Below are 57,671 nucleotides of genomic sequence, written 5' to 3'. Positions count from 1 at the left end.
CAATTCCTCGAAGACTTCTGCGTGTCATTTTTATAGCTTTTAGCGGTTAATTGTCATGTATCTCACATACTTGCGGCCATCACTCAGGCGAACGACGTAGAAGTAAGTTCCATCCGGCACGCCGTTCGAGGTCGAGCCAACCAGCGCCCCGGTATTGGACTTCCCATCCCAATCATTCTCGTAATTATCGTTTTTGTAAACGGCATGTCCCCAACGGTTATATACTTCCAGGCTTACGGTTGCACCGTTGGTGTTCTGAATGATGAAGTAATCATTGATGCCATCGCCGTTCGGGGAGAAACCCTCCGGAATAAACAGGACATCACTTCCACTCGGAATAACCAGGGCTGTCGCTACGCTTTCGGTATCGTCCGTTGGGTTGCCATTTCCATTCAGGTCAGGCTCAACGCCTTCGGTTGAGGTATCCTGCACTTTCTGTGTTCCGGCCAATCCTTCGCCCACTACCGTATTTAGGTAAGGTGCCGAACGTCCATCTGTTCTAACCCGAACCGTGATGTAAACCGTATCGGTCTTACCAGCTGCCAGGCGGCTATCCAGGTTAAGAATCCGCGTATCGGAGTCACCATTGAACTGAGGATTTGGTACCAACTCACTGCCTGCGGATACAATTGGTGAACCCGCCATAACAAAGGAAGCACCCGTTGTTGCATTGAATACGTTTTGCGCCAGTGAATCACTCAGTTGTACGTTCGTCAACTCAATCTTGCTGTAGTTCTTTACAACAATCTGGTAGACCACCTTAAAGCTACCATCGCTCATGCGAGCCGTGTCCTTGACGGACAGAGCCACGCCGATATACGGTGTCGTTGATACGCCATTCAGGATGATTAGGGTCGCAAGGCTGTTGTTGCGAGGATCCAGGTCGTTGTCTGGATCAGGATCTGTACCCGATGTTGACGTATCGGCCACCATTACGCCATTTTCCGTATAAGCCAGACCTAACGCGCTGTTATTGAACTGCACTGAATCCGCATTCCGAACATCTACCCGCACAAGGAAAGACACCGTGCGGCTAGTTCGCTTCGGCAGCACACTTAACGAATCATTCAACAACCGAATGAATCCTCCACGTCCCGTATACGTGGTATCGGCCACTAGTCCCGGATCGGTTATGAGCGCAATACGATCTGACACAATTACAGCACCGTGTTTTTCGAAGGTCTCCGACAGGTTATCCTCTACCTGAACTCGTTTCAGATCTGTCGCACCCATGTTTGTGAGTTTGATCGTGTATGGGATATCGTAGACTCCTTCGCTTACTTCAATAGGCAGCCCTACCGACTTAGCCACACCCAACATGGAAGCAGGCAAATCGAAGCGAACTGGCGTTTTGACACTTCCTACCGGCTCGGGATCAATGCCGTTATTTGACACATCGGTTACCAGCGTATCGTTATAAAGGCCAGTTCCGATAACCTGGGTGTAGATAGCTCCTGTAAGTCCATTTGGTTGAATCCGCACGCTTACCAATACACTATCTGTACCGCCCGCTGGCAAATGGCTAGAGGGTAGCAAAATGGTTGGGTTGCTGTCTCCATTGTAATCAGGATTGGGGATTAGCGAACTACCTGCGGCTACCGTTGGCGCCCCAGCCACAGTAAAGCCTGCCGGAGCCGTGATCGACTTAGACAAGGAATCACTTAACTGAACATTGGTCAGATTGGCCGCTCCAAAATTCTTGACGGTAATTTTGTACGTGACCAGATAGCTGCTATCCAGTTCCATGGCCATGTTGACCACCGACAGCGCGACACCCAGTTGCGATTTCGTCATTGATCCGTTCAGTTTGATGGCCGTTGGCGTATCATCGTTGTAAGGATTACCGTCGCCATCCGCATCCGCCACTTCACCTTCAGTAGACACATCGCTAACGGAAATGGTATCCAATTTTGCCGTCAGTTTTGCCTGGTTATAGAACGTCATCAGCGAATCGCTGGTGGAAGCCATATGAACGCTAACCGTCAGAGTAAAGCTCTCCGTTTTCCCTGCTTCTACGCGGCTTGTCGTATCCAGCAGTTGAACGTTACCAGCCATGCCGTTGTAAGTGTTGTTGAGTTTCAGGCTGGTTCCCTGGTTGGCTAAATCGATGGCAGTAACCATGTGCGGCGCAAAGACTTTGCTTAAATCATCCGTTACCTGCACTCCCTTCGCCTCTTTAGGACTATAATTTGTCACATTGAAGACGAAGCCAAAGGTGTAATTCCCATCCGACTGCTTGATGGGCTCCAGCGCTTTTTTCGCCAAACCAACATACATCGGAACGACCGCTGTTGTATCCCGAATGGTTACACTTGCCCGGTTGTTCGTTGTGTCAGGGTCAATCTGATCCAGGTAGGTTATCGATACGTCATTCTTCAGCTCGCCTCGTTTACGAACCCGCGTTTTGTAGAAATATTCACGAATTTCTCCCGGTGCTAGCGATGTAGATAAGGCGACCAGATTGCCCGACGGATTCTTAACGCAATTTCCTTCCGATTCCAGTTCCAGCCCATTAGGCAGTACGTCTACAAAATCTACGTTCGTTGCGGAGCAAGTCCCTTTGTTTCCAACTTTGATGGTATACGTAACCACTTCGCCCACTTTTGGGTAGAGCTTGTCGGCGGTCTTCGCAATATATACATCAGGTCGGCAACTGTCGGCAGCGCAATTGAAGATGTTCACCTTCACCGGGCTACCCGTGCTATAGCAACAATTATTACTCCGCTCAAAGATGTAATAGGTTCCCTGTCCTACCGAATCAGGGCGTAAAACAACGGGCGAGGTAGGTGAAGGTCCGGCGTGGAATTCAAACACTCCACCTTCCGTGCGTGGCTGACTGGTAATTAACTTCAGCAAATTCACCGTTTTACCTGGGCAGTCGTTCCGTGCCAGGCTCGGCACTTGTGGCGGCAGAATTGGCGCACCAATAGAAATCCGCACGGTATCCGATTTCACTGACGTACACCCTTCCGCATCGACCAACTGAACCGAATAAATTCCGCTTGTTTTGGCCTGAATGCTTTGGGTAGTAGCGCCGGTACTCCAAAGATACTTGTAGCCATCCGGGTAAGCCTTTAGTAAAATCGAATCGCCAGCACAAAGCGTTGGGCTATTCTGCATCAGGATTGCTGGTTTCATCGCTACCCCTTTGATGGTCAACTTCATCGACGATTTGGCCGCCTGGCAGGAACCGCTGGCATCCGGATCGTTGGTTGTCAATGTCAAGGTTACAAATCCGGTCTTGACATCCTCCTGAGACGGAATGTACGTGGCATTGACCAAAAGCGCGTTATCGAACGTACCCGTACCGCTGGTTGTCCAGACCGAGCTGGTGGCTGCTCCGCCTATTTTTCCGCTTAGTTTGTATTCCTTAGCCGCGCAAATGGTCGCATCTGTACCGGATACTGCCGTAGCTGGATTAGTGGTGCATGATGGACCACTATTGCAATCGGTCACCTGCACATGAATAATTCCGGCCTCGCTATGACAACCACTAGCTGATTTTTCAAAGACATAGTACATTCCAGATCCAACCGCCGACGGGTTGCCCACCACTGCCGAACTGACCGAATTTTCTGTGTGGAACTCAAACCGACCACCCACCGATGGCTGGCTAGTTACCGCTGCATTCAGATCTACAGTATTAAATGGACAAGCATTTGTTTTAGCAATTGTTACTGGTTTAGAAAGCGGAGGATTAACCAAAATAACTGCTCCGTTCGAAGGCGCGCTCAGGCAGTTGGCAGCCGTCCGGCAAACAGCCGTGTACGTTGTCGAACTCGTCGGTGAAACAATAATCTGATTACCCATTGCACCCGTTGACCAGACAACCGAGCCGCCGTCGCAGGCACTGGCCGTCAAGGTAACGGAGGCTCCCAGACAGATTGTGTTGACCGAGGCCGAAACGGTCGGCGCATTCGGTGTGCCTACTCTGATGGTAAAGCCCGGCGAAGGAGCACTGGCACATGCGCTGGATTCGCACTTGGCCCAGTAATCTGTGTTGTTGGCAGGCTGTACGGTAATGCTTGAACCTGTTGCGCCCGTTGACCAGATGACGGTTCCAGCACAGCCCAGCGCTGTTAAGGTGGTGGTATCACCCGGACAAATCATGGGTTTGGTGGCTACTACGGTCGGCGCATAGATCTCGGTTACGTCAACGCTGATCGGAGCCGATGCTTCGCTGCTGCACAACTCATCCCGCTTGCAGACAGCCGTAAATTGAGTCAGCGCCTGAATGTCGTTTACCGTAATGCTGGTTCCCGTCATCCCGTTTGACCACACTACCGTTGCACCCGTACTGCATGCTGTAGCGGTTAAGGTCACCGAACCACCCCGGCACACGGTCAAGGCCGATGCGCTCGTTATCGGAGCCACTAAATCACAATCGCCTTTTTTCCGCAGCTCAATAACAGTCGGATTACTCAAGCAACCATGTTTACGGCATTGGGCATAATAGCTAGTTGAGGCCGTTGGTGCTACAACGATGCTGGATCCTGTTGCTCCCGTAGACCAGATGATTTGCCCACCTTCGCAACCCACAGCCGTTAGTGTTACCGTTTCACCTTCGTCAAACTCAGTTTTTGACGCGGTTACTATAGGGGCCGCCGGTTCGCCTACAACGACGGTATACGACGGCGAAGGATCACTGGTACAAACAGCCCCTTTACAGACTACTGTATATTCCGTGGTTACGGTTGGCGATACAACAATGCTGGTAGACGTTGCGCCATTAGACCACAACAGCGTTCCTGTACAGCCACTGGCCATTAGGGGCACGCTGTCTCCCGGACAGATTTCATTCTTTGAGCAATTGCACCCGTAGATTTTTGGCGTCGGCGGTGTATTAACCACAATTTTGACAACCGATGGCTGGCTGTTGCACTGCGCCCCCATTTTGCAGGCAGCATAGTAGTCTGTCGTAGCCGTTGGTGATACAACAATGCTTGATCCCGATTCGCCCGTTGACCAGACAATTGTTCCCGCAGCGCAGCCGGAAGCCGTCAGCGTAACATTTGTTCCTTTGCAGATGGCCGTTGTCGAAGCGACAACCGTTGGTTTGGGTGCCGCGCTATTATTGACGTTAACCGCAATGGTATTGGAAGCCGGACTAGTGCAGGAACCTATTTTACAGTTCGCAAAATAATTCGTTGTTTTTCCAGGCATGTCGGCGATGCTGGCACCGATCATCCCGTTCGACCAAATTACGGTTCCGTTGCAGCCTTCAGCGGTGAGTGTAACTTTCTCGCCTGCACAGATTAACGTATTGGTTGTTTTAATAAGTGGTGTAGACGGATTGACAACAACCAGTTGAACCGGGTTCGACATCTCGCTGTTGCACGTACCTACCTTGCAATACGCAGAATAACTGATGTTTGTCGTAGGGTTTACAGACAAGCTTGTTCCCGACGCTCCTGTTGACCAAATGACGGTACCGGCACAATTGGTTGCAGTTAACAGAACATTACCACCTACACAAACTGTATCGGCATTGGCAACAACAGTGGGTATATCAGGCTTCGTCACGGTAATGGCATAATCGCCTGACCGTGGGCTTACGCATGTACCCGATTTGCAAACTACCGAATAGGTGGTTGTCGCAAGCGGCGACACCGAAATACTAGCCGTTGTTTCACCTGTTGACCATACTGGCGTACCTGAACAGTTGGCTACAGTTAAAGTGGCGGCTCCGCCCGGACATATCGCCTGAGTTGAACTAATAATCCGCGGTGTTGCTGGTGGCCCGATATAAATGGTTACTTTCTCGGATGGGTTACTGATGCAATTTCCTAGTCGGCAATTGGCGTAATAGGTTGTTGCTGCAGTCGGTGAAACCAGAATACTCGCACCTGTTACGCCCGTTGACCAGATAATTTTCCCGTCGCAGCCCGTTGCTGTCAGCCGGACTTGGCCACCCACACAGATCGTGTCTGTCTCTGCGGTCACTACGGGCGGCTGCGGGTCATTGACATAAATTGTTTCTGTATTTGATTCTGGACTAAGGCAATTCCCCACCTGGCATTTTGCCGTATAGGTTGTCGTTGCCGTTGGTGTAATCAGGATACTGGCACCGGTTTTTCCATTCGACCAGATAACTGTTCCGGCGCAATTGGCCGCGTGCAATTTGACTTCATCGCCAAGACAAATGTGCGTTACGGCGCAGGTAACCACCGGAGGACTTACATTCAGATCACAATCGCTGCCGGTGTCACAGGCTTTGACCAGCACCGAAGCCGTCACGGCCGTGGCGCTGCACCCCTGAGCATCACGCACCTCCACCGTGTATGACCCCGTAGCCAGACTGCTGGCTGAAGGCACACTCGCACTAGCCCCACTGGCCACAAAACCGTTGGGACCCCGCCACCCATACTGATAGGGAGCTACGCCCCCACTGACCTCGGCCACTAAACCTAAGCTGCTGCCCACACACACGCTGGCACTGCTAGCCCGAGCGGTCACCGCCAGCTGACAAGGCTCGCCCGAGGGACAGGTGGTAGAAGTGATGCTGGTAACAGCACTGGCTGAACACCCCCCCGGCGTGCTGACCACCACACGGTAGCTGCCCCCGGCCAGGGCCTGGGCGTTGGTGAGGCTGGGTTGGGCCAGGGAGCTGCTAAAGCCATTGGGTCCCTGCCAGGCGTAGCTGTAGCCGCCGCTGGGGGTGATGGTGGCTGCCAGCGTGATGGTGCCTTCCTGACACAGCACGCCGTTCACTGTAGAAGTGATACTAACCTGAGGAGAGGCATTGACTATAACTGTGGTAGTGGCGGCACCGCTACAGCCGGTTACTCCACCTACAACTACTGAATAATTTCCAGCTTGGGCACTTGTTACATTTGTTAAAACGGGACTTTGCTGAGTCGATTGAAAGCCATTAGGCCCGCTCCACAAATAGCTACTGGCGCCTGCCGTTGCCGATAACTGCACGCTGCCGCCAACGCAGGCAGGTCCATTGTTTGAAGCCAACGGTTGACTGCCCACTGTCACACTAGTGGAAGCTACGACTGTGCAACCCATGGCATCCGAGACGACCACGCTGTAACTACCCGCGTGGGTGCTGTTTGCAGCTGCAATGGTTGGTTCTTTTTCAGACGAGGTAAATCCGTTAGGACCTTGCCAGCTATATTGATACGAACTGGCATTTCCTGCAACAACGGCTGTTAACGTCAAGGGACTGCCTGTGCAAACGGGCGACGCCTGTATACTAACTGTAGGTTTAGGATAGACCGTAATGCCCACCAAAGCACTAGCACTACAACCCGTATTATCCGTAAGTGTAATTTTATACGTACCACTATTCTGAACGTTGCTTACCACCGCCACCTTCGACGTGGAGCTGAATCCATCTGGTCCGGTCCAAAGATATTGTTGCGCTGATATTGGACTAATTAACGAAACATTCAACGTAATGCTTCCCCCAATGCAGATAGCCGTTGTTGATGCCGAAGCACTGATGGTAGGTTGCGGCTTGACTACTGCTTCCGCAACTGCCGTTCCACTGCATCCATTAGGACCTGTAACCGCCAGGCTGTAGCTTCCAGCCATACTTACTGTAGCGTTCGGTATAGTTACGGTTGGCTGGGTCGAGCTAAAACCATTGGGACCTCGCCATAAATAACTGTTGTAGCTTCCATTAGCCGTTAGCACCAACGTGTTACCCACACAAATCGATGTTGAACTGATTTGCGGATTGCAATCGCTGCCGGTGTCACACGCTTTGACCAGCACCGAAGCCGTCACGGCCGTGGCGCTGCACCCCTGAGCATCACGCACCTCCACCGTGTATGACCCCGTAGCCAGACTGCTGGCTGAAGGCACACTCGCACTAGCCCCACTGGCCACAAAACCGTTAGGACCCCGCCACCCATACTGATAGGGAGCTACGCCCCCACTGACCTCGGCCACTAAACCTAAGCTGCTGCCCACACACACGCTGGCACTGCTAGCCCGAGCGGTCACCGCCAGCTGACAAGGCTCGCCCGAGGGACAGGTGGTAGAAGTGATGCTGGTAACAGCACTGGCTGAACACCCCCCCGGCGTGCTGACCACGACTCGGTAGCTGCCTCCGGCCAGGGCCTGGGCGTTGGTGAGGCTGGGTTGGGCCAGGGAGCTGCTAAAGCCATTGGGTCCCTGCCAGGCGTAGCTGTAGCCGCCGCTGGGGGTGATGGAGGCTGCCAGCGTGATGGTACCTTGCTGACACAGCACGCCGTTCACCGTGGGGCTGATGCTTACTTGAGGCAAGGCATTGACCGTTACAGGTACTGCGGTCCGTTCACTGAGGCAACCCGCAGCGGTAACTGCTTCAGCATAATAGGTGGTAGAACTTCCCGGCAATGCGGTTACGCTTGTACCACTAGTCACTGTGGCAAAAGGCGTTCCCCCTGAGCTTACCGTATACCAACGAATTGTATTTCCTGGTGATGTGGCATTCAATGTGGCAACACTGCCCGCACAGATTGTTGCGCTTTGTGCAGTAATTAAAACTGGATTCAGGCAAGGGCCCGCCACTACCTCGATGGGGCAACAACCGTTGGCTGGGCATTGTCCGCTCGAGGTTACAAACGTGTAAATACCGGGTGCTTTTATCAGTAAAGTCTCACCCGAAGCAACCGCCGTATCAGACGGATATTGGGCCGTAATAGGTTGCCCATTCCGTGACCATTGCGTTCCTGTAAAATTACTGGGAATAGACGCCCTAAACTCATCACCCGGATTCCAGATAATAGGAACGGAGAAGCAGGCTGACCCATAATCATCTTCGGAGATCTTCCAGTTATTTGGCTGTGAATCCAGGTCGCTGCCCTGGGCGGCAATGACTTCAGCAGCGGCAAAATAAACGCCCTCTTGTTCTACTTTCGCCTTTATTTCCAATACTGCCGAATCGCCCGGAGCAATTGTTCCAACGTTCCATTTACCGGACATAGCCCCGAAAGCGAGCGAGCCGCCGCCCCGTAAAACAGTTTGCGTAGTAAACCGCGCACCGCCTGCCAGCAAGCTATCCTGAACGATAATACCATTGGCTGCAACGCCTCCATCATTGCCAACTACAAGCGTAAAAGTAATTATATCGCCTATCTTGGGTTTTTGTGTGCTTATTTTTTTGTACAAGTAAACGTCTGAAGAAGCAGTTGGTGAACTTTGAGCTAGTCCATTCGAGCAGAATATCAGATATAACAGACAAAACTTGATTAACGCAAGTGCCCCTTTTTTAGCAGCAAATAGGGATCTTACATAGCTCATCAATCGCTTAGCCAAACAAATGTAGAAAGCTAATTTGTTGGGTTTAAGGAGAACATCTCCAGGTTCCGAAACAACCTCTAAAGGATATCGATTAATTGTAAATGTTTCCTTCATCTTAATCTGGATTTTGCCGTGACTAACTGTGTTGACTACCAGGCTCATTTATATATGCATAACTGACACAGAAAGCAGATGAAAGTAACCGCAATTTGCACTTTATGAGAGGGTATTTTTTTTGACAGATCACTGGCTAGGTAGCAATTCACTCATGCTCATAAGCATAGGCTTAAGCTACTCAAGCATACCTCTAGAAGGCACTAAACAGAGGTCCAAAATAAAAAAGCCCCAGCCATTGCGGTTGGGGCTTTTTTATTTTGGACCTCTGTTTAGAAATCGTAACCCAAGGTCAAATAAGCAACGGGTTTGTTTACGACGCCATCTTCAACACCCCAGGCATAGTCAAATTTGACATAATAACCGAAAAGCATTGTCCGCGCCCCGGCACCGTAACCGATCAAGAACGGGTTTTTGAAGTTAGTAACTGTTGCGCTAAATGGATTACCCAACTCACGTTTGACCTCTGTATTCAGGCTGTTCTGGCGGTTAAACGGCCCTTTCCCCGACCAGGCTGTACCGATATCTGAGAAGGCAACCAACTGGAAATTTTGCAGGAAATTAGAGGTAACCGGCCCCCGGTGGAAATAGCGGATCAACGGCAAACGTAATTCTGCATTGAGCAGCATGTGGCTGGTTCCTGTTAATCTGCCCAGCGTGAAACCCCGCAAAGGCGCTGCCAAATCCAGGAAGAAGACATCCCGGTTGTCACGTGAAGGGTCTAAAACCAGGGGATTGTTGGTATTATTTCCTTTTGGTGCAACACCAAGCGGAATCCAGTTTTCCATCCCGCCCAACGTAGTCCGTTTTGGCGAACGGCCTGCCGAGTGGCTAAATGAAAGACGACCAGCTAGAATAATGTCGCGGTGCAGCTTTTGGTAGTGCCGCAAATCAAGGCGAACCCGGTTGAATGAAAGATTCCCTGCGGGCTGCTTTCCAGTCTCGGTCCGCTGATACAGGCCCATGTAATTTTCGTAACTCAACTTCAGCCGCGTTCCTTCAATCATGTTCATCCCGTTCAGGGTAGAATTGTCAAAGACGAACTCGCCTCGTAGCCCTCCGTAATCGGCAGATCCTTCACCCTGACCGACAATGTTGATGAAACGCGTAACGGCGTAGAAAGGCGCCACTGTAAATCGGCTGTTCACCGACAGCGGATAAGAAGCCGAAGCCGTTACCTGATTAAAGCGGTATTTTTGGATGAATCCTCCCGGATCGTTAAAAATGGTCTTGCGGTCAACCCGGATGCCATAATCAATGAGATGTTCCAGGTTTTTATACTCGGCAAAAATGTCGCTGTTGCGCAGGTTTGTTGTGATGAATAACCCTGCTTTGATGATGTGATTTTCCAGCAAGTCATTCATGGTTAACGACTGGAAATACCCAAATCCCCGAATCGGGTCAATCCGCCAATCCGAACTAGCATCACTGGCTACAAAAAGGCCCTGGTAATTATAAGGCCCACGGATCGTCACGTTTTCGCGTCGACGACCGCGCGTTGACACAATGGTGGTAGGCGACGTATTCAGGTTGCGGCGTTGCTTGCTTTCCAGCGCTTTTGCCACATCACCATCAAACTCGTAATTATCGGTATTTACTTCTCCAGGTTCCAGTTGCAGGGCCTTCTGCGCAACTGTTTCTGCCGGATCAGGTGATAGTGCCGTACTCGGAGCTGGCGTTACCGGAGCTGTTTTTTCCGTATTATTGATCAGATTGGCTCCGCCTAAGGACGTTGCCCGGCGCGTTGGTTGTGGCTGAAACGTCTGATTCAGGTTAATTTTTGTCCGGAAGCCGATGATTTCACTGCCATTTTGCAAGCGACTGTAGACAAACGCACCCGATGAAGGATTCAGATCATACTTGCGGATGTTTTGGCTCAAAGCGGTGACATATTGCTTTTCTTTCGTCTCTGCATTCATACGAACCAGGTTACGCACACCAAACACGTCGTCCAGGTAATAAATGCTCGACTCGCTGGATGCCAGCGGGCGCGTAGCGATACCCAACGAATCGGTTAGGCGCGTAGCCACATCAGCCCGTGGTGACCCATCATGCAGAAACAGGCTCAGATTATTCGAGATCGTTTTATAGGAGCCTTTATCGACGCCCAAAGAGTCCATCGTACGATTGGAGGCAAAAACGATTTGCCGCGTACGGCCTACAAACTGCGGATAAAGATCATCGTAAAGATCGTTCGTTAACTGCTGAACGGTCCCGCGGCTAATACTAAACAAATAAAGGTCATTTTGCCCACGACGGTCGGCACTGAAAACAAGGCTGGAACCATCGTCAGAAGCATCCATATCCACTACCTGATTGACGCCCCGCACGACCACCCGACGTTGCAATTTGGGTCGTTTGTCCAGGTTGGTATACACATACAGGTAGGTTTTACCTTTTTCATCAGTGAGCACCAATAAGTTATTCCGCTGCCAGGCGACCAGAGGCGTTGTCAACCGAACGTTGGATTCGTCTTGCTTGTAGCCGCCGGTTAGAATGGAAGTCTTTTTTCTCGTGGCAGTATTCACCGTAAAAACTTCAAACTTACCCCGCTTGGCAACTGCGTAGGCAAATTGCGTCTGGTCGGAACTAAGGCGAAGACTGGTTAATTGCGCCGGATCTTTCAGCGTTGAAGCGCTTAACTGAAAGTCATCATTTCCAAACTGGTAGGCATCTGCAATGGGCTTGGCCATACCCGCGTAGTAATCACGCCATTCGCGCAGGAAACGCGAATACGTAATTCCCAACGTACTGGCTACGCTGTTTTTCTCATTCCGAATGATCCGCGTCAGGTTCAGAATGTTGGAAATATTATCCTTTCCATACTTTTCGGCAATGTAATTCCAGATCGACTGGCCAACCCGCCGGGCATCTTCTCCCTCAAGCGTTGAAGGCTGGCGTACAGGCCGGGTTAGCGCGACGTCACGCATGTAATCGTCCATTTCCACGCTCCATCCTTCCGCAATGTAGGAAGCGATTCCTGGCATAAACCACTCAGGTAGGGAAAGAAGCAGGGAGCTCTGTAAAGCATCCTTTAGGCTACCGCCGTAAAGCATGTCATACACAAAGAGCAAGGATACTTCGCGGATAAGTTGCTTTTTGAAACTGATCTGATCACCCGTGAAAGCCAGTTCCAGGCGTGATTTCGACAAATCCAGTTCTTTATCGTTCGAGTAACCCGATACGCTCAGACCAATGTTGCTCTGAGAAAGATCCTGTGGAGAATTATACAGAAAGATCTTAACGCGGTTGTAAGGCGTATACCCCAAAACCTCCGTAATCCGGTCAAATTCAGTCTCGGCATATTGTGCCGCCAGATTAGCAATCGGCTGACCGTCCTGATAAAAATAAATCTCAAAATTGGAGGTTTTAATTACCTTCCAATCAAATGCGCGGTACTGAATTCGGTTGCGTCCAAATTCTACCTGAGAAGGATAATGTTGGGCCACTGCCACCTGCGTTACCAACATTAGCCCGGCAATCCAGCGTATAGGTTGTTTGCCCATAAACAGCAATCTAGTAGTATGATTTACGAACTATGACAATCCAGGTTTTCAATTTTAAGCCGAGAGGCCTGACAAATCGAAAATCATCCGTCATAAATCCAATTTCTTCTGATGGTAATATAACGAAAAGTGACGGCTTATATTCGCCGCTAACTCTAATTCTTTACGCCCTTCCAGATAATCAGCAAACTGATCGGCAAAAAACGGCGCCAGCGACACTCCTTTGGTTCCCAGTCCATTAAAAATAGCGACCGCCGGGTGTTCCGGATGCAAGCCAATGAGAGGCCGCCGGTCTTTAGTCGCCGGACGTATCCCCGCCCGCTGGCCAATAATCCGGTATGGAACCGTCAACAAATCGCGCAGTTTCACTTCTAAAAACTGTTTTCCATCCTCGGTTGTTTCCCAATCCAAATCGTGCCAGGTATAGGTGGCTCCTACCCTACATTTGTTTTCGGCGTAAGGCAGGATAAAAATGCCCTGATTCACGATATTTTGTACCGAATATCCCTCAATTTCTACGTCAAGCACCTGTCCCTTAACCGGATTGTAGGGTAACCAGTCAAAAAATGGATTTTTATTTCCTTCGGGTCCTTCGCAGAAAATGACTTTACGGAACCGTTGGCCGTTCCACTCCACCCCCTCTGCGTCTACTTTTAATTGGTCATACTGAAAAGTAGCTTCAACAAATTGGCCTTTTTCGATGAAATAAGCCCGCACTGCCGTCAGCAAAGCCTTGGTATCAATCCAGCCCGCCTGCGTAACGGTCAGGCCACCGTACGGATTCTTGATGAAGGGTGCATAATCCTCATCGTTAGAATGAGCAGCGACAAAAGGCTCAATCACCGGATCAGCCGTTTGGGCCAGGTAGCTATTCTGTTCTTCGATGGAACGGTAAGGCCGGTAAATGGCCGTGTGGTGCATAAACGAAGCTCCCAGCGCCGTTTCTAATTCTGTGTAGAACTGGTGTAAAAACGGAAAAAGCTGATCGGCCTTCCAAGTACGAACCAGCTTTTTCCCGGTTAATGGATTAAAAATTCCGGCGGCGGCCAGACTGGCCGCGGGTCCGTTCGGATTGCCAACGATCTGTACTGTTTTTCCTTGCTGGTGCAGTCTCCAGGCCAATACAGAGCCGGCAACTCCCTGGCCGACAATCAGATAATCGGCACTCATACAATTTCTTTTTTGAAATGGCCCTGGCGCAGCAGGCTCGAAATTCGCTCGTCTGCTAGCTGGACCACCCACTCAACCTGTTCGTCAATCGTCATGAAAGAAGTATCCAGCAACTTCGCATCTTCGGCGCGCCGAAGCGGACTTTCGCTCCGGGTTGTATCAATATGATCGCGTTTTTTAATGTTTTCCGTGATCTCATCAAGCCCTACCATTTCGCCTTTTTCCAGCAGTTCAATCTGCCGCCGCTGGGCACGAATAAACGAATCGGCCGTCATAAAAACCTTTAATTCCGCATCTGGAAACACTTTCGTGCCAATATCCCGGCCATCCATTACGGCACCGCGTTTTCGGCCTAGCTGCTGCTGTTGCGCCACCAGCGCCCAACGCACTTCTGGAATGGCGCTAACCTCACTCACGGCGTTGGCAATGTAAAGTTTCCGAATTTCTTCTTCTACGTTAAGACCGTTCAGGCAGGTTTCGTTGCGGCCTGTTTTCGCATTGAAATTGAACGTAATATGGATTTTCTCCAACGTTTGCTGTATCGCTTTGGGATTAGTCAGCGGCGTATGGTTCTGAAGAAAGTAAAGCGTAACGGCCCGGTACATGGCACCGGTATCAATGTACGTATAACCCAGCCGCGAGGCTACCTGCTTGGCAGTTGTGCTTTTCCCGCAACTGGAATATCCATCAATGGCAATAATTATTTTAGGCATAAGAAAGAGCTTTGTGCGTTGAGTCATTGTTTCGCCACCAGGCTATCTGATTCACGGCGAGCCAGATACTCTTCGCGCAGCATGGCATAAATGTGTTCATTCAGGTAGCGATTATTTTTTACAGCGGCTTTAATCAACACTGCTTCGGAGCGGAACCCGGCCTGCGTTAGTACACGCATCGATCCGTTGTTCTCCTCTAAGACACAAGCAAACAAACGGTTAATCTGAAAATTCTGAAATATATAATCCACCATGGCGGGTAAGACTTCCGACATGACGCCCCGGCCCCAGTAGTCCTCGCCTAGCCAGTAACCAATCTCGGCATTATACCGGTAAATGTCCTCTTTGATCGTAAAGCCGATGTTACCAACCGCTTTGCCGCCAATTTCAATGGCCAGATTGACCGGATTCTGGTACGAACGATTCATGCGTATCCACGAAGTGGCATCACGCAGTGTATAAGGATTAGGAAAGAAATCGCGGACGCGATCCCAGATTTTGCGGTTGCTGGCTTGTTCGGATAGCGAGTATTCGTCGCCATCACGCCACGGTCGGAGCGTACACGAATGTAGGCGAATAATGGTCACGTGCTGCGGATAGATTTTGTCACAATATAGGACTAAAACTGTACAAACAAGCGGTTGTTTAGCCTGAAGTTAGTTATCCGCCCAAATTGTGTTTTTGGTTATTCTTCTTTCGTCTGTTGTTAATCAGAATACGGAACAAAGTCCTGTCGGGAACGATTTCTGTGAAATCAGGCCTTACTTAACTTTCTTAAACCGGTAAGTAGCCAGTACAGGCAAATGGTCCGAGGTATTTGGCTCGTTCAATACCCGATACCGAACCAGTTCCAGTTCCTGCTCTTTTTTGGTGGCTACGTAGTCAATCCGGGCGCCGGTTCCAACGAGCGTGGGCAGTTGGGCATCCTCACCTGCATCATCCCATTCTTCCTTCATTTTCACAACAATGGGATCGTAAGGATCGGTATTGAAATCGCCCGTTAAGATCACCGGCTGGATGCTGGGAGCCAGCGTTTTTTTCACCGTTGCCATCTGAAGGCCCCGGTTGAAAGGCGATTTCGGGTCGAGTTGCGTGGTGCAAAAGCGAATGGTTCGGCCGTCTGGCAACTCAATATAAGCTTGTAGCAAAATGCGCTGAACCGTTGAATCAGGGTTGGGTAACAGCAACTTATCCGAGGCAATGATAGGAAATCTGGATAAAATTCCCAGTCCGTGCCAACCTCCCTGAAACGGCAAAGCACCACCGAACAAGGGGGTCATGGACACCAGGTTGGCTAATTGCTGGACCTGGTTCCGGTGGAAACTCCGCCGCGTGGCACTATCTACTTCCTGAATAGCAACCAGATCGGGTTTGTACTGACGAATAAGTTGCCCAATTCGAATAAGGTTGTTTCTTCCCTTCGGATTGGCTCCGTGATTAATGTTATAAGACAGAACAGTTATTGTCGTTTGGGCCAGGGTAACCGTTGTGATACACAACGACAAGGCAAGTATTATAAACCTTCTACTCATCAGCTCCTCCTACTTGGTTTCGCCCAAAAATACGAACAACTGCGACTATAGCTTAAAAATTTGGTTCATAAGTACCCATTTTTCGCCCGGGCGGGCCGTCGGCAAGGATTGCTGATAACCCCACATGAGCGTTTCCCACTTCTGAACAACTGGATTTGATGCGTCCATTTCGGCCTTGCGCGCAAACGAAAACGACTCGTCGGTCTCCATAATCATGAACAACCGATTGCCCGTGCGGTATATGTCCATTACCGTAATGCCCGCTGCCTGGATGCTTTCCCGAATTTCCGGCCAAATTCTTTCGTGGTGCTTTTCATATTCAGCAATTAAGATGGGGTCATCTACCAGATCAAGGGCGAAGCAATAGCGCATAGGTTTCGTTTAAAATATAGAATGATAGCAATTTTTTGGTGTACTAGTCAGCCGAGTTCGTCTGAACTTCGGGTTGGTAGCCTTTCCAGCCGAAATAAGCCACCACAAAAAAGCAAAGCAAGGGAACGATATAGGCAATTTTGATATTGCTCTGATCCGAAATATAGCCCATCAAAACCGGAAACAGCGCCCCACCCGCAATGGCCATGACCAGCAGGGATGAACCAAGTTCCGTGTCTTCGCCAAGCTTATCAATACCCAGCGAAAAGATAGTGGCAAACATGATCGATTCGAAGAAAGGTACCGCAAAAATAGCCCATACCGCTATCTCCGAATCCACCGTCATGGCAATGAACAGCAGAAATGCGCTGATCAGCGAGTAAATTGTCAGCAGTTTGTTGGCCGAGATAAAGCGGGTCAGGTAGGTTCCGACGAAGCGACCAATCATGAAAAAGAGCATGGCCCAGCCCAGCCATTCGGCCGCGTCTTTTTCGGGAATATCGCTCGTGAACTTGGCAAAACGAATGAAAAAACTAGTTACGCAGACTTGCGCCCCGATGTAGAAAAACTGAGCAATAACGCCCCATTTCAGGTGCCGGTGCCGCAAAGCCGACTGAATGCTGGATTTCGTTTTCTGCTGGCTTTCGCTGATGCTGGGTAATTTGATCAGCATAAATAAAACGGCCACCGCGACCACCACAATCCCGATAATCAGGTAAGGCAATTTTACCTGGCTCGCTTCGTATTGCAGGTAGCTGTCCAGCGCTTCCGGTGACATAGCGGCCAGTTCGGCCTCGGAATGCTCGATGCCGCTCAGGATGAATTTACCGCCCAGAACTGGGGCCAGAAAAGCCCCCAGCCCATTGAACGACTGGCTAAAATTAAGCCGCGTCGTGGCCGTCTCCGGATTTCCCAGCACAGTTACGTACGGATTTGCTGCCGTTTCGAGAAAGGCGCAACCCGACGCAATAATGAACAAAGCACCCAGAAAGAACGTGTACAGGCGCGTGTCGGCTGCTGGCACAAACAGAAAAGCACCAACGGCGTACATGATCAGACCGATGATAATTCCCCGCTGGTAGCCATACTTTTTCATGACAAAACCCGCCGGTAGTGCCATGATAAAGTACCCCAGATAAACCGCCGAGTCGATCAGAGACGATTGCAAATCTGTTAGCTGGCAGGCTTTTTTCAGGTGCGGAATCAGAATGGGTTCGAGATTATGGACAAAGGCCCATAAAAAAAACAAACTGGTTACCAGCGCAAAAGCCAGCGCATAACTGCCCGTTGAGTTGCTCGCTTTAACCGTGGTAGAAGAAGGAACGGATGCCATTACGTAGTTTAGGTTAAGGGTATTCAGACTAGGTTAGCGCCCGATCCAGGTGCGTATACCCTCCATCGACATGAATCAGCTGCCCGGTCGTATGGCTGGATTTATCGGATAGTAAAAACGCAACCATATTGGCAATTTCTTCGGTGGTTGTCATGCGCTTTTCCAACGGGATTTTCGACACAATCGAAGCCAGCGTTTCTTCCGGGTTAGGCAGGGTTTGAATCCAGCGTTCGTACAAAGGCGTCCAGCTTTCGGCCACAATCACCGCGTTCACCCGGATGCTGTACGGCAGCAATTCAACAGCCCACTCCCGCGTTAGCGCGTTACGGCCACCGTTCGAAGCAGCGTAAGCCGAGGTATTTCCCTGCCCGGTTTCGGCGGTTTTAGAACCAATATTCACAATCGCGCCTTTCGATTCTTTCAGGGCGGGAAGGGCGTGGTGTACGATCAGGTAATAATGCACCAGATTGCGGTGCAGCGATTCCATAAATTTCTCGTATGAACCGCTTTCCAGCCCAACCCCGTCGTTGACACCAGCATTGTTAACGACCCCGTCAATTCGCCCAAATTCAGCCAGGGTTTGCTCGACGGCTTTTTTACATTCTTCGGGCTTGGTCAATTCAGCGACGACCGAAAACGCCCGGCCACCTGCCTTGGTAATCGTGTCGATGGTCCGCTGGTTGTCTTCCGCGTTGCGTCCTACAATGACGACGACGGCACCCTCGGCGGCCAACACCGTCGAAATTCCTTCACCAATGCCCTTGGCACCGCCCGTAACAAGAATAATTTTATCGTTCAGATTTAGATTCATGCGTTTCCTGATGGGCTTTAGCCCCGTTGTTGGTCAGTAGTACTTCTTCAAGATGGGCTAAAGCCCGCTTAACTTAGAGATTATAAAACCGCTCTGCGTTAGCACCAAAAACCTTCCGATGAACTTCGTCGCCCCAGCGTTTGGTGTACTCTTCCAGCATGCCTTTTACCTGCTCATAATCAGCGGCTACCAGGCTTACTGGCCAGTCTGAACCAAACATTAACCGATCCGGTCCGAAGTGTTCAAAAACTACGTCCAGATACGGGTAGAAGTCTTCTTTTTTCCAGTTCTTCCAGTCAGCCTCCGTTACCATGCCCGATACTTTGCAGCTGACATTCGGATGCTTGGCGATCTCGACCATAAAATTTGACCAGGTGTTGATTTTCTGATCTTTGATATATGGTTTTGCTAAATGATCAATTACAAAATTGACTTCCGGGACAGCCCGCACCAGTTGCAAAGCCGCTTTCAGTTGGGTGGGGTAAATCAGAATATCGTACGTCAGGTCAAAAGCCGCCAGTTGGCGCACCCCCCGAATAAATTCCGGGCGAGTCATGAAGTCGTCGGGTTCCGCCTGCACGATATGGCGAATCCCCTTCAGTTCTTCGTACTGCGAAAAATATTCCAGCCGATCATAGACCTTCTCCGACTGCAAGTCAACCCAGCCCACAACGCCTTTTATGAAGCTGTAGGCTTCGGCTAATTTAAGAAGCAATAGGGTTTCGTCCTCCGACTGGGCCGCCTGAACCGCCACGCAGCCGTCGATTCCGTTGGCTTTCAATACAGGCTCCAGATCGGCAGGTAAAAAATCCTGCCGAATTACGGCCATTTCGTCCGTAATCCAGGCATCGCGAACCGGATCGAAGAACCAGAAATGCTGGTGTGAATCAATTGTCATTCCGTGCGGTTAAATTAAAATTACAACTAACTGTCAATCTATTCGGTATAAGCAACGGCGGTTTGTTTCTGGACTCCCAGACCCTCGATTCCCAGCTCAACCACATCACCCGGCTTCAGGTAACGAGGCGGATTGAAGCCCAGCCCCACCCCGGCCGGCGTACCGGTTGAAATCACATCGCCCGGAAGCAAGGTCATGAATTGGCTGATGTAACTCACCAGCGTCGGCACGTCGAAAATCATGTCGTCGGTATTCGAATCCTGTAGCAATTCGCCGTTCAAACGAAGCCAGAGAGGCAAACTATTCGGATTGGGTATTTCATCTTTCGTTACTAAAACCGGCCCGAGCGGCGCAAATGTATCGGCACTTTTGCCTTTCACCCATTGTCCACCGCGCTCAAGCTGAAAAGCCCGTTCGCTATAATCGTTGTGCAGGGCATAACCCGCGATATAGTCAAAGGCCTCCTCTTTAGAAACGTACGTCGCTTTTTTGCCAATAATAATGGCCAGTTCTACTTCCCAATCGGTCTTTTCCGAGCGCTTGGGAATCACCACATTATCGTCTGGGCCGACCAGCGCCGTTGTCGCCTTAAAAAACAGGATCGGCTCTGCCGGAATGGGGGCGTTGGTTTCCGCAGCGTGTTTGGCATAGTTCAATCCGACACACACAATTTTAGACGGACGTTTGATGCAGGATGCTTTCCGAACGCTACCGGGTACCGTTGGGCAGTTTTCAGCATTTACTTCCAGCCATTCAGCCAGCCGTTGCAGGCCGTCTGTCGCAAAGAAAGTTTCGTCGTAATCTTGCCCAAACGCGGATACATCGATGTTGGCTCCCGAAGGTAATACGACGCCAGGACGTTCATTGTCGGTGGTTCCGAAGCGGAAAAGTCTCATACGGTATGAATAGTTATCTAATAGAATGACTTAAAAAGAAAAAACAAAAGGAATTACAAAAACCAGAAGATCAATTATTTAAGCGAATAAAACCTCCGTCCAGCGGATAATCGCAACCGGTGGCAAAACCTGCTTCGTCGGAGCAGAGATACAGGGCCAGCGCCGCAATTTCTTCGGGTTTTGCCATGCGGCCAATCGGCTGAGAAGCAGCCAACTTTGAAAACATTTCTTCTTCTTGCCCTGGATAATTTTTGGCGATAAAACCATCCACGAAAGGCGTATGCACCCGCGCCGGCGAAATGCAGTTGCAGCGAATGTTATGTTTCAGGTAATCTTTGGCCACTGAAAGCGTCATGGTCAGAACGGCTCCTTTGCTCATGGAATAGGCAAACCGATCCGAGATGCCAACGCTGGAAGCTACTGACGCCATGTTCAGAATAACGCCACCGCCGCTAGCTTTCATATGCGGTATGGTCGCGTAAAGGCAATTATACGCTCCCTTTACATTTACATTAAATACCCGATCAAAATCGGCTTCGGTGGTTGTCTCGACCGTCCCGACGTGGGCAATTCCGGCATTATTGACCAAAATATGTACCCGCCCCTGCGACGTAATGCTGTTAATCGTTTCAATCACCTGGGCCTGTTTAGACACATCGACCCCGTGGACCAGCACTGTGGCTCCCTCGGCAGTCAGCCGGTCGGCGGCCATCTGGGCCAGTTCCGCGTTGAGTTCAAGAATATGGACGGTTGCCCCCGCCCGCGCGAAAGTTTCTGAAATAGCCAGCCCAATACCACTGGCCCCACCGGTGATGATGGCGGTTTTTCCGTTAAGTTTAAACATGAATAAAGAGCGAAAGAGTGATTGAGCGAAAGAGTGAAGAATGAAAAAGAAGACCTGATTGCCACTCTTTCACTCTTTATTACTTTCGCTCTTTTCTATATTTACAGGGAAACGCCTCTTTTCCAGGGGATAAAGTCATCCTGCCCAAGCTGCTGGGCTTTGGTCTGGACCTCACCACTCGCTAGTTTGATAACGTACTCGAGCAGTTGCTCTGCGTTCTGCTCAATGGTTTGCGTGCCTTCAATGATGGGGCCGCAGTCGAAATCGATCACATCAGGCATGCGGTTGGCCAGAGCCGTGTTCGTCGCGACTTTAACCACCGGACAGATCGGGTTACCCGTTGGCGTTCCGAGACCCGTTGTGAATAAAATGACATTTGTTCCAGACCCGGCCATTCCGGTTGTGGCCTCGACGTCATTACCCGGCGTGCACAGCAAACTCAAGCCCGGAGCCACGGCGGGTTCCGTATAATTCAGCACGTCGGCCACGGGAGCCATTCCGCCTTTTTTGGCTGCCCCCGCCGATTTAATGGCATCGGTGATCAATCCGTCGCGAATGTTTCCGGGGGATGGGTTCATGTCAAAACCTGACCCAACGGCCTCGGCCTTCGCTGAATAATCCTGCATCAGCGTGATGAACTTCTGGGCTTTTTCGTCTGATGTGGTTCGGTTAATCAGTTCCTGCTCGACGCCGCACAGCTCCGGAAATTCGGCTAGCACGGTTTTTCCACCAACACCCACCAGAATATCAGACAGATGCCCCAGCACCGGATTGGCCGAAAGACCCGAAAATCCATCGGAGCCGCCGCACTTCAGTCCAACCGTTAACTTGCTGATGGGCGCGGGCTGCCGTTCCAGTTTATTGGCTTCGGCGATGGCCAGAAACGTTTCCCGCACCGCCGTTGAAAGCATGGCGTATTCGGTTCCATCTTGCTGTTCATATACCAGAATGGGCTTGTTAAATTTAGGGTTGCGCTTCCGAATTTCCGGCTCCAGCATGGACGCCTGCGTGTGCTGGCAACCCAGGCTCAGCACCGTTACGCCAGCGACATTCGGATTATTGATAAATCCAGCGAACAAACCGCACAATGCCTCCGAGTCCTGCCGCGTGCCACCGCAGCCCATTTCGTGCGTCAGAAACTTGATGCCATCGATATTTTTGAAGGGCCGCTCGACTGGCTTCGAAAATACATTCATGATCGAAGGGTCCGCGAAAGGCTGCATTTTCTTGACCGTAGCCATATCGCCGTGCTGGTACAAATGCAGCATCTCCCGCACCTGATCCCGGTAAATTTCTGGTTGTGAATAGCCTAGCTCGCGTTCAAAAGCATCTTTCAGGATCAGGATATTGCGATTCTCGCAGAAAACCAGCGGAATAACCAGCCAGTAGTTGGCCGTACCTACCTGCCCGTCGGTCCGGTGGTAGCCCAGAAAAGTCCGGTTTTGCCAGTCCGTTACGTCAGGGGGCTGCCAGCTATAGGGTTGCTTTTTGTCGATGCTGTAAGGCTCGGCATCGTGTTTCAGATTAAACGTCGTGATGGGTTCGCCTTTTCGGATGGGCTGCATGGCCCGGCCAACCCGAACCCCGTACATGGTCACGGCGTCGCCTTTCTGTAAGTCTTCGGTAACGAATTTATGCTTCACACCTACCCCAATCGGTAGCTCATAGGTTTCTCCTTCGAAATCAACCTGCTCCCCAGAAGCGAAATTCCGAAGTGCGACAATAACGTTATCGGCGGGGTGCACCTTCAATACTTGATGTTGCATGAGAATCAACGCTGATTTTTATATAGAAAGATAAGAAAAGCCATTTCATCACCGGGGCAATTGAAAAATTTCACCCCTCATGGCTCTTTCAGAATATTCAGTATGCGTACTAGCCAGCGAAATAACAGTTATTTTCGGGCTCCAATGGCATTTTTCTCTGGAAAATTATTTTTTTCGAGTTTCCATTTACTTACTTCCCTGACATCCATGCTCGTTTCTGGTAACCTAATCAACTTATTCGACCGCACCATCCGTTTTGGCCACTTAACGATTGAGCAGGGCCGCATTCACCAAATTACCGAAACTGGCCCCGAACAGCCGGGACAACCTTACCTCCTGCCGGGCTTTGTGGATGCTCACGTGCACATCGAAAGTTCCATGCTGACGCCCGCCCAGTTTGCCCGGCTGGCGGTGGTCCACGGTACGGTCGCTACCGTTTCTGACCCCCACGAGATTGGTAACGTGCTGGGCATAAAAGGCGTCGAATACATGATTGCCGACGGCAAACGCGTCCCATTCAAGTTCTGTTTTGGGGCTCCTTCCTGCGTTCCGGCCACAACTTTTGAAACCGCGGGGGCTACAATTAGCGTCCAGGATGTGGAGCAACTGTTGGGCATGAAAGAAATTGGCTATCTGGCCGAGATGATGAATTTTCCCGGCGTTCTGCATCAGGATGCGGACGTGATGGCGAAAATTGCACTGGCAAAAGCGTTCAACAAACCCGTAGACGGCCATGCTCCTGGCCTGCGCGGCGACGAAGCCCAGCGTTATATGGATGCGGGCATTGAAACGGATCACGAATGTTTTACTTACGAAGAAGGACTCGATAAGGTCCAGCGTGGCATGCACATTTTGATTCGGGAAGGAAGCGCCGCCAAAAACTTCGACGCGCTCATTCCGCTTCTCGCCGATTTCCCCGACAAGATTATGTTCTGCTCCGATGACAAACACCCGGACAACCTGATCGTTGGGCACATCAATGAGCTGGTGCGCCGGGCGTTAGCCAATGGCCAGGAGCTTTTCAACGTTTTGAGAGCTGCCTGCCTGAATCCGGTGCTGCACTACCGCCTGCCCGTTGGCCTTTTGCGGGAGGGCGATCCGGCGGATTTTATCGTCCTCAATAACCTAACCGACTTTGATATTCAACAAACCGTCATCAATGGCGAGACGGTTGCCGAAAACGGCGTGTCGAAGCTGCCCGACCTGCGGAGCGAGCACGTCAACCAATTCAACTGCACCGCTAAAACGCCAACTGATTTTGCGGTTCCTGCCGAAAATGCTGGGGTAATTCGCGTTATTGAAGCACTGGACGGACAGCTGATTACCAATCTGCTCCAGGTCGAGCCCCGGATAGAAAATGGGCTTATCGTTTCTGACCCAGCGCGCGATGTATTGAAAATTACGGTGGTCAATCGCTATCAGGACGCCCCGCCCGCCGTCGCTTTCATCAAAAACTTTGGTTTACAAAAGGGCGCCATTGCCTCATCGGTTGCGCACGACTCCCATAACATCATTGCGGTTGGCTGCGACGACGAGAGTTTATGCATGGCCGTTAACAGCATTATTGCGGCCAAGGGGGGCGTTGGTGCCGTTAGCGCCGATGCAGAACACATTTTGCCGCTTCCCATTGCGGGGTTGATGACCGATGTGGATGGATACGAGGTCGCTAGCCGGTACACCGTTATCGATCAATTTGTGAAAAACGAGTTGAAAAGCACGCTGGCCTCTCCCTTTATGACGCTTTCTTTCATGGCGTTACTGGTTATTCCTTATCTCAAATTAAGCGACAAAGGCCTCTTCGATGGCGGGCGCTTTGCGTTTGTTCCCGTCATTAATTCTGCCGTCTAGGTATAATGCCAAAGTTTTTAATAAAACTTTAATTCTTTTTTGTGTAAAACTTTTGTTTCCTATTTTTTATAAATATTTTTACATCAACAACAATCCCAGTTGTCGTTCCCTTTACCCTTACCTTACCTTTCTTAACCATATGCCTCGCTACCGTACACCGTCCGGAATGGACGAAGAACAGCTCTGGAATCAATTTCGGGGAGGAGATGAAGTAGCATTTGCCCGGTTGTATAAAGAGTATGTTCAGGTCTTGTACCATTATTGTTCCCATTTTACCGCCGACCGGGCACTGATTAAAGATTGCATTCACGATTTGTTTGTTGAGTTGTGGAAACACCGGCAGACCATCGGCCAAACCACCTCGGTTCGTTTTTACCTGATGGCTTCGATTAAACGGAAACTGGTTCGTCACCTAAATGCCGAGCAGAAATTCTGTAGCCAAGATGATCTGATGAATAGCCGGGAATTGCTTCCCAACGCTACTTCATCCTACGAAGCGAGCCTGATTGCCGATGAGGAAGATGGCTACATGAGCAGCTGCGTTACCAAAGCCCTGGATCGCCTGCCACGCCGCCAACGCGAAGCCGTTTATTTGCGTTATTACCAGAATTTGAGCAACGAAGAAATTTCGTCCCTGATGCAGATTAACATTCAGTCAGTCTACAACCTCATTTTCGGCGCGCTCAGCAATTTGAAAAAGCACATCACTCCCGAAAAAGTTATTTTATCGCTGGCAACACTATTTACGCTTAACACGATTTCCTAAACCCTTTCAATTTTTTAACCCATTATTACGTTTGGAAACCATTCAGCCGACGGCTAGTTTCGTTGACTGAATGGTTTTTATTCGTTATGTCTCCTACCACCACACCCCTCCCCGAACGCATGCGCCCACGGACATTAGATGATGTCATTGGGCAACAAAACCTAATCGGACCGAATGGCCCTTTACGACGCGCCATCGAGTCGAACCGCATTCCATCCATTATCCTATGGGGACCACCAGGCGTTGGCAAAACCACCCTGGCTTACCTGATCGCGGAGGCAGCCAAGCGTCCGTTTCACAGCCTTAGTGCCATCAACGCGGGAGTAAAAGACGTGCGGGAAATCATCAACCGACCGGCGGGCCTGTTTCCGCCAATTGTGTTTATCGATGAGATTCACCGCTTTAACAAAAGCCAGCAGGATGCGTTATTGGGGGCCGTCGAACGGGGAAATATCACCTTGATTGGTGCTACGACCGAAAATCCATCTTTCGAGATCAACGCGGCGTTAATTTCCCGGTGTCAGGTTTACATTCTGGAATCGCTGGGTGCGGATGAATTAAAACAACTAGTCGATAAAGCCATTCGGGAAGATGAATACCTGAAAACCAAAACCATTCGTGTGGAGTCGTACGATGCGCTGCTGCGGCTCTCGGGCGGCGATGCGCGCAAGCTGCTCAATCTGCTCGACATTGTGGTTACCAGCGTATACAGCGACGAAATCACCATCAATGACGACGTGGTGACGGCGGTGGCCCAGCGCAACATTGCGCGGTATGACAAGTCTGGCGAGCAGCACTACGACATTATTTCCGCGTTTATCAAGTCCATGCGGGGCAGCGATCCGAATGCGGCGTTGTACTGGATGGCGCGCATGATCCAGGCGGGAGAAGACCCGGAGTTTATTGCCCGTCGTATGCTCATTCTGGCGTCCGAAGATATTGGAAATGCCAATCCAACGGCGCTGATCATGGCCAACAACGCCATGCAGGCGGTTAAGGTACTTGGCTACCCAGAATGCCGAATTGTGCTCTCCCAAGCAGTGATTTATTTAGCCACGTCCCCAAAAAGTAACGCTAGTTACGTGGCCATTGAAGAGGCCCTGGCCCTCGCCGAAAAAACCGCCGATCTGCCGGTTCCGCTGCATCTCCGCAATTCCCCGACCAAGCTCATGAAGCAAATCGGTTACGGGACGAACTACCAATATGCGCACGACTATCCGGGAAATTTTACCCAGCAAAACTTTATGCCGGAAGACCTAAAAGGGAAAAAGCTCTACGATCCCGGCCAAAATGCCCGGGAGGGCGAAATCCGCAAGCAGTTGCAGCGCTGGTGGAATGACTGGTATGAGTATTGAAATGCCAGCTCTGTAAGCTGGCACCTCATTCCTTAGTTAACTTTCAGTAAATCAATTGTAAACACCAGAATTGAATTAGCCGGAATACCTTGCTGGGCTTGCGAACCATAGGCAAAGCTTGGTGGCAAATACAGCGTAATATTTCCGCCCGGCGCGATCAACGGAATACCAGCCTGCCAGCCAACAATCAGTTGGTTTAGTCCAAACGAGACAGCATTCCCACTGTCGAATGTAGTGCCATTGGTTAGCTTGCCAACGTAGTTCACGGATACATTTGAGCAAACCGTTGGCTTTGTCCCCGTACCCGCCGAGTTGATGGTGTAGTAAAACCCTCGATTGTCGGCAGTAGCGTTGATTTTGTTGTCTTCGATGTATTTCTTCAGGGTAGCAACCTCACTATCAGGTGCTTTGGCGGTAATTACGGTATCAGTGCAGGGTGATTTGTCCTGGCAACTGCCCAAAAGGACCGCACAACTAAACAGGGTCAGGATGTATTTCTTCATAATTAAGGTTAAATGCAACGCAAGTTTTAAACGATTTCTCAAAATTACGCTTTTCCCAACTTAACCAACTGCTTACAAAAGCAAAAACCACCGCTTAAGGTGGTTTTTGCTTTTACTCTGTGCTAAATGGATGCTTTATTTAGGAATTTCAGTCAATGGGGGAATATTCCGCTCAAAACCAGCATAGCCTTTATTTTGATTGATGACTCCTTTTGAGTTGCCATCAATGGCGTTTTGTGGAATTGGCCACAGAACGTGGTAAGGGCTTATTTTGTATTCATCCCCGTGGCGCGTTTTTACGCCTTTGTTGTAAAAATTGCTTTTCTCGATGACCCGATCAAAGAAAAAGTTGTTGTCTGAAAAATTGGTCAGACTATACGTTTTTCCGTTGTAAGCGGGTTTACCCGTTTTCGCCAGAATGTAGGCAATCCGGGTTAGCTCGGTTTTACGGGGCTCTTCATAGTACAGCTCGCGAGCGCGTTCGTCCAGAATTGTACCGATGTTGATTTTAGAAGTGGGCAGCGGATCACAACCGGCGCGGGTCCGAACCTGATTCAGGTCGTTGGCGGCGCTGGCGAGATCGCCCTTCCAGAAATGCGCTTCAGCCCGTAGCAAATACGTCTCCGCTAGTCGGAATACATACCAATCGGTGTGACCACCAGCAGGCTGAACACGCTCAGGATCAGGAATAAATATTTTGTAATGCGGCCACGCAAACCAGTTGCGGATCGTGTCGATGGTCAACACGGCTCCCGCCGCGGTGCGCAGTTGCAGGTTTTTACCGTAATACGTATCTCTTCCTTTAATGGCTGGGTTGTTGTACGTCAAATCCTCCATACGCATCCAGTTGCCGGGAGCGTGGCGCAAATCTTTAGCATCATCCCAGACGCTGTTGGTTGAGTACCACGTTGGCCGCAACCGACCAATTCCCCGACCCACTTTAGAAACCTGATCGATTTCGATGTTGTAGGTATCAATGGTTCCCCGGTTACCCGTCGGCGTATTGATGTTGTTGTGCCAGAAAGGAACCGCGTTCCGCATGCTCTGAATACCGCCGTCGAAATTCCCTTCAATCAATAACCGGTCGATGACCAGCATCAGACCCTCCCGGTTGGCTGGCAGGGATTTATTTTCAGGCCGGTGCAAATCCCAGATCACGTTTCGTGTAGCGTCGCTTTGGTTGATCCCGAAGCGCGCTTTCATCAGGCTATGCGTTCCGCCGTCAATGACGTTGCTGGCCGACTTAATCGCATCGTCAAACAAGCCCAGCGCCAGATTCACTTTGGTAAGCAAATGGCTAACCGACCCTTTATTGACCGTTCCTTTCGGCATGACCGCAGGCACCCATTTCTCCGCAAACTCCAGGTCTTCTTTCATTCTTTTCAGAATCACATCACGACTGGTCGTCTGGTAATCCAGTTTGGGCGTATTAACCTCTTCCAGAATCAGAGGGACATCTCCGAACTGATGCGTCAGGCGGTAATACCGGTAAGCGCGGTGAAAATAAGCCATACCAAGAATCTCGTTCTTTTCCTGCTCCGATGCATACTGAGGCTGATCAATGCGGGTGATGGCGGCATTGGCGTATTTAATCCCTTTGTAGCCTTCGCTCCAGTACCAGCCAATCCGGTTATAATCGACCGCATTAAGCTGGGCCGTTGGCGTAATCTGCAAATCCAAATTCTGGGGCGGACCCGATTTATCCGTAGTTCCATCAACCGCTACGTCCGAAAAAACAGCTTCGGTTACAATGGGCGGGTTGTCTCCGTACCATTCGTAACGCATGTTCCGCTCACACGCCACCAACGTAGCCCGTAAACCGTTTGGGTCGTTAAAGGTATTCTCAGGAGCAAAAAAGGACAGGGGTTTGGGTTCCAGCCAGGATTTATCGCAACTGGTCAGTGTGGATGCCAGAACGATAGCGCCCAGGAAAACACCCCGTTTTATATTGATTTTGTAATTATTCATGATTGCTAAAAATGAGTAGGTGGATCATTACAGGGTGATGTCAAGCCCTACCGATATAATTCTTGGTGTTGGAACGTTATTTCCATCATCGTCAGGCTCCGCATCCCAGTAGTTCCAGGTTGGTGCGAAGTAGCCGATGTTCCGGACGGAAGCAAACACTTTCAGATTCTGTACGCTTGCTTTCTGGACCAATGATTTGGGCAAACTGTAGCCCAGCGAAATGTTGTCGAATCGAATAAACGAGCGGTCGCGGTACACGCCAAAACCGCTGGTGCTTCCTTCGCTCGAATACAGACGCGCCCATTCGTTGCTTGGATTGGCTTCGGTCCAGTATGGAAATACATACGAGCTGGTCCGGTCCAGGAAGCCATCCCGATTTTTCGCCTGGTTAAATCCAGCCTTGTGCCCCCAGTACGAGTACATCACAAACGACACATCCAGGTTTTTAAACAGCTTGAACTCGTTGCGCAGGGTCCAGCGGAAGCGCGGATTTCTCCACCCCTGGAACATCTTATCGTCATTGGTGTATTTACCATCCTCGTTTACGTCCCGAATCTTGAAATCACCGGGTTTCACGCCGTATTTGGCGGCCTGGTCTTTTTCAGACGTTTGCCATACGCCATCGACCTTGAAGTCCCAGATTTCATCAATGGAATGGCCAATGAACCAGCGGTTGCTTACGTCATCAATCTCTTTTCCGTTTTCATCGTAGTCTCCATAAAGGTGTACGATTTTATTCCGGTTTAACTGGAGGTTGAATGTCGTCCGCCAGGAGAAGTTCTCCCGATTCATGTTCACCGAGTTCAGGCTAATTTCGAAGCCTCGGTTCTGCACCTCGCCCAGGTTATCCATCACCCAGTCGAAACCAACGACGTTCGGCAAAGAACGCTGAACCAGCAAATCCTTCGTTGACGAATGATAGACTTCAAAAGAGCCATCCAGTCGGTTGTTAAACAGCCCAAAATCAAAGCCCAGGTTCAGGGATGAAGTCCGCTCCCATTTCAGGTTCGGATTCTGCATGCGGTTCACATACAACTGGTTGGCCTGATACACCGTTCCGTCGGGCCGGACATATAAATACTTACCCGTGTTCAAATCAGACAGGGAAACGTAGCGACCAATGTCCCGGTTTCCGTTGCTTCCCCAGGATAACCGGAGTTTACCGTAGTTCATCCAGCTGCTTTTGAAGAATTTCTCGTCCGTAAACACCCAGCCGAGTGCCGCCGAAGAGAACTGAGCGCGTGGGTTCTTTTGCCCGAAAGCCGAATAACCGTCCCGACGCGTGGACAACGTAACCATGTAGCGATCTTTCAACGAATAAAACAAACGGGCCATCAGACCATCGCCGGTGCTGTATTCATCGTTGCTCGTCACCGTTGGGTTTGTACCCGTGCTAATTCCGTGATAGCCCAACACATCGGAAGGCAATAACCCCTTGTTGGTCATGGTATTGTCCCACCGCTGGTATTTCTCCGCGTTGGCGAGCAGCGTTACGTCAAAATTGTGATCTCCAAGGGTTTTGTTCCATTTGATGATGTTATCCACCTGCCAGTAGTACGTTTTGCGCTGCTGGCGGCTAACGCTTCCGCCCGTGGCTGCCCATTCGGCGTGTTTCGAGGATTCGTGGTTATAACGCTCATAAAACTCAAAACGCGGGGTGAAATTGACGCGATACGTAATCCCAAACGGAAGCGTTGCCTGCGCAAATAACGTGGTGTTCAGCGTGGTGATTTTTTGCCGCCGATCGGTGAAACTAGGGGCATAATTCGGGTGATTCCCGCCACTCGCTTCGTTATTCGGACGCCATTTGTAGCTACCATCTTCGTTATATTCAGAACCCCAGGGCGAAAGAATCCGGGCTAGTCCCCAATCGACAGGAACCTGGCTTTCATCGCGATCGGCAAACTGCAACGTGGTTCCAAGGGATAAGAAGCTACTTACTTTACTTTCCAGATTTAGCCGCCCCCGAACGGTTTTGAAGCGGTCGCCGGAAATAATCCCCTTGTTGTCCAGGTAACCCAGCGACATGTAGTAGTTTGTCCCGTCTTTTTTACCGGAAAGGCTGACCGTATGATCCTGCCGCATACCGTTTTGGAACACTTTGTCGTACCAGTTTACACTGCGTCCGGCCTTGTAGTTTTCAATTTCGACGGGCTGTAGGTTCAGGCGCTGCAACCAGATGGTCGTTGGGTCGCCCGATGATCCGTCGTAGGCCAGCCACTGGTCAAGTGTCACACCCGAAGGCAGGTTGTTGGGGTTGTCAAACTGACCTGGCTTATAACTGGTGTTGATGTTTTTCATCACATCGCTCCGCCAGGAAATAAACTCATCTGGTCCCAGAACGGGCTGGTTGCGGGATACGCTTCCAACGCCGGCATTGGTATTGATGTTGATGCGGGGCTTTCCTTCTTCGCCTTTCTTGGTTGTAATCAGAATAACCCCGCTCGCCGCCTTAGCACCGAATACGGCCGCCGAGCTGGCATCTTTCAATACATCGATGGTTTGAATATCGTTGGGGTTAATATCGGATAGCTCTCCGTAGTAAATAGCCCCGTCCAGAACCAGCAATGGACTGGTCGCCGCGTTCAGTGAATTACGCCCCCGCACCAGCAAGCTACCGCCTCCTTTCGCTGACGGTGACATCCCTACGTTCAGACCAGCAACGTTTCCGCGCAGGATGTCCTGAACCGAGTTGGGGTTTTCATTCTCCAGCTTCGTCGTGTTGATTTGCGAAACGGCCCCCGTTAAATCACGCTTTTTCTGCGTTCCGTACCCCACCACAACTACCTCACTCAAGGTTTTCTGATCGCTGCTTAAGGCAATGTCCAGCGTACTTTGGCTTCCAACGATAACCTCCTGCGATACGTAGCCCACCGAGGAGAAGACAAGAACCGCCTTATCGTCAGGCACATTGAGCTTGTAACGGCCTTCTACATCGGTTGTGGTTCCATTCGTCGTGTTTTTAACCACCACAGTAACACCCGGTATTGGTGTATTATCCTCCTTTGATAATACGCGACCTGTTATGGTCTTGTCAGCCAACTGCCTCAGCGTGGGGCTTTCCTTGTAATTTGGCACCGCCCAGGCAGAATTTAGCGGAAACAAGCAAACAGCAAACGCTCCGCTCACAAAAACCCGCCTCCATGTTTGTGTAGACTTCCTTTTCATATAAGTATTGAGATAGCAACTTCTTATAGAAAAGCAGAACCGATTTCTAATTTACTTCTAATCTTTCTTGAAATATAAAAAGTACAAGAAAAGAAGGCTCATATTATTCAAAATATACAGAAAATAATACTACATCCAGAAGCTTTTGTAGTATATTAAACAAAAAGGCGGTCATATGACCGCCTTTTTCACTCAAGCCTAGATTTTTGTTCTATTTGTCCCACCAGAGCGGTGTCGATAAGGCTACCTCGGCTGGTAAATTCGCTCCGTTCTTCGTTGTTTCGCCATTCGGGTAGGCCGCCCGACGGATAAATGTGGGAAGCGCCGCGTTAACTGGCAAACCGAAGTCTTTGTACTTGTAATCGTAGCGCCGGGCATCATTCCAAGCTTCGGGATTCAGGTAGGTAACCACGTATTTTTCCTTGAAAATAAGGTCCAATGTAAGGGTTGCCGCACTGGCACTTACTGCCGGATTAGCCAGATAGCCATCCCGAGCCGCTGCTGCCACGCCGTATTTGTCCATGTTGGCCCGGATTCCGGTCAGATACGCATTATACGCCCGGGCTCTATCGCCCGCTCTAAGGGCCGCTTCCGCTTCGACGAATTTCATTTCTGCGTAGGTCACAATCAGCAGTGGCGAGTTGTCACCCGTAAGCGGTGAATTCAGCGAAATGTACGTTTCGTCCTTAACCGTGTTGTTGCCCCCCACGTTGCCTTGTCCGTTGACCGTTCCTTTGTAATCGTTGTTCACGGTTTTGTCCGTGATTTTCTCAATCCGGGGATCAAAAACGCCGTAGGTTACGCCATTCAGGTGATTGACAAACTGCTCAGACAGCCAGCCGTCCAGGACCAGCGCGGCATTGTTCCGCGCCACCTGCGCCCAGGGGTTCCGCAACAGGAACGACGACATCTGCGCATCGTCGGCATTCGACGTGTAGGATTTGGAAACCGCATCCAGTACGTCGGCGGGCTTGTAGCTGCTTTGTTTGGATACCTTGTTGAGCATCCGTGCCTTGAGGGCATAAGCCGTTTTGATCCAGGCAGCCATATTGCCTTTATGAATCAAATCATTCGCCGCGGAGAGTTTTACCTTCGAATCTGTTTTTGACAGTTCCGCAATGCCTTCGTTCAACAAGGTAAGCGAAGTAGCGTATAACTCTTCCGCCGTATCGTATTTAGGCGTCAGCGTCGTTCCCGTGAATGCATCGGAAAACGGCGCACTGCCAAACACATCGGCAATGAGAGTCAGGTGATACGCAATCATGACATTAGCCACACCCACGTATTCAGACGAGCCCTGCTCCTGGGCTGAGCGCTTCATGTCATACAAATCAGCCATCCCGAAATAAACGGCATCCCAGGTGGACGTATAATCGGTGATCTGGTAGGTATCCGTTGACCCGCCGGAGCCTGGACTGGCCAGATACTGCACAAAATAAGATGTAAAACCGCCTACCCGCTGCGAGTTCAGGGCCGTTTTCTGCGTCGTCGTCGAAAGCAGTGAACTGAGCGGCGCATTGGAAATCAGGCTTGGATTTTGATTAAGTTCAAAGTAATCCTTGCAGCCGCCCATGCCAACCACCAGCAGACCAGTCAGCACCGGGACAATGTATTTATGAGAGAATTTCATGACAATCAAGAGAAATAAGTCCTTAAAAACCAACATTTAACGAGAACAGGAAGCTGCGCACGGCGGGGTACGTAAATCCGCTAAATCCATCAACGTTGCTTCCGCTGTTTGACGAACTTGTTTCAGGATCGTACCCGGTGTACTTGGTCCACAAGGCCAGGTTGTTGCCCGTCAGGCTCATGCGCACATTCTTGATAAACGAATTTTTCAGCAACGACGTCGGCAAACTGTACGATACGCCCACCGAACGGAGCCGCACCCACGAAGCATCTTCGATGAAGTTTTCGGAGACGCCCCGGTGCACATTCCGGTAGAACCCGTTGCCGTAGTTTACGCCATCCGGCCCAACGCCCTGGCCCAGCCAAACCGCTTTGGTATTCGGACTTCCATCGGCCAAAACGCCCTCAAAAACCTTGGTATCGTTGCGATCTTCCGTGTATTTGGCAATTCCGAAGGCCGAGAAGAAGTTTCCTAACTGATTGTACCGATCCTGCCCGATACGCGCGTCTACCAGAGCGGTTACCGAGAAATTGCCGTAGCTCAGGGTGTTAGTAATACCGCCAATCCAGTCCGGTTGTGAATTACCCAACAATTTTTGGGCCGTGCTGATCACCGGGAAGCCGTTGGCACCGATCACAATAGGACGGCTTCTATCCAGCTCAACGGAGGTATTTTCGCTTGGGTTGGCGTAGTAACGCTGGTAGCCTCGTCCATACAAGTTTCCGTAAGCATAACCAGGAATCAGCTTCATCGACACGGTCGAGCTGGAATAACCAAACTGCGAGGCATAGTTAATTTCCGTCAGACCATCGCGCAGACTCAGAATCTTGTTCCGGTTGGCCGAGAAATTCAGATTAACGTCCCAGTTAAATTTCCCGCGCCGAATTGGCGTGGCTCTCAAAATCAGCTCAAGTCCTTTGTTGCGCATCGAGCCCGAGTTAATAGCCGCAACGACGTATCCCGTCGATGAAGTTACATCGACTCGGATAATCTGGTCTTTACTGATGGAGTGGTAGTACGTTAAATCCAGTCCTAAGCGATTTTCCAGAAAACTCATTTCCAGACCGCCTTCGTAGGTATCCGTGAATTCAGGGCGCAGATTCGGGTCGCCGAGCAGGGCACCCCGGGTAAAGCCGGTTGTTCCCGCCGGAAGGTTCGTGTAAGCCGAATAACCCGTAACGGTTGAATACGGAGCCGCATCTTTCCCGATTTTGGCGTAAGAAGCCCGGACTTTACCCATGCTAATCACCGAGGGCAGCTTGAAATGCTGCGAAAAGACATACCCAAGGCTGGCGGATGGATAGAAGAACGAGTTATTCGGTGCCATGAGCGACGAGGTTACGTCATTCCGGCCTGTCAGCGTTAGGAACAGATAATCTTTGTAATCCAGGGTTAATTCTCCGAAAATACCCATCAACCGATAGTCTTCGGCCCCTTGCGTTGGCACCACCGTTTTGGCATTCCGCAGATCGAAGTAGTCATAAACGCTTAGCTCCGTTCCTTCAGCGCCAAAACTCCGAATCCGGCGGTTGTACAGGTCATGTCCAAGACGGAAAGTAGCATTTATGCTTTCCCCTAACTTGGTGTTGGCGCTGGCCGTAAATGTCGAGGTGATGGCTCTGAAATTGGTGTTATACTGATAAACAAAACCCAATCCGTTGTCTTCATACACACGCTCGTTGGCAATTCCCATGGGACCGGGTGCCGTTCTTTTGCGATCTTCCGAGTAGGTATCGATCCCCGCGCGGTAGTTCAGTGTCAGCCAGGATAAGGGTTTGTAGACAAAGTTCATGCCCCCCACCAGTCGGTTCACGTTGTCGGTCAGCTTGTTGGTCATGGCACCATAAAGCGGATTGCCGTTACCGTAGGTTTTATACGTTCCGTCGGCATTCAGGTAATCCCGCACGTCGTAACGCGGCGACCAGTAGCTCAAACTCTCGCTAAAACGGTCGGCATTGTACCGGTCGCCGCCCGAATTGATAAAATTCAGGTTAGCGTTGGTCGTGAACTTCTCGCTGAACTTAACATTCGTATTCAGACGAACCGACAGTTTGTTAAAATCCGTGAATGGAATGACCCCTTCGTGGCGCAAATGACCGATGGACGACAGAAAATTAATCTTGTCGGTACCGCCCGAGAAAGACAGGTTGTTTTGGTATTGCTTACCGGTACTATAGGCATCCTTGAAGTGGTTGTAAAGCTTCTGCGGATGCGTAGGATCGATCTTGATGGCCTCCTCCACGGTTGGTCCCCACGACGGAAAGAAATCCTGCGGATTATAAACACCCGAATAACCAATGGTGTATTTATCCTGTACTTCGGGGTATTTATTAACATTCTCGATGCCGAATGTGCCGCTGTAATTGGCTCGGAAAGCACCGGCCTTTCCTGATTTAGTGGTAATAACAACCACCCCGTTGGCACCCCGCAAGCCATATAATGCCGTTGCTGCTCCTCCTTTCAGGATGTTGATGGTTTCTACATCGTCTGGGTTGATGTCGGCGGCCCGGTTGGACATACCCCGAAGCTCCGCGCCGGAATTAGACGTTCCGGTTGCTGTACTGTTGTCAAATAATACCCCATCAACAACAAAAAGTGGCTGGTTATCCCGCGAGGCATCCAGGGAATTAATCCCACGAATCAGAATCCGCGCGCCCTGCCCGGGTGCTCCGCCGGTGCTGGAAATCGTAACACCTGCTACTTTTCCCTGCAAGGCATTCACCAGATTGGGCTGCCGGTTCTGCACGAGTTCTTCCGAGTTGACATTTTGGGAAGCATAGCCAAGCGCCTTTTTATCGCGGCTAATTCCCAAGGCGGTCACCACCACCTCGTTCAGCATCTTGCTATCCTGTCTCAGGGCTACGTTGATATTCCGGCGATTTTCAACCGTGATTTCCTGCGTTTCAAAACCAATGTAACTGAAGATTAAGACCGTATTTCCCGGATTAACCCGAAGGCTATACTGCCCGTCTGCGTTGGTCAGTGTTCCGGTTGTTGTCCCTTTCACTGATACATTCACCCCCGGTAAAGCAGAGCCCTCACCGGCTACAGATACCATGCCACTCACCTCAATCTGTTGCGCCATTGCCAGCGACGAACAGAGAAGCAGGGCCAATCCTGTGTAGATTCGTAGTAGTTTATTCATAGGTAATTAACTAGGAAGTTAAAGTGAACTAAAGAATTCTAGCTGTAATTTTAGTATTTATTCAAAAATTTGCAATTACCCCGCAATGCCAAATATTATTGCGCTCTATTAACTTCTTAGTCCTAAGCTATTTGGCTACTGACCTTTTTGTAATATAATTTTTAGGCAGGAAGAAATTCCTGCCTTGAACGGCAAATCCAGGAATTTGGAAGGTATATAAGTGGGGATCGAGGCCTATTCAGCTATTGCCAGACTGAATACCAAAAAAAAATCCCCTCAGCAAGAATGTTGAGGGGAATGGGTGCGCCCGAAGAGATTCGAACTCCTATCGTCGGTACCGGAAACCGAAATTCTATCCATTGAACTACGGGCGCTTTTCCGGAGCCTTTCGGCTGTTTCGGGTTGCAAATATGGTGTATCTGGGTTTAAAACGCAACTTTACGTCTTTTTTTTTCTTGCCAAATGATCAATTTATAGCAACCGCATCGCCTCAAAATCACCGATTGCTTTTAGATATAGGAAATGAATCAGTAAGCCATTGACGTTGGTCACCAGCCGATGAGCCTCCTGCATCGTTGCCACAAATGTTACAATGCGCTCAAACTCAGAATCATTTTCCATGTTTTTCTGGTGGAAGGCCATAATCTCCGCGTGCGGCAACTGCTTCTCCACGTAAAAATAATGAATCGCCTCGTCGCTCGTGCCAGTGCTCGGAAACCAGAGCTGCGCATTGAGCTTTGTTAGTTCTTCCGGACGTATGCTCAGCCCGATTTCCTCGCCTACCTCGCGAGCGGCTACTTCCGTGGGGTTATCAGCGGCATCCACCATGCCTGCCGGGTGCTCATACGTTTGCGAGCCGTCGCAAATCCGCCGTTGCCTAACCAGTACAACATACCGTTCGGCGGTTTCAGCGTCGATCAAGACAACCAGCACCACCGCCGCGTGGCCTTTCAGGAAGCAAACCGGGGGAATTTTGTCGCCCTCGGGCGTGTCGGCGTCCACTTCAATCATGGCAAACAGCACATCCCCGTTGTAGCGACGACGGATAAAATGCGTTTTTACATCGTTTATAACCAGGCCATTCGCTTCCATCTGCTTCCGCCAGAACCGGAACTTTGGCGCATCCTCGAGAGCTTCCATGTTAAGTAGAGAGTCATAACGACCGCAAAAAGGCGTCGTTTGTTCGACAAAATAAAATCAAGATCTAGCTGCAAGAATAACTTTTATTGCTTATTTTATCACAATGCTCTTTTCCTGATTGTCTAAATCACGCCTATTTTTTCTATGGAACTCACGGTGAGTACGCCTGCCCTCCTCTTTTCGACGGTTTCGCTGCTTATGATTGCCTTCACCAACCGTTTTCTGGCCATCGCCAGTCTTATCCGGGATTTGCACGAGAAGTTTCAGGCAAAGCCGGACACGGTTTATGTTGGGCAAATCCAGAATCTGCACACCCGCCTGCAACTCATCCGCCTTATTCAAATCATCAGTGTGCTAAGCTTGCTGGTCAGCGCGATCTGTATGCTGGTTATTTTTCAGGGTAGCCAGGAAGCCGCCCGCTGGCTTTTTGCGTCGGCGCTGATCCTGCAAATCGTAGCGCTGGGCGTTTCGGTCGCCGAAATTTCGATCTCTATTAATGCCCTCAAGATTGAACTAAGCGATATGGAAAAAGAACTGGGTCGGCTGAGCTTCGACCGGGCCGCCGCCGCCCGCCTGTTTTCGTTGCGGTCTTCCCGGGGCGAGCGTTCGGAATGATTTAATGAGAGAATGAGCGATTGAGTGAATGAGCGAATAACTAGCCGATTTGCAGCCCATTGTCCCTACGAATGGTCTAAATTAATTAGGCAGAATTAGCTTAGACTACTTATGCGATCAATAATTGACAACCAAGTATTTATTCGCTCATTCACTCATTCGCCATTCACTCTTTGCTTATTGCAGAGCGGCTACACCTGGCAATGTCTTGCCTTCCATGTATTCAAGCAGGGCACCACCACCCGTTGACACGTAGCTAACCCGGTCGCCATAGCCCGCGTTGTTGATGGCCGACGCAGAGTCGCCCCCACCAATTAGCGAGAAGGCCCCGTTTTCTGCCGTGGCTTTCACAACGGCTTCGGCAATGGCGTTGGTTCCTATCGCAAAGTTCGGGAACTCAAAAACGCCCATCGGCCCGTTCCACAGGATCGTTTTGGATTTCGCCACCACATCGGTAAATAGCTTCACGGTTTCCGGACCAATATCCAGCCCTTCCCAACCATCGGGAATTTCGCCCGTTGCGACGGTTTGGCGGTTTGCATCGTTCGAGAAGTCATCCGCGCAGACGTTATCCAGCGGCATGTATATCGTTACGCCTTTTTCTTTGGCCTTTTCAATCAGTTGCAGCGCTAATTCCTGCTTGTCGGCCTCCAGCAATGATTTACCAATTTTACCGCCCTGCGCCTTTGTGAACGTATAGGTCATACCACCCCCGATGATCAGGTTATCCACATTATCCAGCAGGCGCTCGATGATCTGGATTTTATCGGAAATTTTAGCTCCACCCATGATCGCCGTAAAAGGACGCTCGGCATTTTCCAGTACCCGCTGGGCATTGTCCAGCTCGGCCTGCATGACATAACCACAAACCCGGTCGTCAAAAAACTGACCGATTACAGCCGTCGACGCGTGGGCACGGTGGGCGGTTCCAAACGCATCATTTACCCAGACATCACCCAGTTTGGCCAATTTTTCGGCAAAAGCGACATCGCCTTTTTCCTCTTCTTTGTAGAAACGCAGGTTTTCTAGCAGCAATACTTCACCCGGTTGCAACGCTTCCGCCTGCTCTACCGCTGATTCGCCAATGCTGTCGTCGGCAAACTTCACTGATTTCCCCAACATCACCGACAAAGGACTGATCAGGTGTTTGAGGGAATTCTTTTCGTCGGGACCATTTTTGGGGCGACCCAGGTGCGACATCAGGATACAGGCACCCCCATCGTTCAGAATTTTATTGATGGTTGGCAACGTAGCTTTTATACGTGTATCGTCCGTAATTTCGAAGCGTTCGTTTAGAGGGACGTTAAAATCCACCCGAATGAGTGCTTTCTTCCCAGAGAAATTGTACGAATCCAGAGTTTTCATGTAACAGATTTACAACGATAGATGTATTAATTTTCAGCCGAAACTTAGCAGTTTTCCGGCAAACGGCATGTATCCTAGCCTAGCTTATTGATTTTATTCTACTATGACTCCGATAAGTATCATTTCAGTACTTATCACCGGCCCCGCCGCCGCCAAAATCACCTTTGCCGAACTTTAAATCGGTGGACGGATGCGACAGGCTAGTGGAGGCAGACTGAATGATGGTTATTGTTTCCGGGCTTAATAAAAACTCATCCGGCGAGTCTTCATCGGGCGCATCCGTGAACCCATTGTGAGGCTTCCGCAAATACTGAATAAGCACGCCAGCGATGATCATCAGCAAAAATCCGTTTAGAATCAGGTAGGTTTCCAGCGAAAAAATTGGGTAAAAATAACGCCAGGTCGAAAAAGCTGCCGCAATTCCAATGGCGCTCATGATCATCATGGGTCGTTCTTTCTGCCGGAGCCCAACCACGAGTAAGGCAATCGGAACCACAAAAGTCAGAATCCAGAACAGCCACGGTAAGGAAATTTCTGGCGCTTCGGGAAGGCGGCGCTCCAAAAGCCAGTTGTTAACCTGTCGCACGACGAAATAATTGCTACTCATCTGTAAAAGCACCAGAGACAGCCATTCCAGCAAGACAAAATCGTCGGTCCAATAAAGCAGCTCCGGCTTGTTATCAAATCGCCTCGCGACAACATAAACGACCATCGCCAGGGCCATTGCCACAAACGGAAGGATGGTTTTTCCTCCCGGAAGGTCCAGTACAAAGTCAACCATCAGGGTGCACACGGCCAAAAAGGCGGCAAACGTAACGAGCGTATCCCCGTAATACCAGACCGCCAGCAACAAGACAGGCAGGGATACCAGACAATAAAGCCAGAGCGGCTGATTATTTGGCATAAACCCAACCAGACTCGTCACAATCAATCCCGTGGCGATGGCAACCAGGGCATTGTCAACGCCCGAGCGGTAAAAGTTCTTTTGCTTAATCAACAAGCCTAACAACAAGGCCACCACTACCCCGAAGATTAAATTGAACAGGTGAAAGCCAAGTTGGTTTTCGCTGGTATCGATTAGCAGATTCAACAGCAGAAAATAAGCCCCACTGGTAGCCACAATAGTAAAAATGAACAAACCAATATCGAGAAAACCATTCGACTCGTGAAATCCAACCGGATAATGTTCCCCAAGACGCGTTAGTTGAACATCCGAAAGCAAGCCGCGCCGGTGCCAGCGCCCGGCATTCCGGATAATTTCTTTGTTGCGTAACCAGGTTTCTTTGTAAGCTTTCATGGTAGTGGATTATTTCGGTGGCTACCCATCCGCGTGGGCAGTGGCTTCTACAACCGGGGCTAGATTTTCTTCCGGTACGTCAGCAGATAGGCAATCAATCCGATGCCGGTAATAATGGAATAAAGGTAAACCGCTTCGTTTCCCGGCTTCAGGTAGTGGAAAATCAGGTAAGTAACGCCAATATAGCCGTAGAGCGTACTCATCAATAGAAACAGAAACGAATGCTCCTGACGGGCAAAACGGTCGAAACCGAAGCAGGCGACTGCGAGGCCAATGGCGAACAATAGATGATACTCCGTGAAATTAAACAAGCCTGCCAGCAGCGCTACCAGCATCAGGTTACCGGCAAACGTGAGCGTCGTGTTGGTAAAATGCGTCTTGATTCGTTTCTGGTTCAGATACCACGCTCCGCCCAATAGCAGCAGCGCCAGCAACAAGGCCGACAATAAAACGGTCATGTCACGCAAGTTGCCTTTGAAGTAAAACTCCAGGGGCCGGATGGTGACCCCTACCCAGGAGATCAGGGCGGTTAGTCCCAGCGACAAAACGCCCCGGTGGTCGAAGGCGTAAGCTAAGCCCAAAAATAGGACTGCCGGCAGAAACGTCACCAGACCGTAGCGCGTACCAAAAAGATTGTATTGGTACTGCACGTAGCCTTCCAGCGTCAGAAATAACAGACAACTCAGCAACAACGCATAATCCCCAAAGGCCGAGCTGCTTCCCGTCTGTCCCGGCGAATATGGCTTTTTAAACCGGAACGCATACACAAAGCAGGCAATGCACACCACCGTCAGCACGCCCAGCAGGGCATTATGGCCAATTCGATCCAGGTTTTCGTAGATCAATAATCCGCCGCCGGTCGTAAATAACAGAATCCCGATGTACAGCACTACCCGCAATTCCCAATGCACGGAGAATGGTTTTTTCGCCTCTGCATCGCGGATGATTTTTGCCTGTGGTTGGGTAATAATTTGTTCTTTTTCAAGTTCCTGTAAGACCCAGTTGGGGGACATATTGACGCGATTTGTTGTTATTATAGTAACTGCAATGACGTAAAATTTCCGCAGAGCACACCAAAAATCTTTGTATCCGTTTCATCAAAAGAAAGATTTTAATGGCAGGTCAACAGCAAATCGAATTACCTCCTAAATATTACCTGGATTACTTCCGCTACCTGATCGGGTTCGTTCAGCGGATGTATACTCATTTACTCAACGCGGAAGAACAGGCGTTTATCCGCCGTTTTGAAAGCCTAACCGAAGATGCCCAATGCTTGTTTGTTCGGTTTAGCAATCGGCGGGGCGACTTTTTCCGGATTGATAAACTCAGTTACAGAGAAATCGACGAGCTTCCGGCGGCGGTGGGCGAATTATTGCTTAATGGTTTTATCGAGCGACTCAATGCGCACCACGAGCTGATGGGCGACGCCGCGTTGAATGTGTTTACCAAACCGGAACTGCTGGCTTTGCTGCCGCTGGCTCCCGAGGAACTAAAGCCCCTGGCCAAAGAAAAGAAAGAAAACGTAGTGCGTTATGCCCTGCACGAGTTGGCTTTCCCGGAAATCGTGGCTAGCCTGACCGCGCACGAAACGGTGGTGAAAGTAGCGTTTGAGGCCGAAGTGATGATGCTCAAATACTTGTTCTTTGGCAATCGCTCGTCCGACATGACGGAGTTTGTGATTCGCGATTTAGGAAAAGTAAGCTTTGAGCGCTACGATGAATCCAAGCTGACAGCCCGTTTTCTAACTCGGAAAGAGGTCGAGGACAAACTCATGATCTCGCTGACCAACGAAGAATTCCGGGAGTTACAGCACGCGGAAACGCCGCCGGAAGATATTTACAACTGGTTCATGAACTGGAACGAAACTCGCCCCGACCTGGCCGACATTGCCCAGCCGGGTTATGCCAAGCTCGTGACCCGCGTTGGCAGCTACCTCGAGCGGCAGAAAATGCCCGACCAGGCCATGCAGGTGTATCAGTTAACCAACATGGTACCGGCCCGGGAACGGCGCGTTCGGCTCCTCTTCAAATCCGGCCTGGTTGAGGAAGCACTTGCCTTGTGCGACGATATGGCGGTCAGTCCGCAGAACGCTGACGAACGGTATTTTGCCACCGACTTTCGGGAGAAGATTTTGAGTGTGGGCGAGAAAAAGCGCCCCCGCAAGGCCACGACCCGTTTTCTGTCGGATGCCGAAAGCGTGGCGATCCCGGCTGTCTACCGCCACCATGTCGAAGCTGGTGTGATGAATCATTACCTGGAACAGGGCTGGGAAGCGGCTTTCACGGAAAATTACCCCTGGCGTGGGTTGTTCGGGCTGGTATTCTGGGACATTATTTACGATGCCAATGTCTCGGCCATTCACCACCCGCTGCAACGCGCCCCATCTGATTTTTATTCGGTTGATTTTTACCTCAAACGAGAAGAAGCCCTCAAAGGCCGATTAACGGAACTAGCCACCCGGGAGGCGTTTCGGGAGCAGGTCGAAGGCGTTTTCTTCGGAAAATATGGCATCACAAACGTGCTGGTTGACTGGAACGAGGAGCTACTTAGTCTGGCGCACCAGATTATCGATTTGCTGGAACCAGAGCAATTAGGGCTGGTTTTACTGGAAATGTCCCATAACCTGCGGGAACATACGCGCGGTTTCCCGGATCTGCTCATCTGGAATGACGAAGGGAAATACGAATTTATTGAAGTAAAATCACCGACAGATCACCTGGGTTCGCAACAACTTCACTGGCTTCAGTTCTTCCAGACCATTGACGTGAAAGCCCGGGTTTTGCGGGTAGACTGGGCGTGAAAGAGCAGGTCAAAAAAGGGTATCCGATAGATTTTTTACGATTTCTATTAAACCATTTTGGACAGGGCAAATCAAATAGGGAGTTGAAGCAGCAAAAAACAGAGCTAAAATTGGCATGTCGCTGGTTTAGGTGTATTTTTGTTTGCTCAGAGTCTGGAATCTCTACTTCCCTTTGTTTCACTTTTCAGCTTTATAACCTATGAAAAAAACGTTTGGAATGCTTACTGCGGTGCTGGTTGCTGCAGTTGCCTTCAACGCTAATGCCCAAACCAAAATCCCGGATGACATTAATCAATTACTGACAAAAAACACTTGTCTTGCCTGTCATAACCCAGATAACCGCCTGGTTGGACCTGCTTACAAGGACGTAGCCAAGAAAAAGTATACCGACGCTCAGATTGTCGAATTGATTTATGCGCCGAAGCCTGAGCACTGGCCTGGTTATCCTCCAATGGCACCGATGAAACAGGTTCCGAAGGACGATGCGCTTAAAATCGCAAAGTGGATCAATTCATTGGATGCTAGCGCAAAAGCACCTGCGAAGAAAGCAGCTACTACCAAAAAGAAGAGCGCGTAACCGACCAGCGCGTAAAAAATTGGAACGTCCGGCTAATCAACCGGACGTTTTTTTTAAGCTCCTTCGCTAAATATCCGTTGCCGTACCGCTTCGTAGAGCACGACACCCGTCGCGACCGATACGTTCAGGGATTCGACCTGACCAACCAGCGGAATCCGCGCGTGGTGATCGGCGAGCCGCAGCAAATCATCCGAAATTCCGTCTTCTTCCGAACCCATGATGATGGCCGTGGGCCCCGACATATCGACTTCGTAGAGGTAATTATCCGTCTTCTCGGTACAGGCAATTACTTTTAGCCCTGAATCTTTCAGGTATTTAATGGTTTCTTCCAGGTTCACCTCCCGGCTGATAGACACGTGATTGAGTGCCCCCGACGATGTTTTCATGGCATCGGCATTGATCAGGGCAGCGCCCCGCGCCGGGATCACAATTCCCTGAACGCCTGCACACTCTGCCGTCCGGGCGATGGCGCCAAAATTGCGCACATCCGTAATGCGGTCCAGCAACAGAAACAAGGGCACTTTTCCCTGCTCATACACATTCGCAATAACGTTTGATAACTTAACGTACTGGATGGCTGAGATAAAGCAAATAGCTCCCTGGTGGTTCTTGCGGGTAATTCGGTCGAGTCGCTCCGGCGGCACCCGCTGAATGGTTACTTTTCGTTCGAAGGCCAGTTTCTGAATTTCAGGAAAACTGCCGTCTTTCAACAGATAAAGCCGGTCAATGTCTTTACCTGATTTAAGTGTTTCGGTAACCGACTGGATGCCGAACACAAATTCATCCGGTGAACGTTTCGGTTGATCGTTACGCTTCTGATCGTAACGCGGGTTATTTACTCGCGGATTGCGCCTGTTCTCCATGCTTCAACAACGGGATACCAGACGGGTTGATATTCCATATATCGTACCAGTTCATAGTGATCCTCAACAAATTGATTTGGTTTTCTATTAAATGTAAAATTAATTTCCGACACGTTGGCCCGCTGGTTGTAAATCCACACTTCCCGGTCGCGGCTACGCTGCACCCGGTCAGGCGGCCCCAGAACGATGTAAATCATTCCTTTGTCGGTTTTCCAGCCTTCCTTGAAAGATGTAAACAGTCGGTTGGCTTCTTCGACCCGGCTGTAATAAGCCCGGATGGTCCGCCGCGCTACTTCCTGGTTGCCCGCCATCAGGCTAAGCCAGTAACGATCCAGCGCTTTCTTGGCACTCTCCCCTTTGGTCAACTCATTGATTTCCTGAGTTGTGCTCATGTACATCACAGGTTTGATCAATTTTTCAGGACGAGTCATCTTTGGAAAACGCTTGTCTGCAATGACCAGACCAATGCCGTACGCATCGTTGGTATCCGCCATCATCAGGTAAAGCCCTTCGGCTGTTAATACAAACGGTTGATTGGTAGTAATCGTTAAGGTCGAATCCACATTGAGTGACTTAGCCACTGCTTTCGGCGTGGTATTCATCGGCGATGAGGCCGGATCAAACTCGTGGCGGTAGCGAATCATTGTTAACGGACGCGAAGTTCCCATCACGTCGCGAATGATAACTGTGTCATCAACCGTCGCGTAGTTTTTTAATTGCGGAAACCCGGTTTTCGGGTTAAACAACGCATAATGATCGCTCAATCGGGTAGAACGGAACCGGATGGGCAGGTCGTGCAGAACTTTGCGACCATTGTTGGCATCCACAAATTCGGCCAGCATTACACCTATCGGCGCATTTTTCGGCCGGGCTACATCAAAAAAGACGGTTAACGCGCCATCAGCCGTTCCTTGCTTAACCACGTTTTCTTTAGTCAGAATGACATTGCCGTAGCCGAGCCGTTCGCGATTGTTATAATCTGGGTACAGTACATAATTAAGCATGAACCGCGACATCAGATCGTCAACACTAGCATAGTTCAGACCTTTCTGGGTAATGACATTCATGTATACCCGGATCGTTGATGAGTCCTTGTGCAAATAGCGGCTATTGATTGACACAACTTTCCAGTCGGGTGCCGACGAAGCGGGGGTTGAGGCAGGCGGCCTTCCGGCTGTCTGAGCGGTTTCCCGTCCTGATTGCGACCGGCTTCGAGCCATTTCCTTGGCTTTTTTCCCTGAAGCACAGCCCGTCATCAGAGCAATTATCAGTATAAAAACAGGTATCTTCATATTCCGTTAATCAGTCTTTATCAAAACGCATAAATGACTTTGACTGACGTGCCTAAACTGTTTTTTTCGTCTAATTTATACAAAAGAAGTAACTTTACGGGAAATTAATCGCGAGCCCTGCTTACCGGGACTTCCTGACGAACTGTAAAAAAGCATAACCAAATTACAGCGAATCGTGGAATCGACGTAATCAGCGTCCAGACGGCCATGTATAAAACCACTGAAATAACTTCTGCCGAAATCATTTCGGATAACCCTGTTCACCAACGATTGCTGTTTCCCTACGTCGAAGCGGCAAAAATTGTCAGCGGCAACGTGCTGGAAATTGGCTGCGGCTGGGGTCGGGGCCTCGAACTCTTAACCCAGGCAGCAAGTCATTACACTGGTATCGACAAAAACCTGGCCCTGATTGAATCGCTTCAGAAACAATACCCACAGTCTCGTTTTATCCAAGCCAACATTCCGCCCCTCAGCGATTTGCCAGACAATACATTCGATTACATTGTTACGTTTCAAGTCATTGAACACATTGAAAACGATGATCTGTTTGTCAAAGAAGCCCACCGCGTTCTGAAGCCGGGCGGCACCCTGCTGCTGACTACCGTCAATCGCCTTTTCTCGCTGACGCGTAATCCGTGGCATGTCCGCGAATATACCGCCCAGGAATTACAAGCCCTGATTAGCCGTTACTTCCCCACCGTCAAAACCGAAGGCATTCATGGCAATGCCAAAGTGATGGACTACTACGAGCAGAACAAAAAATCGGTCGAGAAGTTTACGCGTTTCGATGTTCTTAATCTGCAATACCGCCTGCCGCGCTGGATGTTACAAATTCCGTACGATATTCTGAACCGCATGAACCGCAACCAGTTGCACGAACAAGGCGGCCTCGCGGCGGAAATTCGGCATACCGATTACGTCAGAAGCGCTAACCCGGCGGGCAGTCTGGACTTTTTTTACATGGCTACGAAATAGCAGCGGCTGGTCAACTCACTTGTTGGCCTGCTTGATGCTTTTGGCAATTTCGTCCCACATTTCGCTCGGCACCTGCTCGAGGTGATTAAACTCGCCGTTTGACAAGACTTCGCCCCCGTCGATGGTGATGCATTCGCCCGTCATGTAGGCTGAATAATCAGACATCAGGTAGGCCGCCAGATTGGCCAGTTCCTGGTGATCGCCAACGCGCTTCAACGGAATTCGGTTGGTCGGGTCCATTATTTTCAAGAGTGGTTCGGGAAACAAGCGGTCCCAGGCTCCTTTGGTGGGGAACGGTCCTGGCGCAATGGCGTTCAGCCGGATGCCGTATTTGGCCCATTCCGCCGCCAGCGACTTAACCATGATCAGCGCGCCCCCTTTGGCGACCGCCGAGGGAACAACATAGCCCGAACCCGTTGTGGCATAGGTCGTTGAAATATTCAACACTGTTCCCGGCAGACCTTTGTCAATCCAGTATTTCCCCACGGCCAGCGTAAAGTAATATGTCCCCCGCAAGACAATATCTACCACCACATCAAACGCCTTATAAGATAAGCGCTCGGTAGGACTAATGAAATTCCCCGCCGAATTATTGAGCAAGCCGTCAATTTGGCCAAAACGGTCGATGGTCTGGGCAATCACGGCTTCAATTTCCTGCGGATTTCGCACGTCACACGCAACCGGAAGCACCTGACCGCCTGTTTCTTCGGCTAACTCTTTGGCGCTTGCTTCCAGCACCGGCAACCGACGGCTACAAATTACAACGTTAGCCCCCAGTTGCAGAAAATACCGCGACATGGATTTGCCAAGCCCCGTTCCGCCACCTGTGACAATGATGGTTTTCCCGTTCAGTGCTCCTTCGCGGAGCATGCCTTCTGTTTTTATCATGTCTTTATTAGTATGCTTGCATACTGCGCAAGTTAAGGGATTAAAACAATATCTTATTTAAAAATTCTTCGAACTCGCGAATTCTTGGATTACACTATTTAAAGGATTAACTATGATTGAAGATTATTTCAACTTGCGGGAAAATAAGTAGAGTTTACTTGATCCCCATAATCCAAGTTCAGATCCATGCATCCCGAAACGCTGGCCATACACAGCAGCTACTACCACGATCAGAACGCCGGTGCAGTGGCACCGCCTATTTACCTGAGTACGACATTTGAGCGCAACGCAGACGGTACATTCCCGCACGAGCTTATTTACGCCCGCATGAACAACCCGAACCGCGAGGCTATTGAAAAAAGCATTGCCGCGTTGGAAGGTGGCCAGGTTGGCATGGCTTTTTCATCGGGCCAGGCGGCGGCCATGTCGATTTTGCAAACCTTACGCCCCGGCGACCATGTGGTGGTGGCGCAGGATACGTACCACGGAACACCCGCCCTGCTGGAAGAAGTTTTTCACCCCTGGGGGCTTACTTACACCCGCACGGACCTGACCAATTTGGAAGCGCTGCGGCTTTCTATCCACGAAAATACGCGTCTGGTCTGGGTTGAAACCCCGTCTAATCCCCTGCTGCGGATCACCGATATTCGCGCTGTGGCAGCTATTGCGCACGAGGCTGGTGCTTACTGCATCTGTGACAACACCTGGGCAACGCCCATCCTGCAAAAACCGATTGAGTTAGGCTGCGATGTGGTTATGCACTCGACAACCAAATATTTTGGTGGACACAGTGATGTAATCAGCGGCGCTTTGGTTTTCAAAGAAGACAACGAGTTGGCCCAACGGGCGCGCCGCATCCAGTCCTTGGGTGGGGCCGTTCCCTCACCGTTTGACTGCTGGCTCATTCTGCGCGGCATCAAAACGCTGGCCACCCGCGTTCGTGCCCAGAGTTCGTCGGCCCAGAAAATAGCCGAAGCCTTAGCTAATCATCCGGCCATCGAAGCGGTTCACTACCCGGGACTGCCCTCCCATCCTGGTCACGAGATTGCGAAAAGCCAGATGACCGATTTTGGTGCCATGCTGTCAATTCAGGTTCGGGGCGGAGCCGAAGCCGCCCTTCAGCTTACGGGCCGTCTGAAACTGTTTACGCGGGCAACGAGCCTCGGTGGCGTCGAAAGTTTGATTGAACACCGCGCTTCGGTCGAAGGACCAAACACGGCAACTCCGCTTAATCTGCTTCGCCTGTCCATCGGCCTGGAGCACCCCGACGATCTGATTGACGATTTACAGCAAGCCCTATAAATAAATGCTGCTGTTAAAGTGTTTTTTTAAGCGACGCTTTAACAGCAGCATGACAACGTTATACGGCCACCGACCAATCGCGCAGGTGCGTAAGCTGCTCACTTAAGGTCCATAATTTCTTCGCGTTGTAGTCGCTGAGAGCGTCCTGATTCGGCGTTAATGGACGGCATTTTTCAAAGTACAAGCCAGTTACTTTTTCAACTTCCGGCGAAGAAGCCAGATAAATAGTGGTCTCAGCGCCTTTTTCAGGACTGATGAAAAAAGGCCGCATTAGCGAAAAGATTGTTGATTGCCAACCACCACCGCCGCCGCCAAAATTCGTCTTAACTGCTCCCGGATGCAAGCTATTGGACGTAATGCCAAAGCCCATCAGGCGGTCAGCCAATTCTCTGGCGAATAAAATATTACAAAGCTTCGAAGCACCATACGCGCCCATGCCGCTGTAAGAAGCAGGCTTGGCCAGTTGATCCAGTTTAAAGCTGCGGTTCCAGCGATATGCCTCCGATGCCACCGTGATGACCCGTGCATTATGGCCTTTTTTCAATAAATCCAGCAGCAAGTTTGTCAGCAGAAAAGGACCCAGGTGATTAGTGGCAAACGTCAATTCGATGCCTTCGGGCGAATATTGCTCTTTGTCGATAAACAAACCGCCGTTGTTAATTAAGACATCCAGACGGTCGTACCGATCAATGACTTCGCGAGCGGCCTGCGCTACTGACTCCTGGCTGGCTAGGTCACACCAGATCAAATCGACACGCCCTGTTTTACTGACGGCCTTGATTTCTTTCCGAACGGGCCGGGCCTTATCCAGATTACGACACAAAAGAATGAGGTCAAAGCCTTTTTTAGCTAATTCAAGGGCAGCTACTTTTCCAATTCCAGAGTTAGCTCCGGTGATCAGACATATTGGTGATGCGTGCATGGTATCTCTTTACGTTCAGGATCTAAACCAAAAGAGCTGGGTAGAGGTTTACAAAGCGAGTGCTATCTTAGTTAACCCATGAAAATCGCGATTATTTCGACTTCTCCCCGCCAACACAGTAATTCCCTGCGGGTTGCCCGCTACATCCGCAATGTGCTGGAAAGCTATAGTCAGTCGGACATTTCGCTCGTTAATTTTGAAGCCTATGATATTCCGTTGGTTGGCCAAAGCAGAGTGAATCGGGATGAGCTGACGCCTTTTCAGCAGGAGTTGGTTGAGGCCTGGCGCGAAGCCGATCTGATCTTTTTTACGGTTCCTGAATACAACTGGACAACCAGCCCGCAATTGATTAATACCTTTCACCAGTTAGGGAACGAACCTTTCGCCGATCTGTTTAGCGGTAAAGTTTTCGCTATTGCGGGCGTTTCTACCTTGCGGGGCGGGCGGCAACCAGCCTTGCAGGTGACTACTATTCTTAATGAAATAGTGAGCTATATGATGCTCTATTCTGTTGTATCGCCGCGCATCTGGGAGTCGCACGAAACCGATCAGTTTCTAAATGAAGCAGGGACGCCGCACGGGAATAAATCGTATGACCAGCAGGGACGCGCTTTCGTGGATTACGCCCTCAACATGACCCAGCGATGGCTGGCACCGAATTTGGAGTAGGGAGCCAGACAGCCAGCTCCCTTTTATGTCTACAATAACTCTTTCTCTTTTTGATATAAGCCAACGAGCGTGTTAACCACATAATCGACTTCTTCTTCCGTATTGTATTTGCCAAACGAAAAACGAACCGCGTCGCGGCCTGGATCGCAGCCGGGCAACGCTGCCAGCACGTGCGACCCTATGTTTGTTCCACTTGAACAGGCGCTACCACCCGAAGCCGAAATGCCGGCAATGTCCAGATTGAACAACAACATGTCGCTCAATTCGGAAGCTGGTAGGCTAACATTTAAGACCGTATATAGGCTATTCGCAACGTCGCCCGACATGCCGTTGAACGTTATCCCATCGAGTTTTTCGCGTAACTGACCAATCAGACGGCTTTTCAGGCTTTCGATGTGTCGCCGGTGGCTATCCATGTCGCGGTAAGCAATTTCCAGCGCCTTGGCTAGGCCGACAATGCCGTAAACATTCTCAGTTCCGCCGCGCATGTTGCGTTCCTGCGCACCGCCGTAAATGAACGGATGGATTCGGTTCTTGGCGTTCACGTACAGAAATCCTACCCCCTTCGGGCCGTGAAACTTGTGGCCGGCCCCAACGATAAAATCGACCGAAAGCGCCTGCAAATCATGCCGGTAATGCCCCATTGTTTGCACGGTATCCGAATGAAAAACAGCATTGTATTCTTTACAAAGCGCGCCCACGGCTTCCAGATCGAGCAACGTGGCAATTTCATTATTCCCGTGCATGAGCGATACCAACGTGCGCGGTTGCGAACGAAGCAAGCTTTCCAGATGCGCCAGATCAATACGACCCTTCTCGTCAATATTAACCAGACTCAGCTTGATAGCCCCCTGTTTATCGAGATGCTCCAGCGTGTGCAGAACGGCGTGGTGTTCGAGCGGTGAAGTAATGGCGTGGGTGAGTCCGTAGGTTTCAATGGAGCTCCGGATAGCCGTGTTATCCGCTTCGGTACCCCCGGACGTAAAGAAAATTTCGGCGGGCGATGTATTCAGTAAAGAAGCAACGGTTTTGCGGGCTTTTTCCAGCGCCGACCGCACTTTCCGACCGTGCGAGTGAATGGACGATGGGTTACCGAATTCCTCAGTCATCAGAGGCAGCATGGCCTCCAGAACTGCCGGATCAAGCCGGGTAGTGGCGGCGTTGTCGAAATATACGCGCATGTGAAGTGTATTTATTCTGGTAGCAAATGTACGGATTTGCAGGGGGTTATTCAACGATCTGGCGGTTTTCTCCGGCTCACCAGTCTTAAAGGTTTTCTACCACCTAAGGAGGTGGAGGACCACTCATATAAACCTCTTTTGACTACTTGGCATTACCTAGTACCTTTGAATCAACAATAACAACAAATAACCTAAAAACAGAACACTTAATTTATTTAAAGCCATGACAACGAAGCGATTATACCGCAGTGCATCCGAATCCATGATTGGTGGTGTTGCCGCCGGACTAGCCGATTATTTTAATATCGATAAAGCAGTTGTCCGCCTTCTGTTCGTTTTAGCCATCTTTCTACCCATAAATTTTCCCGTTGTAATAACGTACATTATTTTGTGGATTGCCATGCCAAAAGGCGAACGTTATTTCAAGGCGGAGCCTCATCGGGGACGTGGTTAATCCGTTCATGTCTCTTACTAAAATGCGCGTCTGAGCCGGAAATATTTCCGGCTCTATGCGTTTAAGGGCTGCCGATAAAATCAAGTTAATCGCTGTTCAGTCAGAAACTTAAAAAGTAGTATCGTTTCTCCATAAAGTTCTGTATTTTAGGTTACCCAAATGCTATTCCTAGATACAAAACGGATATGACAGCGTTGAAACGATCTCTCCTCTTCCTGCTGGCACTAACCTCTTTGGCCAGCCACGCGAGTTCTATCCTGATTCCGATGGACGATCGCCAATCCAACCACCTGAAAGCGTACGGAATTGCTTATTACATTCTGAAAGCGGATCTGGATGTCGATTGGCTCTTAAATTATCGGGGCGGCAGCTTTCTGATCAAATACAGCAAAATGCTGGAAAACGAGTGCCGCGTCCGGGGCGTTTCATTTGAAGTCATCTCCGACGGATCGACGGCTTCCATTTTGCAGCAGATCGAAAATCCCGATGTCAACATGGCCGCCGTGAAGCTTCAGAAAGCGGCCAAAATCGTGGTTTATTCGCCCATTAAAGTCAGTCCGTCTGAATTTGAAAATACGGATGCCGTCTTGCTGGTACTGAACTACGCCGAAATTCCGTACGAAGTGGTTTACGATGAAGAAATCCTGAAAGGTGATCTGGCAAAATACGACTGGCTACACCTGCACCACGAAGACTTTACGGGACAGTTTGGGCGCAATACGCGCCGCATGTCTACCGAAGACATCAAAGCCCAGGAATCGATTGCTCAAAAGTTTAATTACCAGAAAGTATCGCAGATGAAGCTGGCTGTTGCCAAAACCATCAAGGGATTCTGCGCGGGTGGTGGCTATTTGTTTGCCATGTGCTCCGGCGCCGAAACCTTCGACATTGCGCTGGCTGCCGAAGGCGTTGATATTGTTGAGAGTACGTACGACGGGGACGGCATCGATCCGGGGGCGCAATCCAAACTGGATTTTACCAAGACGGCTGCCTTCCAGAACTTTACGCTGGACCTTAACGGTTACAACGGCATGTCTTTCTCCGACATCAACGCTTCGAGTCGCTACGGCTGGGATAGTCCTAACGGTTATTTTACGCTATTTAATTTTTCGGCTAAGTGGGACATGATTCCGGCCATGCTCGTTCAGAACCACCAGTCGGTCATCAAGGAATTTCACGGCCAGACCTCTGCTTTTAGCAAGAAAACCGTTAAGTCCAATGTGCTGGTGATGGGCACCAGCCAGTCTTCCGACCGGTATATCTACGGCGAATTGGGCATGGGCCAATGGACGTTTTACGGGGGCCACGATCCAGAAGGCACGCGCGGCGGGGGCTGGCGCATGGCCACCGACCTGAATTTACATCCGCATTCTCCGGGTTACCGGCTCATTTTGAACAATGTTTTGTTTCCTTCTGCCCGAAAGAAAAAACGGAAAACGTAGGTCATTTTTTTACAGCTACTTTGTCTCAACTTTCTCACTTACTAGCCTTTACCTCTTAATGCTTGTCTTATAAATCGCTGATTTAGCGATTATGATTTGGCATAATTTTGGTATATTGCATAAGAAAATAGCTTTCATTGCCCGACGCACGAAGTAGAATCCGTTTTATTTAATTAAAAACAGCATGAATGAACCAGGACGGTCATCGGGAGATATAACCAGGCAAACTAATGCGCCCCCTACCGACCACCAACGCTTATACGATCAATACGGAGCCATGGCTTACGGCGTTATTTTACAGATTATTCCTCAAAAAAAGCTGGCGCAGGAGGTGCTTCTGGAGGTATTTACCTCTCCGCAGCTACCAACTTATGTAAGCGATTCTAAGAATCCGGCCATCCAGATTATCCGATTAACCCGCTCAAAGGCATTAGCCGCCCGCGAAAAAGCAACTGCATTAGGAATTCATTTTTCGGAAGCCACCCTAACAACGAATGAATTCTCACCTGCTTATGTTTTTGATTTATCGTTTAGACAGGGATATAGTTTGGAAGCCATTGCTGAGCAATTAGGCGTTTCAAAACCGGAAGTGTTGAAAGCTATCCGGGAATATATTCACACATTTCGTCAATCTTAATTAAGCAATTAATCACTTGGATACCCGTCAATATATAGATAGTGGGATATTGGAAGCCTACCTCTTAGGGCTAGTTTCGGAAGACGAGCAACAGGAAGTAGAAGTTATGATGGAAGCCTATCCAGAAATTTCTACGGCGCTCAACAACCTTGAAATTATCATTGAAGAGCAGTGTTTGGCCAATGCGGTTCCTCCACCGCCTGGCACTTGGGAAGCTATACAAGCCCGCACCACCGGAAAAGAAATTAAGAAGAGAACGCAACCAGCTGGCAATGGAAAATCGGCACCGCCTGAGCCTGAAAAGCCCGATTACCTGGAGGTTGAAGTAAACAATACGCACATCCAGGTCCATAAGATCTGGCGCCCTATTTTTGTTGTTGTTTTCTTTTTGTCGAAGGTTTTTCTTGCTTTAGCCTTGTATTATTATTTTAAATCAGATAGCCAAAATCAGGAAATTGAACGGCTTAAAACTGAAATTAAGGAAAATAGGGTAAAATAAAGTTAGCCATTTGAGCTTGTCAAAAAAGGGTTGCCTGAGTCATCGGGTGGCCCTTTTTCGATTCGTCTAGGCCCAGATATGATGAAAAAGGGATAGACAAATAAGTTTACAGATAAGTATACATAGCTACAGACCAGCCTCGTACTAGAATATTTTACACCTTCTTTTGAATTTACTGACAAATTATTCTTGGCAAACGCGTTTATACAGGATATAAGTAAGGTCATAAGGAATATAGGCAGTATAAAAATTTATCAATACCTTTGGATAGATAAATTGGTAAATAAGCCTTCTTATGAAAAGAAAATTACTTTTCCTCTTGTTTTTATGCTTTGTGTTCATCTCCTGGGAGGGATTAGCACAAAACAACGCTATTTCGGGCCGAGTAACCTCAGCGGGTGATAACAATGCCTTGCCGGGTGTGAGCGTAGCCGTTAAAGGGACCAATCAGGGAACCACCACCGACGCCGAAGGTCGCTTTACTGTCCAGGCGGCAGCGGGTAAAATTCTGGTATTTAGCTATATCGGCTATACAACTCAGGAAATAACTATTGGAAACGCAACAACCATTGACGTAAGCCTACAGGATGATTCACGAAGCCTGAATGAAGTGGTTGTAACTGCCTTCGGGGTGAAGCAGGAAACACGTGGATTGGGTTACGCTGTTCAGAAGGTGGCTTCTAAAGACATCGTTGAGTCGCAGCAACCCAACATTGTCAATGCACTGCAAGGTAAAGTAGCCGGTGTTCAGGTGACCAACTCAGGCGGCGCACCCGGTGCGTCGGCCATCATGCTGATTCGTGGTGGTACGTCACTGAGTGGAAACAACCAACCACTTTATGTCGTCGATGGAATACCCGTCGACAACACAACGCCGGTCGCTCAAGGTAACCTGAACGCAAGCGCCGCGCCTTCGTCCAACCGCGCTATCGACATCAACCCGGAAGATATTGAAAGTGTCAGCGTCCTGAAAGGGCCAGCGGCAGCGGCCTTGTATGGTCTTCGCGCCGCTTCGGGCGTGGTTGTCATTACCACTAAGAAAGGCTCGGGTGGTAAGGCAAAAATCAATTATTCGAATAGTTTTTCCTTTGATGTTGTCAACCGCTTGCCTGAACTTCAGTCGGTTTATAAACAAGGCGAACAAGGTGCGTTTGATCCAGCTTCGGTAGGCTCCTGGG

42 protein-coding genes and 1 tRNA gene (2 of these 43 only partly in view) are annotated in these 57,671 nt (G+C 50.0%); 14 read left to right on the top strand and 29 right to left on the bottom strand.

Annotated features, from left to right (window positions below; genetic code table 11):
• From L0Y31_RS11155 to L0Y31_RS11090, 14 genes are all read right to left on the bottom strand, one after another.
• On the bottom strand, positions 1-28 hold the 5' portion of the coding sequence (locus tag L0Y31_RS11155) for a PorP/SprF family type IX secretion system membrane protein (RefSeq protein ID WP_234733142.1). Its footprint begins 944 nt before the window's first position; only the first 28 of its 972 coding nucleotides appear in the window; the start codon lies at positions 26-28; the stop codon falls past the left edge of the window.
• Between the two features lie 11 nt (positions 29-39).
• Positions 40-9,105, bottom strand: coding sequence for an Ig-like domain-containing protein (locus L0Y31_RS11150; protein WP_234733141.1), 9,066 nt, complete (start codon positions 9,103-9,105; stop codon positions 40-42).
• 518 nt (positions 9,106-9,623) lie between these two features.
• Positions 9,624-12,857 carry a hypothetical protein gene (locus L0Y31_RS11145; RefSeq protein ID WP_234733140.1) on the bottom strand — a complete coding sequence of 1,078 codons (3,234 nt, stop codon included), beginning with the start codon at positions 12,855-12,857 and terminating at the stop codon, positions 9,624-9,626.
• 90 nt (positions 12,858-12,947) lie between these two features.
• Positions 12,948-14,027: an NAD(P)/FAD-dependent oxidoreductase gene (locus L0Y31_RS11140; RefSeq protein ID WP_234733139.1), complete on the bottom strand. Its 1,080-nt coding sequence runs from the start codon at positions 14,025-14,027 to the stop codon at positions 12,948-12,950.
• Positions 14,024-14,740, bottom strand: coding sequence for a (d)CMP kinase (gene cmk, locus L0Y31_RS11135; protein WP_234733138.1), 717 nt, complete (start codon positions 14,738-14,740; stop codon positions 14,024-14,026). The genes L0Y31_RS11140 and cmk overlap by 4 nt, the downstream gene beginning before the upstream one ends.
• 23 nt (positions 14,741-14,763) lie before the next feature.
• On the bottom strand, positions 14,764-15,327 hold the full coding sequence (locus tag L0Y31_RS11130) for a GNAT family N-acetyltransferase (protein WP_234733137.1): 564 nt from the start codon (positions 15,325-15,327) through the stop codon (positions 14,764-14,766).
• A 174-nt stretch (positions 15,328-15,501) separates the two neighbouring features.
• Positions 15,502-16,272 (bottom strand): endonuclease/exonuclease/phosphatase family protein, encoded by a 771-nt coding sequence (locus L0Y31_RS11125; protein ID WP_234733136.1) that lies wholly within the window; start codon positions 16,270-16,272, stop codon positions 15,502-15,504.
• A 45-nt stretch (positions 16,273-16,317) separates the two neighbouring features.
• Complete coding sequence (locus L0Y31_RS11120) at positions 16,318-16,644, bottom strand: L-rhamnose mutarotase (RefSeq protein ID WP_234733135.1); 327 nt, start codon at positions 16,642-16,644, stop codon at positions 16,318-16,320.
• Between the two features lie 43 nt (positions 16,645-16,687).
• On the bottom strand, positions 16,688-17,977 hold the full coding sequence (gene fucP, locus L0Y31_RS11115; protein ID WP_234733134.1) for an L-fucose:H+ symporter permease: 1,290 nt from the start codon (positions 17,975-17,977) through the stop codon (positions 16,688-16,690).
• Positions 17,978-18,005: 28 nt separating this feature from the next.
• Positions 18,006-18,788, bottom strand: a complete 783-nt coding sequence (locus tag L0Y31_RS11110; protein WP_234733133.1) for an L-fucose dehydrogenase — start codon at positions 18,786-18,788, stop codon at positions 18,006-18,008.
• 73 nt (positions 18,789-18,861) lie between these two features.
• Positions 18,862-19,686, bottom strand: a complete 825-nt coding sequence (locus tag L0Y31_RS11105; RefSeq protein ID WP_234733132.1) for an amidohydrolase family protein — start codon at positions 19,684-19,686, stop codon at positions 18,862-18,864.
• Between the two features lie 38 nt (positions 19,687-19,724).
• A complete protein-coding gene (locus L0Y31_RS11100; protein ID WP_234733131.1) occupies positions 19,725-20,582 on the bottom strand; it encodes a fumarylacetoacetate hydrolase family protein in 858 nt (285 codons plus the stop codon).
• A gap of 70 nt (positions 20,583-20,652) precedes the next feature.
• Positions 20,653-21,426 carry an SDR family NAD(P)-dependent oxidoreductase gene (locus L0Y31_RS11095; RefSeq protein WP_234733130.1) on the bottom strand — a complete coding sequence of 258 codons (774 nt, stop codon included), beginning with the start codon at positions 21,424-21,426 and terminating at the stop codon, positions 20,653-20,655.
• Between the two features lie 101 nt (positions 21,427-21,527).
• Positions 21,528-23,192 (bottom strand): UxaA family hydrolase, encoded by a 1,665-nt coding sequence (locus L0Y31_RS11090; protein ID WP_234733129.1) that lies wholly within the window; start codon positions 23,190-23,192, stop codon positions 21,528-21,530.
• 207 nt (positions 23,193-23,399) lie between these two features.
• On the opposite strand from L0Y31_RS11090, the gene ade reads away from it, so the two are divergent.
• From ade to L0Y31_RS11075, 3 genes are all read left to right on the top strand, one after another.
• Positions 23,400-25,040 carry an adenine deaminase gene (gene ade, locus L0Y31_RS11085; RefSeq protein ID WP_234733128.1) on the top strand — a complete coding sequence of 547 codons (1,641 nt, stop codon included), beginning with the start codon at positions 23,400-23,402 and terminating at the stop codon, positions 25,038-25,040.
• 139 nt (positions 25,041-25,179) lie between these two features.
• Positions 25,180-25,806 (top strand): RNA polymerase sigma factor, encoded by a 627-nt coding sequence (locus L0Y31_RS11080; protein WP_234733127.1) that lies wholly within the window; start codon positions 25,180-25,182, stop codon positions 25,804-25,806.
• Between the two features lie 86 nt (positions 25,807-25,892).
• Entirely contained in the window at positions 25,893-27,161 is a 1,269-nt protein-coding gene (locus L0Y31_RS11075) for a replication-associated recombination protein A (RefSeq protein ID WP_234733126.1), read from the top strand.
• 32 nt (positions 27,162-27,193) lie between these two features.
• On the opposite strand, the gene L0Y31_RS11070 is transcribed toward L0Y31_RS11075, so the two are convergent.
• The 7 genes from L0Y31_RS11070 to L0Y31_RS11040 form a co-directional block, all read right to left on the bottom strand.
• Entirely contained in the window at positions 27,194-27,664 is a 471-nt protein-coding gene (locus L0Y31_RS11070; protein ID WP_234733125.1) for an FKBP-type peptidyl-prolyl cis-trans isomerase, read from the bottom strand.
• A 135-nt stretch (positions 27,665-27,799) separates the two neighbouring features.
• On the bottom strand, positions 27,800-29,632 hold the full coding sequence (locus tag L0Y31_RS11065; protein ID WP_234733124.1) for a RagB/SusD family nutrient uptake outer membrane protein: 1,833 nt from the start codon (positions 29,630-29,632) through the stop codon (positions 27,800-27,802).
• Positions 29,633-29,659: 27 nt separating this feature from the next.
• The gene (locus tag L0Y31_RS11060) at positions 29,660-32,800 is read right to left on the bottom strand and encodes a SusC/RagA family TonB-linked outer membrane protein (RefSeq protein ID WP_234733123.1); all 3,141 of its coding nucleotides are present in this window, start codon (positions 32,798-32,800) and stop codon (positions 29,660-29,662) included.
• A 211-nt stretch (positions 32,801-33,011) separates the two neighbouring features.
• On the bottom strand, positions 33,012-34,430 hold the full coding sequence (locus L0Y31_RS11055; RefSeq protein WP_234733122.1) for a SusD/RagB family nutrient-binding outer membrane lipoprotein: 1,419 nt from the start codon (positions 34,428-34,430) through the stop codon (positions 33,012-33,014).
• Positions 34,431-34,452: 22 nt separating this feature from the next.
• Entirely contained in the window at positions 34,453-37,575 is a 3,123-nt protein-coding gene (locus L0Y31_RS11050; protein ID WP_234733121.1) for a SusC/RagA family TonB-linked outer membrane protein, read from the bottom strand.
• A 302-nt stretch (positions 37,576-37,877) separates the two neighbouring features.
• Positions 37,878-37,949, bottom strand: a tRNA-Arg gene (locus tag L0Y31_RS11045).
• Positions 37,950-38,046: 97 nt separating this feature from the next.
• Positions 38,047-38,715, bottom strand: coding sequence for an NUDIX hydrolase (locus tag L0Y31_RS11040; protein ID WP_234733120.1), 669 nt, complete (start codon positions 38,713-38,715; stop codon positions 38,047-38,049).
• A 144-nt stretch (positions 38,716-38,859) separates the two neighbouring features.
• On the opposite strand from L0Y31_RS11040, the gene L0Y31_RS11035 reads away from it, so the two are divergent.
• Positions 38,860-39,330, top strand: a complete 471-nt coding sequence (locus L0Y31_RS11035) for a DUF2721 domain-containing protein (protein WP_234733119.1) — start codon at positions 38,860-38,862, stop codon at positions 39,328-39,330.
• A gap of 177 nt (positions 39,331-39,507) precedes the next feature.
• Here the strand turns inward: L0Y31_RS11035 and L0Y31_RS11030 are convergent, their stop codons facing one another.
• From L0Y31_RS11030 to L0Y31_RS11020, 3 genes are all read right to left on the bottom strand, one after another.
• Positions 39,508-40,695 carry a phosphoglycerate kinase gene (locus L0Y31_RS11030; RefSeq protein WP_234733118.1) on the bottom strand — a complete coding sequence of 396 codons (1,188 nt, stop codon included), beginning with the start codon at positions 40,693-40,695 and terminating at the stop codon, positions 39,508-39,510.
• Between the two features lie 124 nt (positions 40,696-40,819).
• Positions 40,820-41,992 carry a hypothetical protein gene (locus L0Y31_RS11025; RefSeq protein WP_234733117.1) on the bottom strand — a complete coding sequence of 391 codons (1,173 nt, stop codon included), beginning with the start codon at positions 41,990-41,992 and terminating at the stop codon, positions 40,820-40,822.
• 59 nt (positions 41,993-42,051) lie between these two features.
• Positions 42,052-43,005 carry a DUF2157 domain-containing protein gene (locus L0Y31_RS11020; protein WP_234733116.1) on the bottom strand — a complete coding sequence of 318 codons (954 nt, stop codon included), beginning with the start codon at positions 43,003-43,005 and terminating at the stop codon, positions 42,052-42,054.
• A 101-nt stretch (positions 43,006-43,106) separates the two neighbouring features.
• Here L0Y31_RS11020 and L0Y31_RS11015 point away from each other — a divergent pair, with 101 nt between their 5' ends.
• Entirely contained in the window at positions 43,107-44,792 is a 1,686-nt protein-coding gene (locus L0Y31_RS11015) for a VRR-NUC domain-containing protein (protein WP_234733115.1), read from the top strand.
• 199 nt (positions 44,793-44,991) lie between these two features.
• Positions 44,992-45,369 (top strand): c-type cytochrome, encoded by a 378-nt coding sequence (locus L0Y31_RS11010; RefSeq protein WP_234733114.1) that lies wholly within the window; start codon positions 44,992-44,994, stop codon positions 45,367-45,369.
• Between the two features lie 53 nt (positions 45,370-45,422).
• Here L0Y31_RS11010 and rlmB read toward each other — a convergent pair whose 3' ends face one another.
• Both rlmB and L0Y31_RS11000 read right to left on the bottom strand, forming a co-directional pair.
• Complete coding sequence (gene rlmB, locus L0Y31_RS11005; RefSeq protein WP_234733113.1) at positions 45,423-46,232, bottom strand: 23S rRNA (guanosine(2251)-2'-O)-methyltransferase RlmB; 810 nt, start codon at positions 46,230-46,232, stop codon at positions 45,423-45,425.
• Positions 46,205-47,524, bottom strand: coding sequence for a GWxTD domain-containing protein (locus L0Y31_RS11000; RefSeq protein WP_234733112.1), 1,320 nt, complete (start codon positions 47,522-47,524; stop codon positions 46,205-46,207). The genes rlmB and L0Y31_RS11000 overlap by 28 nt, the downstream gene beginning before the upstream one ends.
• 207 nt (positions 47,525-47,731) lie before the next feature.
• On the opposite strand from L0Y31_RS11000, the gene L0Y31_RS10995 reads away from it, so the two are divergent.
• Positions 47,732-48,499, top strand: a complete 768-nt coding sequence (locus L0Y31_RS10995; protein WP_234733111.1) for a class I SAM-dependent methyltransferase — start codon at positions 47,732-47,734, stop codon at positions 48,497-48,499.
• 15 nt (positions 48,500-48,514) lie between these two features.
• On the opposite strand, the gene L0Y31_RS10990 is transcribed toward L0Y31_RS10995, so the two are convergent.
• On the bottom strand, positions 48,515-49,387 hold the full coding sequence (locus L0Y31_RS10990) for an SDR family oxidoreductase (RefSeq protein ID WP_234733110.1): 873 nt from the start codon (positions 49,385-49,387) through the stop codon (positions 48,515-48,517).
• A gap of 186 nt (positions 49,388-49,573) precedes the next feature.
• Between L0Y31_RS10990 and L0Y31_RS10985 the strand changes: the two genes are divergently transcribed.
• The gene (locus L0Y31_RS10985) at positions 49,574-50,689 is read left to right on the top strand and encodes a trans-sulfuration enzyme family protein (RefSeq protein ID WP_234733109.1); all 1,116 of its coding nucleotides are present in this window, start codon (positions 49,574-49,576) and stop codon (positions 50,687-50,689) included.
• A 58-nt stretch (positions 50,690-50,747) separates the two neighbouring features.
• Here L0Y31_RS10985 and L0Y31_RS10980 read toward each other — a convergent pair whose 3' ends face one another.
• Entirely contained in the window at positions 50,748-51,611 is an 864-nt protein-coding gene (locus L0Y31_RS10980; RefSeq protein WP_234733108.1) for an SDR family oxidoreductase, read from the bottom strand.
• A gap of 78 nt (positions 51,612-51,689) precedes the next feature.
• On the opposite strand from L0Y31_RS10980, the gene L0Y31_RS10975 reads away from it, so the two are divergent.
• Positions 51,690-52,280: an NAD(P)H-dependent oxidoreductase gene (locus L0Y31_RS10975; RefSeq protein ID WP_234733107.1), complete on the top strand. Its 591-nt coding sequence runs from the start codon at positions 51,690-51,692 to the stop codon at positions 52,278-52,280.
• A gap of 29 nt (positions 52,281-52,309) precedes the next feature.
• Here the strand turns inward: L0Y31_RS10975 and L0Y31_RS10970 are convergent, their stop codons facing one another.
• Complete coding sequence (locus L0Y31_RS10970) at positions 52,310-53,461, bottom strand: cysteine desulfurase family protein (protein WP_234733106.1); 1,152 nt, start codon at positions 53,459-53,461, stop codon at positions 52,310-52,312.
• Between the two features lie 223 nt (positions 53,462-53,684).
• Here L0Y31_RS10970 and L0Y31_RS10965 point away from each other — a divergent pair, with 223 nt between their 5' ends.
• The 5 genes from L0Y31_RS10965 to L0Y31_RS10945 all read left to right on the top strand — a co-directional run.
• Positions 53,685-53,915, top strand: a complete 231-nt coding sequence (locus tag L0Y31_RS10965; protein WP_234733105.1) for a PspC domain-containing protein — start codon at positions 53,685-53,687, stop codon at positions 53,913-53,915.
• A 185-nt stretch (positions 53,916-54,100) separates the two neighbouring features.
• A complete protein-coding gene (locus tag L0Y31_RS10960; protein WP_234733104.1) occupies positions 54,101-55,357 on the top strand; it encodes an asparagine synthetase B in 1,257 nt (418 codons plus the stop codon).
• A gap of 184 nt (positions 55,358-55,541) precedes the next feature.
• The gene (locus tag L0Y31_RS10955; protein ID WP_234733103.1) at positions 55,542-55,994 is read left to right on the top strand and encodes a hypothetical protein; all 453 of its coding nucleotides are present in this window, start codon (positions 55,542-55,544) and stop codon (positions 55,992-55,994) included.
• 16 nt (positions 55,995-56,010) lie between these two features.
• A complete protein-coding gene (locus tag L0Y31_RS10950; protein ID WP_234733102.1) occupies positions 56,011-56,493 on the top strand; it encodes a hypothetical protein in 483 nt (160 codons plus the stop codon).
• A gap of 295 nt (positions 56,494-56,788) precedes the next feature.
• On the top strand, positions 56,789-57,671 hold the start of the coding sequence (locus L0Y31_RS10945; protein WP_234733101.1) for a SusC/RagA family TonB-linked outer membrane protein. 2,162 nt of this gene lie beyond the right edge of the window; only the first 883 of its 3,045 coding nucleotides appear in the window; its start codon is at positions 56,789-56,791; its stop codon lies off the right edge, out of view.

It is taken from the genome of Tellurirhabdus bombi (assembly GCF_021484805.1).
GTDB classification, from domain to species: Bacteria; Bacteroidota; Bacteroidia; order Cytophagales; family Spirosomataceae; genus Tellurirhabdus; species Tellurirhabdus bombi.
This window is presented reverse-complemented; position numbering and strand designations above follow the sequence as displayed.

Bases quoted from the DNA above. Each gene is read 5' to 3' on its own strand.
- fucP (WP_234733134.1), bottom strand. From the start codon at position 17,977: ATGGCATCCGTTCCTTCTTCTACCACGGTTAAAGCGAGCAACTCAACG.
- L0Y31_RS11105 (WP_234733132.1), bottom strand. From the start codon at position 19,686: ATGACAATTGATTCACACCAGCATTTCTGGTTCTTCGATCCGGTTCGC.
- rlmB (WP_234733113.1), bottom strand. From the start codon at position 46,232: ATGGAGAACAGGCGCAATCCGCGAGTAAATAACCCGCGTTACGATCAG.
- L0Y31_RS11010 (WP_234733114.1), top strand. From the start codon at position 44,992: ATGAAAAAAACGTTTGGAATGCTTACTGCGGTGCTGGTTGCTGCAGTT.
- L0Y31_RS11035 (WP_234733119.1), top strand. From the start codon at position 38,860: ATGGAACTCACGGTGAGTACGCCTGCCCTCCTCTTTTCGACGGTTTCG.
- L0Y31_RS11065 (WP_234733124.1), bottom strand. From the start codon at position 29,632: ATGAATAATTACAAAATCAATATAAAACGGGGTGTTTTCCTGGGCGCT.
- L0Y31_RS11140 (WP_234733139.1), bottom strand. From the start codon at position 14,027: ATGAGTGCCGATTATCTGATTGTCGGCCAGGGAGTTGCCGGCTCTGTA.
- L0Y31_RS11145 (WP_234733140.1), bottom strand. From the start codon at position 12,857: ATGGGCAAACAACCTATACGCTGGATTGCCGGGCTAATGTTGGTAACG.
- ade (WP_234733128.1), top strand. From the start codon at position 23,400: ATGCTCGTTTCTGGTAACCTAATCAACTTATTCGACCGCACCATCCGT.
- L0Y31_RS11000 (WP_234733112.1), bottom strand. From the start codon at position 47,524: ATGAAGATACCTGTTTTTATACTGATAATTGCTCTGATGACGGGCTGT.
- L0Y31_RS11110 (WP_234733133.1), bottom strand. From the start codon at position 18,788: ATGAATCTAAATCTGAACGATAAAATTATTCTTGTTACGGGCGGTGCC.
- L0Y31_RS10970 (WP_234733106.1), bottom strand. From the start codon at position 53,461: ATGCGCGTATATTTCGACAACGCCGCCACTACCCGGCTTGATCCGGCA.
- L0Y31_RS11095 (WP_234733130.1), bottom strand. From the start codon at position 21,426: ATGTTTAAACTTAACGGAAAAACCGCCATCATCACCGGTGGGGCCAGT.
- L0Y31_RS11020 (WP_234733116.1), bottom strand. From the start codon at position 43,005: ATGTCCCCCAACTGGGTCTTACAGGAACTTGAAAAAGAACAAATTATT.
- L0Y31_RS11025 (WP_234733117.1), bottom strand. From the start codon at position 41,992: ATGAAAGCTTACAAAGAAACCTGGTTACGCAACAAAGAAATTATCCGG.
- cmk (WP_234733138.1), bottom strand. From the start codon at position 14,740: ATGCCTAAAATAATTATTGCCATTGATGGATATTCCAGTTGCGGGAAA.
- L0Y31_RS10960 (WP_234733104.1), top strand. From the start codon at position 54,101: ATGACAGCGTTGAAACGATCTCTCCTCTTCCTGCTGGCACTAACCTCT.
- L0Y31_RS10990 (WP_234733110.1), bottom strand. From the start codon at position 49,387: ATGATAAAAACAGAAGGCATGCTCCGCGAAGGAGCACTGAACGGGAAA.
- L0Y31_RS11060 (WP_234733123.1), bottom strand. From the start codon at position 32,800: ATGAAAAGGAAGTCTACACAAACATGGAGGCGGGTTTTTGTGAGCGGA.
- L0Y31_RS10985 (WP_234733109.1), top strand. From the start codon at position 49,574: ATGCATCCCGAAACGCTGGCCATACACAGCAGCTACTACCACGATCAG.
- L0Y31_RS11050 (WP_234733121.1), bottom strand. From the start codon at position 37,575: ATGAATAAACTACTACGAATCTACACAGGATTGGCCCTGCTTCTCTGT.
- L0Y31_RS11100 (WP_234733131.1), bottom strand. From the start codon at position 20,582: ATGAGACTTTTCCGCTTCGGAACCACCGACAATGAACGTCCTGGCGTC.
- L0Y31_RS10975 (WP_234733107.1), top strand. From the start codon at position 51,690: ATGAAAATCGCGATTATTTCGACTTCTCCCCGCCAACACAGTAATTCC.
- L0Y31_RS10995 (WP_234733111.1), top strand. From the start codon at position 47,732: ATGTATAAAACCACTGAAATAACTTCTGCCGAAATCATTTCGGATAAC.
- L0Y31_RS11040 (WP_234733120.1), bottom strand. From the start codon at position 38,715: ATGGAAGCTCTCGAGGATGCGCCAAAGTTCCGGTTCTGGCGGAAGCAG.
- L0Y31_RS11055 (WP_234733122.1), bottom strand. From the start codon at position 34,430: ATGAAATTCTCTCATAAATACATTGTCCCGGTGCTGACTGGTCTGCTG.
- L0Y31_RS10980 (WP_234733108.1), bottom strand. From the start codon at position 51,611: ATGCACGCATCACCAATATGTCTGATCACCGGAGCTAACTCTGGAATT.
- L0Y31_RS11120 (WP_234733135.1), bottom strand. From the start codon at position 16,644: ATGCGCTATTGCTTCGCCCTTGATCTGGTAGATGACCCCATCTTAATT.
- L0Y31_RS11070 (WP_234733125.1), bottom strand. From the start codon at position 27,664: ATGAAGAAATACATCCTGACCCTGTTTAGTTGTGCGGTCCTTTTGGGC.
- L0Y31_RS11030 (WP_234733118.1), bottom strand. From the start codon at position 40,695: ATGAAAACTCTGGATTCGTACAATTTCTCTGGGAAGAAAGCACTCATT.
- L0Y31_RS10965 (WP_234733105.1), top strand. From the start codon at position 53,685: ATGACAACGAAGCGATTATACCGCAGTGCATCCGAATCCATGATTGGT.
- L0Y31_RS11015 (WP_234733115.1), top strand. From the start codon at position 43,107: ATGGCAGGTCAACAGCAAATCGAATTACCTCCTAAATATTACCTGGAT.
- L0Y31_RS11075 (WP_234733126.1), top strand. From the start codon at position 25,893: ATGTCTCCTACCACCACACCCCTCCCCGAACGCATGCGCCCACGGACA.
- L0Y31_RS11080 (WP_234733127.1), top strand. From the start codon at position 25,180: ATGCCTCGCTACCGTACACCGTCCGGAATGGACGAAGAACAGCTCTGG.
- L0Y31_RS11090 (WP_234733129.1), bottom strand. From the start codon at position 23,192: ATGCAACATCAAGTATTGAAGGTGCACCCCGCCGATAACGTTATTGTC.
- L0Y31_RS11125 (WP_234733136.1), bottom strand. From the start codon at position 16,272: ATGAGTAGAAGGTTTATAATACTTGCCTTGTCGTTGTGTATCACAACG.
- L0Y31_RS10955 (WP_234733103.1), top strand. From the start codon at position 55,542: ATGAATGAACCAGGACGGTCATCGGGAGATATAACCAGGCAAACTAAT.